Origin of the sequence: Sinomonas sp. ASV322, from assembly GCF_030908245.1 — a bacterium.
Lineage (GTDB): Bacteria > Actinomycetota > Actinomycetes > Actinomycetales > Micrococcaceae > Sinomonas.
Genome location: NZ_JAVFJJ010000002.1, coordinates 342,656 through 399,896, shown reverse-complemented (window position 1 = coordinate 399,896; position 57,241 = coordinate 342,656). Strand labels below are relative to the sequence as shown.

Annotated in this window: 49 protein-coding genes and 1 tRNA gene (1 of these 50 only partly in view); 27 read left to right on the top strand and 23 right to left on the bottom strand. The window is 70.1% G+C overall.

Going from position 1 to position 57,241, the window contains the following annotated elements; genetic code table 11:
- A protein-coding gene (locus RBS12_RS04475) for an SGNH/GDSL hydrolase family protein (protein WP_307964862.1) crosses the window boundary here: on the top strand, window positions 1-283 show its 3' portion. The gene continues 932 nt to the left of window position 1, outside the view; only the last 283 of its 1,215 coding nucleotides appear in the window; its start codon lies beyond the left edge, outside the window; its stop codon occupies window positions 281-283.
- A gap of 45 nt (window positions 284-328) precedes the next feature.
- Here the strand turns inward: RBS12_RS04475 and RBS12_RS04470 are convergent, their stop codons facing one another.
- From RBS12_RS04470 to RBS12_RS04460, 3 genes are all read right to left on the bottom strand, one after another.
- The gene (locus tag RBS12_RS04470; protein ID WP_307964861.1) at window positions 329-715 is read right to left on the bottom strand and encodes a hypothetical protein; all 387 of its coding nucleotides are present in this window, start codon (window positions 713-715) and stop codon (window positions 329-331) included.
- Complete coding sequence (locus RBS12_RS04465) at window positions 712-1,605, bottom strand: serine/threonine-protein kinase (protein WP_307964860.1); 894 nt, start codon at window positions 1,603-1,605, stop codon at window positions 712-714. Before RBS12_RS04465 ends, RBS12_RS04470 begins: the two co-directional genes overlap by 4 nt.
- Before the next feature lie 85 nt (window positions 1,606-1,690).
- On the bottom strand, window positions 1,691-2,347 hold the full coding sequence (locus RBS12_RS04460) for a TetR/AcrR family transcriptional regulator (RefSeq protein WP_307964859.1): 657 nt from the start codon (window positions 2,345-2,347) through the stop codon (window positions 1,691-1,693).
- Between the two features lie 76 nt (window positions 2,348-2,423).
- Between RBS12_RS04460 and RBS12_RS04455 the strand changes: the two genes are divergently transcribed.
- Window positions 2,424-3,500 carry an NAD(P)-dependent alcohol dehydrogenase gene (locus RBS12_RS04455; RefSeq protein WP_307964858.1) on the top strand — a complete coding sequence of 359 codons (1,077 nt, stop codon included), beginning with the start codon at window positions 2,424-2,426 and terminating at the stop codon, window positions 3,498-3,500.
- A gap of 220 nt (window positions 3,501-3,720) precedes the next feature.
- Here the strand turns inward: RBS12_RS04455 and RBS12_RS04450 are convergent, their stop codons facing one another.
- Together RBS12_RS04450 and RBS12_RS04445 are read right to left on the bottom strand one after the other, a co-directional pair.
- The gene (locus RBS12_RS04450; RefSeq protein WP_307964857.1) at window positions 3,721-4,560 is read right to left on the bottom strand and encodes an alpha/beta hydrolase; all 840 of its coding nucleotides are present in this window, start codon (window positions 4,558-4,560) and stop codon (window positions 3,721-3,723) included.
- A gap of 48 nt (window positions 4,561-4,608) precedes the next feature.
- Window positions 4,609-5,292, bottom strand: coding sequence for an alpha/beta hydrolase (locus RBS12_RS04445; protein WP_307964856.1), 684 nt, complete (start codon window positions 5,290-5,292; stop codon window positions 4,609-4,611).
- Window positions 5,293-5,404: 112 nt separating this feature from the next.
- Here RBS12_RS04445 and RBS12_RS04440 point away from each other — a divergent pair, with 112 nt between their 5' ends.
- Window positions 5,405-8,122 (top strand): AAA family ATPase, encoded by a 2,718-nt coding sequence (locus tag RBS12_RS04440; RefSeq protein ID WP_307964855.1) that lies wholly within the window; start codon window positions 5,405-5,407, stop codon window positions 8,120-8,122.
- 22 nt (window positions 8,123-8,144) lie between these two features.
- Here the strand turns inward: RBS12_RS04440 and RBS12_RS04435 are convergent, their stop codons facing one another.
- Entirely contained in the window at window positions 8,145-8,957 is an 813-nt protein-coding gene (locus tag RBS12_RS04435; protein ID WP_307964854.1) for an SDR family oxidoreductase, read from the bottom strand.
- 192 nt (window positions 8,958-9,149) lie between these two features.
- Here RBS12_RS04435 and RBS12_RS04430 point away from each other — a divergent pair, with 192 nt between their 5' ends.
- The 9 genes from RBS12_RS04430 (at window position 9,150) to RBS12_RS04390 (ending at window position 21,233) form a co-directional block, all read left to right on the top strand.
- Window positions 9,150-12,059: an FAD-binding and (Fe-S)-binding domain-containing protein gene (locus tag RBS12_RS04430; protein ID WP_307964924.1), complete on the top strand. Its 2,910-nt coding sequence runs from the start codon at window positions 9,150-9,152 to the stop codon at window positions 12,057-12,059.
- 194 nt (window positions 12,060-12,253) lie between these two features.
- The gene (locus tag RBS12_RS04425; protein ID WP_307964853.1) at window positions 12,254-12,697 is read left to right on the top strand and encodes a universal stress protein; all 444 of its coding nucleotides are present in this window, start codon (window positions 12,254-12,256) and stop codon (window positions 12,695-12,697) included.
- 230 nt (window positions 12,698-12,927) lie between these two features.
- Window positions 12,928-13,893 carry an Lrp/AsnC family transcriptional regulator gene (locus tag RBS12_RS04420; protein WP_307964852.1) on the top strand — a complete coding sequence of 322 codons (966 nt, stop codon included), beginning with the start codon at window positions 12,928-12,930 and terminating at the stop codon, window positions 13,891-13,893.
- Between the two features lie 180 nt (window positions 13,894-14,073).
- On the top strand, window positions 14,074-15,504 hold the full coding sequence (locus RBS12_RS04415) for an amidase family protein (RefSeq protein ID WP_307964851.1): 1,431 nt from the start codon (window positions 14,074-14,076) through the stop codon (window positions 15,502-15,504).
- On the top strand, window positions 15,501-15,842 hold the full coding sequence (locus RBS12_RS04410; RefSeq protein ID WP_307964850.1) for a hypothetical protein: 342 nt from the start codon (window positions 15,501-15,503) through the stop codon (window positions 15,840-15,842). Before RBS12_RS04415 ends, RBS12_RS04410 begins: the two co-directional genes overlap by 4 nt.
- Window positions 15,842-17,320: a sodium:solute symporter family protein gene (locus RBS12_RS04405; protein WP_307964849.1), complete on the top strand. Its 1,479-nt coding sequence runs from the start codon at window positions 15,842-15,844 to the stop codon at window positions 17,318-17,320. The genes RBS12_RS04410 and RBS12_RS04405 overlap by 1 nt, the downstream gene beginning before the upstream one ends.
- Window positions 17,317-18,549 (top strand): CoA transferase, encoded by a 1,233-nt coding sequence (locus tag RBS12_RS04400; protein ID WP_307964848.1) that lies wholly within the window; start codon window positions 17,317-17,319, stop codon window positions 18,547-18,549. Before RBS12_RS04405 ends, RBS12_RS04400 begins: the two co-directional genes overlap by 4 nt.
- Window positions 18,546-20,072 carry a carboxyl transferase domain-containing protein gene (locus tag RBS12_RS04395; RefSeq protein ID WP_307964847.1) on the top strand — a complete coding sequence of 509 codons (1,527 nt, stop codon included), beginning with the start codon at window positions 18,546-18,548 and terminating at the stop codon, window positions 20,070-20,072. The genes RBS12_RS04400 and RBS12_RS04395 overlap by 4 nt, the downstream gene beginning before the upstream one ends.
- A gap of 483 nt (window positions 20,073-20,555) precedes the next feature.
- Window positions 20,556-21,233, top strand: coding sequence for a hypothetical protein (locus RBS12_RS04390; protein ID WP_307964846.1), 678 nt, complete (start codon window positions 20,556-20,558; stop codon window positions 21,231-21,233).
- 183 nt (window positions 21,234-21,416) lie between these two features.
- On the opposite strand, the gene RBS12_RS04385 is transcribed toward RBS12_RS04390, so the two are convergent.
- The 4 genes from RBS12_RS04385 to RBS12_RS04370 form a co-directional block, all read right to left on the bottom strand.
- Complete coding sequence (locus RBS12_RS04385; protein WP_373886475.1) at window positions 21,417-22,838, bottom strand: aldehyde dehydrogenase family protein; 1,422 nt, start codon at window positions 22,836-22,838, stop codon at window positions 21,417-21,419.
- 112 nt (window positions 22,839-22,950) lie between these two features.
- A complete protein-coding gene (locus RBS12_RS04380) occupies window positions 22,951-24,162 on the bottom strand; it encodes an amidohydrolase family protein (protein WP_307964845.1) in 1,212 nt (403 codons plus the stop codon).
- A gap of 23 nt (window positions 24,163-24,185) precedes the next feature.
- A complete protein-coding gene (locus tag RBS12_RS04375; RefSeq protein WP_307964844.1) occupies window positions 24,186-24,824 on the bottom strand; it encodes a GntR family transcriptional regulator in 639 nt (212 codons plus the stop codon).
- A 128-nt stretch (window positions 24,825-24,952) separates the two neighbouring features.
- Window positions 24,953-26,044, bottom strand: a complete 1,092-nt coding sequence (locus tag RBS12_RS04370) for a C45 family peptidase (protein WP_307964843.1) — start codon at window positions 26,042-26,044, stop codon at window positions 24,953-24,955.
- A gap of 65 nt (window positions 26,045-26,109) precedes the next feature.
- Here RBS12_RS04370 and RBS12_RS04365 point away from each other — a divergent pair, with 65 nt between their 5' ends.
- Window positions 26,110-27,120: a LacI family DNA-binding transcriptional regulator gene (locus RBS12_RS04365; protein WP_307964842.1), complete on the top strand. Its 1,011-nt coding sequence runs from the start codon at window positions 26,110-26,112 to the stop codon at window positions 27,118-27,120.
- Window positions 27,121-27,576: 456 nt separating this feature from the next.
- Window positions 27,577-28,059 carry a hypothetical protein gene (locus RBS12_RS04360; RefSeq protein ID WP_307964841.1) on the top strand — a complete coding sequence of 161 codons (483 nt, stop codon included), beginning with the start codon at window positions 27,577-27,579 and terminating at the stop codon, window positions 28,057-28,059.
- Between the two features lie 189 nt (window positions 28,060-28,248).
- On the opposite strand, the gene RBS12_RS04355 is transcribed toward RBS12_RS04360, so the two are convergent.
- Complete coding sequence (locus RBS12_RS04355; RefSeq protein WP_307964840.1) at window positions 28,249-28,851, bottom strand: LysE/ArgO family amino acid transporter; 603 nt, start codon at window positions 28,849-28,851, stop codon at window positions 28,249-28,251.
- 69 nt (window positions 28,852-28,920) lie between these two features.
- Here RBS12_RS04355 and RBS12_RS04350 point away from each other — a divergent pair, with 69 nt between their 5' ends.
- Together RBS12_RS04350 and RBS12_RS04345 are read left to right on the top strand one after the other, a co-directional pair.
- On the top strand, window positions 28,921-29,823 hold the full coding sequence (locus tag RBS12_RS04350; RefSeq protein ID WP_307964839.1) for an ArgP/LysG family DNA-binding transcriptional regulator: 903 nt from the start codon (window positions 28,921-28,923) through the stop codon (window positions 29,821-29,823).
- A 44-nt stretch (window positions 29,824-29,867) separates the two neighbouring features.
- A complete protein-coding gene (locus RBS12_RS04345) occupies window positions 29,868-30,788 on the top strand; it encodes a ribonuclease Z (RefSeq protein WP_307964838.1) in 921 nt (306 codons plus the stop codon).
- Window positions 30,789-30,791: 3 nt separating this feature from the next.
- Here the strand turns inward: RBS12_RS04345 and RBS12_RS04340 are convergent, their stop codons facing one another.
- Complete coding sequence (locus RBS12_RS04340) at window positions 30,792-31,295, bottom strand: DUF1003 domain-containing protein (RefSeq protein ID WP_307964837.1); 504 nt, start codon at window positions 31,293-31,295, stop codon at window positions 30,792-30,794.
- Window positions 31,296-31,615: 320 nt separating this feature from the next.
- On the opposite strand from RBS12_RS04340, the gene katG reads away from it, so the two are divergent.
- Window positions 31,616-33,793, top strand: a complete 2,178-nt coding sequence (gene katG / locus RBS12_RS04335; protein WP_307964836.1) for a catalase/peroxidase HPI — start codon at window positions 31,616-31,618, stop codon at window positions 33,791-33,793.
- A gap of 165 nt (window positions 33,794-33,958) precedes the next feature.
- On the opposite strand, the gene RBS12_RS04330 is transcribed toward katG, so the two are convergent.
- On the bottom strand, window positions 33,959-35,317 hold the full coding sequence (locus tag RBS12_RS04330) for an MFS transporter (protein WP_307964835.1): 1,359 nt from the start codon (window positions 35,315-35,317) through the stop codon (window positions 33,959-33,961).
- 113 nt (window positions 35,318-35,430) lie between these two features.
- On the opposite strand from RBS12_RS04330, the gene sigK reads away from it, so the two are divergent.
- The 5 genes from sigK (at window position 35,431) to RBS12_RS04305 (ending at window position 38,506) form a co-directional block, all read left to right on the top strand.
- On the top strand, window positions 35,431-36,036 hold the full coding sequence (sigK, locus tag RBS12_RS04325) for an ECF RNA polymerase sigma factor SigK (RefSeq protein ID WP_307964834.1): 606 nt from the start codon (window positions 35,431-35,433) through the stop codon (window positions 36,034-36,036).
- The gene (locus tag RBS12_RS04320) at window positions 36,029-36,970 is read left to right on the top strand and encodes an anti-sigma factor domain-containing protein (protein ID WP_307964833.1); all 942 of its coding nucleotides are present in this window, start codon (window positions 36,029-36,031) and stop codon (window positions 36,968-36,970) included. Before sigK ends, RBS12_RS04320 begins: the two co-directional genes overlap by 8 nt.
- A gap of 131 nt (window positions 36,971-37,101) precedes the next feature.
- Window positions 37,102-37,545, top strand: a complete 444-nt coding sequence (locus RBS12_RS04315) for a DUF4383 domain-containing protein (protein ID WP_307964832.1) — start codon at window positions 37,102-37,104, stop codon at window positions 37,543-37,545.
- A gap of 140 nt (window positions 37,546-37,685) precedes the next feature.
- A complete protein-coding gene (locus tag RBS12_RS04310; RefSeq protein ID WP_307964831.1) occupies window positions 37,686-38,033 on the top strand; it encodes a metalloregulator ArsR/SmtB family transcription factor in 348 nt (115 codons plus the stop codon).
- Entirely contained in the window at window positions 38,030-38,506 is a 477-nt protein-coding gene (locus RBS12_RS04305) for an SRPBCC family protein (RefSeq protein ID WP_307964830.1), read from the top strand. The genes RBS12_RS04310 and RBS12_RS04305 overlap by 4 nt, the downstream gene beginning before the upstream one ends.
- 84 nt (window positions 38,507-38,590) lie before the next feature.
- On the opposite strand, the gene RBS12_RS04300 is transcribed toward RBS12_RS04305, so the two are convergent.
- The gene (locus RBS12_RS04300; RefSeq protein WP_307964829.1) at window positions 38,591-39,268 is read right to left on the bottom strand and encodes a hypothetical protein; all 678 of its coding nucleotides are present in this window, start codon (window positions 39,266-39,268) and stop codon (window positions 38,591-38,593) included.
- A gap of 1 nt (window position 39,269) precedes the next feature.
- A complete protein-coding gene (locus tag RBS12_RS04295; RefSeq protein ID WP_307964828.1) occupies window positions 39,270-39,569 on the bottom strand; it encodes a cell division protein CrgA in 300 nt (99 codons plus the stop codon).
- Between the two features lie 156 nt (window positions 39,570-39,725).
- Between RBS12_RS04295 and RBS12_RS04290 the strand changes: the two genes are divergently transcribed.
- Complete coding sequence (locus RBS12_RS04290; protein WP_307964827.1) at window positions 39,726-40,376, top strand: aminodeoxychorismate/anthranilate synthase component II; 651 nt, start codon at window positions 39,726-39,728, stop codon at window positions 40,374-40,376.
- Between the two features lie 168 nt (window positions 40,377-40,544).
- On the opposite strand, the gene pknB is transcribed toward RBS12_RS04290, so the two are convergent.
- From pknB to RBS12_RS04255, 7 genes are all read right to left on the bottom strand, one after another.
- Window positions 40,545-42,443 (bottom strand): Stk1 family PASTA domain-containing Ser/Thr kinase, encoded by a 1,899-nt coding sequence (gene pknB, locus RBS12_RS04285; protein ID WP_307964826.1) that lies wholly within the window; start codon window positions 42,441-42,443, stop codon window positions 40,545-40,547.
- Window positions 42,444-42,533: 90 nt separating this feature from the next.
- A complete protein-coding gene (locus tag RBS12_RS04280; protein ID WP_307964825.1) occupies window positions 42,534-44,132 on the bottom strand; it encodes a serine/threonine-protein kinase in 1,599 nt (532 codons plus the stop codon).
- Complete coding sequence (locus tag RBS12_RS04275) at window positions 44,129-45,589, bottom strand: penicillin-binding transpeptidase domain-containing protein (RefSeq protein WP_307964824.1); 1,461 nt, start codon at window positions 45,587-45,589, stop codon at window positions 44,129-44,131. The genes RBS12_RS04280 and RBS12_RS04275 overlap by 4 nt, the downstream gene beginning before the upstream one ends.
- The gene (locus RBS12_RS04270) at window positions 45,586-47,010 is read right to left on the bottom strand and encodes an FtsW/RodA/SpoVE family cell cycle protein (protein ID WP_307964823.1); all 1,425 of its coding nucleotides are present in this window, start codon (window positions 47,008-47,010) and stop codon (window positions 45,586-45,588) included. Before RBS12_RS04270 ends, RBS12_RS04275 begins: the two co-directional genes overlap by 4 nt.
- Window positions 47,007-48,818 (bottom strand): protein phosphatase 2C domain-containing protein, encoded by a 1,812-nt coding sequence (locus tag RBS12_RS04265; RefSeq protein ID WP_307964822.1) that lies wholly within the window; start codon window positions 48,816-48,818, stop codon window positions 47,007-47,009. Before RBS12_RS04265 ends, RBS12_RS04270 begins: the two co-directional genes overlap by 4 nt.
- A 2-nt stretch (window positions 48,819-48,820) precedes the next feature.
- Window positions 48,821-49,294: an FHA domain-containing protein gene (locus tag RBS12_RS04260; RefSeq protein WP_307964821.1), complete on the bottom strand. Its 474-nt coding sequence runs from the start codon at window positions 49,292-49,294 to the stop codon at window positions 48,821-48,823.
- The gene (locus tag RBS12_RS04255) at window positions 49,291-50,058 is read right to left on the bottom strand and encodes a DUF3662 and FHA domain-containing protein (RefSeq protein WP_307964820.1); all 768 of its coding nucleotides are present in this window, start codon (window positions 50,056-50,058) and stop codon (window positions 49,291-49,293) included. The genes RBS12_RS04260 and RBS12_RS04255 overlap by 4 nt, the downstream gene beginning before the upstream one ends.
- Before the next feature lie 265 nt (window positions 50,059-50,323).
- Between RBS12_RS04255 and RBS12_RS04250 the strand changes: the two genes are divergently transcribed.
- From RBS12_RS04250 to RBS12_RS04240, 3 genes are all read left to right on the top strand, one after another.
- Window positions 50,324-50,406 (top strand) — tRNA-Leu (locus RBS12_RS04250).
- A 391-nt stretch (window positions 50,407-50,797) separates the two neighbouring features.
- Window positions 50,798-52,600 (top strand): cellulase family glycosylhydrolase, encoded by a 1,803-nt coding sequence (locus tag RBS12_RS04245; RefSeq protein WP_307964819.1) that lies wholly within the window; start codon window positions 50,798-50,800, stop codon window positions 52,598-52,600.
- Window positions 52,601-52,691: 91 nt separating this feature from the next.
- Entirely contained in the window at window positions 52,692-54,824 is a 2,133-nt protein-coding gene (locus RBS12_RS04240) for a hypothetical protein (RefSeq protein WP_307964818.1), read from the top strand.
- A 24-nt stretch (window positions 54,825-54,848) separates the two neighbouring features.
- Here the strand turns inward: RBS12_RS04240 and RBS12_RS04235 are convergent, their stop codons facing one another.
- A complete protein-coding gene (locus RBS12_RS04235) occupies window positions 54,849-56,396 on the bottom strand; it encodes a lipase maturation factor family protein (RefSeq protein WP_307964817.1) in 1,548 nt (515 codons plus the stop codon).
- Between the two features lie 35 nt (window positions 56,397-56,431).
- Here RBS12_RS04235 and RBS12_RS04230 point away from each other — a divergent pair, with 35 nt between their 5' ends.
- Window positions 56,432-57,130, top strand: a complete 699-nt coding sequence (locus RBS12_RS04230) for a dienelactone hydrolase family protein (protein WP_307964816.1) — start codon at window positions 56,432-56,434, stop codon at window positions 57,128-57,130.
- Window positions 57,131-57,241 lie beyond the last annotated feature (111 nt).

Sequence of the window (57,241 nt, the reverse complement as noted above, 5' to 3'; positions counted from 1 at the left end):
CCTCGCCGACGTCGGCAGGGGAGCGCTCACGCTCGCCGCCTCCCGCGGACACGTCGAGCACGTCGTCGACGTGCGGCGCAGCGCGGGCGAGAACATCGCCTACCTCGACGGACTCGCCCTCTATGGTCCAGCCGACCTCGCGCGCCACCCGCTGCCGGATTCTCTCCACCCCGACGCCGATCTCTACGCCGAGATCGGCCGCCGATTCGCACACCTCGCGTTGGGCGAGGACGGCCTCGTACCCCGCTCGACGCTCGGGCGGTCCTCCCTGCGAACACCATGAGGCTCGCTGAGGAAGTGGCTCCCGTGGGGGCGGTGTTCCCGGCCGCTACGGCGTGGGTGGTTGGCCTGGGTTCCGCGTCGCGGAGGTCGGCGTCGGGGCCGCCGGGCTGACGGTGGGCGACGGCGGGACATGGGTCTCGAGGTCCGCGCGCACGAGGGCGACGGCGGCGAGGACGTCCTGCTTGCGGGCGGGACTGAGCTTCCCCTGGGTCGCGGCGTCGTTGGCCTGGGATTCGATCGTGGAAAGGTCGTGGAGCGCCTCGGCGTACTGCCCCGCCGCCGCCTCGCTGCGCACCCGATCGGTCGAGGCCTGAAGGCCCGCGGCGAACTGCGCATCGAGGTCCGACGGCGCCTGGCCGCACCCCGCGAGCACGGCCGCGGTGAGGCCGAGAGCCGCCGCCGTCGGTGCGAGGCGGCGGGCCTTCGCGATCACAGGGTCACCCTCCGTCCACGGCGTGAGAGTTCACCGAGCACGCTCGGCGGCATGCGCAGGACGGCGGCGACCTCGTCTCCGCGGGGGCGCGCGGAGGGATCCTTGGCTGTCATGCGGGGCAGGAGGCCGACCCAGGGATCGCCGAGCCGTTCCGGCACGCGCGGGTCGCGGAGGAGCCGGGCGACGGCGGATTCGACCGCGCTGCCCGGGAACTCGATGACCCCCGTGAGGCACTCGAGGAGGACGAGTCCGAGCGAATAGATGTCCGTCGCCGGGCCGATCTCCTCGCCGCGCGCCTGCTCGGGGCTCAGGTAGCTCGCGGTTCCGACGGTCGCGTTCGTGAGGGTCAGGCGCGCGCCGTCCGTGACCCGCGCGATGCCGAAGTCTGTGAGCTTTGCGGGGCGGCGTGAGCGCGCGCCCGGCACCGCATCGGGGACGAGGATGTTCGCGGGCTTGATGTCCCGGTGCACAATGCCGAGCTCGTGCATGTAGGAGAGCGCGCCGGCCACGTCGGCACCCAGGCCGCGGACGTCGTCGTCGTCCATCGGTCCCTGGACGAGCCGACGGCGCAGGTCGGCACCCGCGACGAACTCCATGACGAGGTAGGTGACGTGCTCGGCACCGTCTTCGGCGACCTCCCGGCCGGCGTCGTACAGCTGGACGAGGTTCGGGTGGCTCAGCCGGGCGAGGACTTCCATCTCGGCGCGGCGGCGCTGATCGTCCTCGTGGTCCGGGGCGAGGGCACGGAACGTCTTGACCGCGACCGTGCGGCCGAGGAATTCGTCGCGAGCGCGATGCACTGTAGCCATGGCTCCGCTGCCCGCAACCTCGAGCAGACGATACCGCCCGCCGACGAGGGAGGACTTGAGCCGGGTGTCGCTTTCGGCCACGATCTGCCCTTTCGACCCGGACTGCCCCTTTGATTTCACGGTAGACCCGATGCGAGTAAAAGCTGTGGCGGCGCACCGGGGGAAGTCAGGGCCGTTTCCGCAGGCTTTCGAGGGCATCGAGGACGAGGTCGAGGCCTACGTCGAACTCGTCGGCGAAGTCGTAGCCGCCCGGCAGGATGACAGCCCGCATGAACTCCGCGAGGTGCGGAAATCCGGCTCCCGCAGCCCCGCCGAGCATCGAGGACGCGAGCTCCGAGGCGGTCTCGGCGTCGAACGGGAGCGCCTGCTCTTGGACCGCGAAACCGTAGACGAAGGCGTCGAGGAGCGCGTACGCGTGGCCGGCCGCGCGGATGCTGAAGCCCGCTCCGCGGAGGAAGCCCAGCACGGCGTCGTGATGGCGCAGGTTCGCGGGCCCCGGGGCGGAGCGCGATTCGAGGAGGCGCAGGGCCCACGGATGGCGTCGAAGGGCTTCTCGCTGGGAGCGGGCGCGCGTGCGCATCCCGGCCTGCCAGTCGGTGCCTGCCGGGAGCGTGATCTCCTCGAACACGCAGTCGACCATCGCGTCGAGCAGGGCGATCTTGTTGGGCATGTGGTGGTAGAGCGACATGGCCTCGACCCCGAGCGCGTCTCCGAGCCGCCGCATGCTCAGGCGTTCGAATCCCTCGGCGTCTGCCACGGTGATCGCCTTCGCGACGATCTCGTCCCGGCTGAGGCCTGCCCCGCGCCGCGCCACTCCCGCCATGTTCTCCGTCCCTTGACGTGCTTACAGCGTAAGGCTATCGTTCCTTACATCGTAAGGTTTGCTTTGGAGGCCAGCCATGTCACGCGAAATCGTCAGCCAGTCCACGAGCCACCCGGTGCTCCCCGCGGTTCCGCCGCCCATCCCCGAGGTGATGCCGGCCGTCATGCAGGGCCGCTACTCGGACGAGCTCGCCACGGCGCTCTCCCTGAAGGAGGCTCTCGTGCCGCGCCCCGGCAAGGGCCAGGTGCTCGTGCGGGTCGAGGCCGCCGGCGTCGACCGCGGCGTCTGGCACCTTGCGACCGGCCGTCCCTTCGCCCTTCGGCTCGGGTTCGGATACTCGGGACCCCGGCAGCCGATCCAGGGTCTGGACCTCGCGGGGACCGTGGCCGCAGTGGGGGAGGGCGTGACCGGGTTCGAGATCGGCGAGGCCGTTTTCGGGACGGGAACCGGCGCGTACGCGGCGTTCGCCCTCGCGCCCGCCACCGCGTTGGCCCACCGGCCCGCGGGCCTCGAGGCCTCGGCAGCCGCGGCGCTGCCGGTCTCGGGATGCACCGCGCTGCAGGCAGTCCGCGACCACGCCCGGGTGCGCGCGGGGCAGCGCGTCCTCGTGATCGGTGCCTCAGGCGGCGTGGGCTCGTTTGCCGTGCAGCTCGCGGTGGCCGCGGGCGCGGGCGTGACCGGGGTCGCGAGCGCGGCGAAGCACGATTTCGTGCTCGGCCTCGGCGCGATGGACGCTATCGATCACGCCCGCGAGGAGATCAATGCGCGCGGCGGGGGGTACGACGTCGTCATCGACATCGCCGGCAACCGCCCGCTGGGGGTCCTTCGTCGCGTTCTCGCGCCGCACGGGCGGCTCCTGATCGTGGGCGGCGAGCACGGGGGACCGCTGCTGGGCGGCATCGACCGCCAGCTGCGGGCGCAACTCATCGCCCCGTTCACTGGGCAGCGGATGGGAGGGATGCTCGGCCGCACCACGCGAGCTGACCTCACCGCGCTCGGTGAGGCGTTCGACGGCGGAGGGCTGCGGTCCGTCGTGACAAGGACCTACCCGCTCGCCGAGGCCGGCGCGGCGCTCGCCGACCTCGGGGCAGGCCGCATCTCCGGCAAGGCCGTGGTGCTCGTCAGCGGTCCTCCATCGCCTCAGCAGCGATGATGACCGCGTCCTCCCGGTCTGACAGGGGGTACGCCACGTCGTCGTCGCCGTCTTTCGCGCTCATCCGTTCGCCAAGGACTTGTCGATGAGGAAGATGTTGAAGTCGGCGAACTCCTTCGGTGTGTGCCTGACGCTGAGGTCGCGGTAGGCCTCGCTGAGCGGACGCATGTCCGCTGCGGGGAACCATGGCTCGGGAAGACGCGCACCCCACGCGGGTGAGTCAGCTGGTAGCTCTGGCCGCGGTGGCGATGAGGTTCGCGACGATCTGCGGGTGGCTGAGCATCGCTACATGCGACGAGGTTGGCACCTCGATCACCTTGCGGGCGTTCGCGCGGCTGTACATCCAGCGTTGGCAGGCGGGCGGGATTGCCTTGTCCTGGCCGGCGACCAGACCCCACGTTGGGATCGTCCGCCACGCGGCGGCCGTCGTCGGGTAGATGAACGAGTCCGCATCGAAGGGTCGTTGGGTGGCCTGCAGCACCCGGAACGTCGATGCGGGGATATCGGCGGCGAAGGCGGCCTGGCCGTCCTTGCTCAAGTAAAGGTCTGTCCCGGTGGTCCCGTCGGGCTTGGTGTAGGGCACCGGTACGCTCACGGGCAGCACTTCGCTGCCGGGGAACTTGTTGATGAGATCCGCTTGGGTCTCGCCCATATCGGGCACGAACGCGGCAATGTAGACGAGCGCCTTGACGTTGGCCTTCCCGGCGGCGGCGTTTGTGATGACGGTCCCGCCCATGGAGTGCGCAACCAGCACGACGGGTCCCGAGATCGAGTCGAGCAGGCTCGCGATGTAGGGGGCGTCGGTGGGGATGCCGCGCAGCGGGTTCGAACCGCAGATCGTCGTGTAACCCCAGGATTGCAGCATTCCGATGGTCGCGTTCCAGCATGATGAGTCTGCGTATCCGCCGTGCACGAGGACAACGGTCGGCTTTGCGTTCCCATCGCCTGCGGCGGCTTCAGCGGTGGCTGCCGATGCGGTCGCCGTCTCGAAGGGGCTGACCGCCAGCGCGGCCGCCCCGGCTGCGACCGCGCCTGCCGTCAAGACGTGCCGGCGTGACATATTCGAGCTCATGATCTCCTCCAGTTCGTTCGGGTGTGACGTTCGATTTCAGGAGAGCGAGGCCGCCGCTTGGCCGATGAGGTCGGCCACGATGCGCGGCTGCGAGACGTAGATCGCGTGGCTGCCGGGCGTCTCTACGATGGTGGCCCCGATGCGCTCCGCCATAGAGGCCTGCGCAGCCGGCGGGATCATGCGGTCCTGAGCGACGTGCAGGTACCAACTGGGCTTTTCGCGCCAGGCGGCCTTGGTGACGACACCGCCGAGGGCGTCGAGGCCCCATGGCACCTGCGAATCGCCCATGAATGCCGCTTCCTGGGGCGTCACGTCGCCGGCGAAGGATGCAGCGAACTTCGAGCGGTCGAGGAACAGGCTGCCGTTGACTGGCGGCAGGATCGGCGGTTGCGGGCCGCTCGCGGGGAAGGTCGCGAGGAGAGAGTTGACCGACTCGCCCTGGTCTGGCGCGAACGCGGTGATGTACACGAGTGCGCTGACCTTGTCGTGGGTGCCGGCCTCGGTGATCACCGCCCCGCCGTACGAGTGGCCGACCAAGACGACAGGACCGTCGACGTCGTCAAGCACGTCGCGCGTGGTCGCGGCGTCGTCGGCGAGCGACTTGGTCGGGTTCTGCACGATCCGGACCGTGTGGCCGTCATCGGTCAGCGCGTCGTAGACGCCGCGCCATCCGGATCCGTCGACGAACCCGCCGTGCACGAGGACGATGGTGGCACTCATGAGAACTCCTTCTGTCGCTGGGAACACTCACGAATCTAGGGACCTGGCGTCCTCGCCGAATCGGTCAGATGACTTAGATCCCGGGCCTCGCACTCCTGCTAGTCTCAGATCCGTGCCCGGTCGGGGTTCCCCTCCGCTCGTCGGACGCGAGCGTGAACTGAGGCTGCTGCATGCGTTCGTCGACGAGGCCGCGGTCGACGGCGGCGCGCGCGTCATCGCGGGCGAAGCAGGGGTCGGAAAGACCGCTCTCGCGGATTCCGCGGCCGACTATGCCGCGGGGCGCGGGATGCGCGTGCTGCGTGCTGCAGGGGTGGAGTTCGAGGCGGAGGTTGGTTTCGCGGGTCTCCACCAGCTGCTGGCCCCGCTCCTCACTGAGCTCGCCGGCCTGAACCCGACCTATCGACGTGCGTTGGCAGTCACCCTCGGCATCGAGGATGGTCCTGCACCGGACCGCCTGACCCTCGTCAACTCGTTGGTCGCGCTGCTGACGGGAGCATCCGATGCTCCCGTTCTAGTCGTGGTCGATGACGCACATTGGTTGGACCAGGCGAGCGCGAGCGCGCTAGCCACGCTCGCGCGCAGGCTAAAAGGCAACCAAGTGGCCTTCATCGCGGCGGTGCGCTCCGAAGAGCCCAGCCTCTTCCACCAAGCCGGCATCGACGAAATCGCGGTTGCGCCGCTGGACGACCCGTCGGCGGAGATGCTGATGGCCACGATATTCCCGCGCCTTCCGCAGCGCGCCGTGCGCACCGTCCTCGGAGAGGCGCAGGGGAACCCGCTCGCGCTGATCGAGCTGCCCGTGCCGTTAGGGGACGACTCGCCCGAACCTCCCATCGCCCGTACTCCTGTGGGCCGGCGACTGCGCCAGCACTTCGAGCGGCTCATCGGCACACTGCCCGCAGCAACAAGGGCACAGCTGCTGCACGCGGCGCTCGACGGCTCGGGCGACGTTTTCCCCGCCGCGTCAGCGCCCGACCTCGGCCCTGCCGAACGCGCCGGACTCGTGCGTATCCACCCGCTCACCCGTGGCGTGCAGTTCCGACACCCCCTGACCCGCTCATCAGTTGTCGAGCTGGCAACCGACGAGGAACGACGCATCGCGCACCGCGAGCTCGCCGACCGATACCCGGCTGACTCGGAGCGACACGCATGGCATCTGGCGGCCGCAGCGATCGCACCCGACGAGCAGATCGCGCGTCTGCTCGAAGACGCGGCATTGCGCTCGAAGCGGCGCGGCGACCCTGTCGGAGCCATCGGACTGCTGATGCGTTCGGCGGAGCTAAGTCCAGGCCAGGACGACCACCACCGTCGGGCGATGTTCGCAACCTACCTCGGCGCCGATGTCACCGGCGACCTGGTGAATCCTCGCATCCCCGCCGTGTCAGAGGGGGGTCGCAGTCACACGGTGGCGACGGCTGTCGCGGCGGCGGCGTACATGGTCAATAGCGGAGGCGATGCCGACGCGATCCATCGCGTCTTGCTCAGCGCGTTGCGCAGCGTTCCGAAGCCGCTGGCGGAGTGGAACGAGCCGCTCGCCGAGATCGTCTACGTGCTGATGGCGAACGGCTCGTTTGGCTCTCGCGCGGACCTCGTCGCGGACTATTGGAATGCCCTGGACGAGTTGGGCCTTGAGCCGCCAGAGAATCTGCAGCTGCTCGGCCACACGTTCCTCGAGTCCGCGACCCGCGCACAGGAGTGGCTCCCGGTGCTTGACGCGGCGATCGCCGCCATCGATGACGAGTTCGACACCGCGCGCGCCGCCAGGCTCGGCATCGCCTCGATGTACGTCGACCGCACCGCTGCGTGTCGTCCGGCACTGTGGCGGCTCGTGGACCACGGACGCGCGGGCGGGGCGATCGCGTCCGCCATCAAGGCGTTCGCGCTCCTCGGCTTCGACGCGGTGCTGACCGGCGACTGGGATGCCGCGCTGCGAATCGCGGACGAAGGCCTCAACTACACCGACCGCCATCATTACCGGCTGCTCGGCGGATTCCTCCGCTACGCGCAAGCGATGGTCGCGGCCGCTCGCGGGGACGACGAACTCGCGCGGCGCATCGCGACAGAGCTTGTGTCGTGGGGCGCGCCGAACCGCATCGGATTCGTGCTGCAACTGTCCGCCCACGTCAGCGCAGTCGCCGCCCTCACACGCGGGGATTACAAGGTCGCGTATGGACACGTGCTGGAGGTGTGCTCGCCCGAGACGCTTCCGTCCTACAAGCCCGCGGCATTGTGGATGCTCTTTGACCTCGTGGAGTCAGCGGTGCGCGCGGGACGGATGGAGAACGCGCGGGCCCATGTTGCCGACATCTGCGCCGCCCACGTCGCCAAGATCTCGCCACGACTGGCGCTCGTGACGGCTGGCGCGGAAGCGCTGGTGGCGACCGGAGACGACGTGACAAGGGCGTTCGAGGCGGCCCTTGCCCTTCCCGGCGCGATCGGATGGCCGTTTCTCGTTGCCCGCATTCGGCTCGGATATGGAGAGCGGCTGCGCCGGATGAAGTCCACGAGCGAGGCCCGGCGCCAGCTGATGATGGCCGCCGAGGCATTCGACTCTCTCCGTGCCGTCCCGTGGGCGGCTCGAGCGCGCGGCGAACTGCGGGCCACGGGCTGGGTCGTGGAGTCCCCAGCTGCCCAGGCCCTCACGCCGCAGGAGCGGGAGATCGCAGCCCTCGCAGCGGCTGGCCTCACCAACAAGCAGATCGGCGAGCGGCTCTACCTGTCGCCACGGACCGTTAGCGCGCACCTCTATCACTTGTTCCCCAAGCTCGGCGTGACGTCACGCGCCGCGCTGCGCGATGCCCTCCGCGAGCAGCGCTCGGATCAGGTTTAGCAACACGCCTAATCGCTGAGCCTTACATCCCCGCGTGGTCGAACGCGATGGTGGGGAGGTCGACGATGTGGGCGCCGCCGTCGGCCACGAGGACCGAGCCCGTCATGTAGGAGGACTCGTCGGAACCCAGGAAGCGCACGATCGACGCGATCTCGCTCGGCGCGGCGGGCCTGCCGAGAGGGACGTCGGCGGTGACTGCCGCGTACCCGGCGGCTCGGCTGTCGAGGCCCGCGTGGCCCGCGAACTCGTCCATCTCGGCGTCGGCCATGGGAGTCGTGACCCAGCCCGGGCACACGGCGTTGACGCGCACGCCGTGCCGGCCGTAGTCGCGCGCGAGGGTACGCGTGAGGCCGATGAGGGCATGCTTGCCCACGGTGTAGCCCGCGACGGACGGTCCCGCGAACAGCCCCGCGAGCGAGGAGATCACCACGATCTGGCCCTTCGACTCGATGAGCGCGGGGAGGGATTCGCGGGCGGCGACGAACGCCGTCGTCAGGTTCGCTCGCAGCGAGGCCTCCCACGCGGCGTCGTCCGTATCTCCCACGGACGAGAAGCCGTGCCCGCCCGCGTTGGCCACGAGGACGTCGAGGCGGCCGTACTCGGCGAGGATGGCCGCGAGGCCGTTCCGCACCGATTCGGCGTCCGCGGCGTCCATTTCGACGGCGAGGCCACCGACCGACGTCGCGACCTCCTTGAGCGGGCCGATCCGACGACCGGCGACGACGACGCGCGCGCCTTCCGCGGCGTAGCGCTCGGCGATGGCCGCGCCGATTCCCGTTCCGCCGCCCGTGATGAGCACGACCTTGTCAGCGGTGCTTGAACCTGCGTAGCCCATGGGTCTCCTTCGTCCGGGCGCGGCTCGCTCCGGCCGCCTCGCTTCTGTGCCGCTTTCTATGGTGCCTGTGGGACCCCGGCACGCGGCGGGACTGTGCGCGCTCGGCCAAGGATCCTGCGCGAGACGACAACCGCCCACCAAAATCCCCCGGTGTTCCGCCAGACTGGGACGAGGGAGGAGAGGAAGGTGGCGATGCGCGCAATCCGCGAAGATCTCACCACTCGCGCCGCGTACGTCTCGGACGCCTCGATCTACCGGCGCGTGCCCGCGGCCGTCGCGGAGCCTTCCACGGTCGAGGAGATCCGCGAGCTGCTCGCGCTCGCTCGTGAGCGCGGGTGGCCCGTCACGTGCCGCGGCGGCGGCACCTCCGTCGCGGGGAACGCGATCGGCGACGGCCTCGTCGTCGACCTGTCGAGGCACTTCAACCGGATCCTCTCGATCGATCCGGATGCCATGACGGCGACGGTTGAACCTGGCGTCGTGTGCGACACCCTGCGCGCGGCGGCGGCCGAATTCGGACTCACGTACGGGCCCGACCCCTCGACCCACTCGCGCTGCACGATCGGCGGGATGGTCGCCAACAACGCGTGCGGCTCCCACTCGGTCGCGTGGGGGACCAGCGCGGACAACCTCGTGGCCGTGACGGTCATGCTCGCCGACGGCAGCGAGGTCTCGCTCGGACCCGGCGGGACGTCGGATGCGCGGATCACTCGCGAGCTGCGGGCGATCAGGGATCGGAACCTCGCCGTCCTGCGTACAGAGCTGGGCCAGTTCCCGCGGCAGGTCTCGGGCTACGGCCTGCACCATCTCCTGAGCGAGAACGGCTTCGACGCCGCGAAGGCCTTCGCCGGGAGCGAGGGGACCTGTGGGATCATCACGCGCCTCACCGTGCGGCTCGTGCGGAAGCCCGCGCATACGGCGCTCGCCGTTCTGGGCTTCGCCGATGCTTTCGAGGCCGCGGCCGCGGCGCCGTCGTTCCGCGTGCCCGGCGTGTACACGATCGAGGGAATGGGCGCCGACCTCATCGAGGCGCTTCAGGCTCGCCCTGGCCAGGCGGGAGCCGGGTCGCAGCTCCCGCGCGGGGGTGGCTGGCTCTATTGCGAGGTCGGGGCAGAAACGGCCGACGGCGCGCTCGAGCGGGCGGGGCAGCTTGCGGAGCTCGTCGCGGACCGCCTCGTCGACTCAGCGGTGGTGCCCGAGGGGCCCGGAGCCCGCGCGCTGTGGGCGATTCGCGAGGCCGGCGCCGGGATCGCGACACGGCTGCCCGACGGCGGCGAGGCCTGGCCCGGGTGGGAGGATTCCGCGGTGCCGCCCGCGCGGCTCGGCGAATACCTCCGTGACCTCTCCGCGCTCATGGACGAGCACGACTACGCCGGGATCCCGTTCGGCCACTTCGGCGAGGGCTGCGTGCACCTGCGGATCTCGTTCGACTTGGCGTCGGACGACGGCGTCGCGCGCTACCGTTCGTTCATCCGCGCCGCGGCCGAGCTCGTGCACCGCTACGGCGGCTCGGTCTCGGGCGAGCACGGCGACGGCCGCGCCCGATCCGAACTGCTGTCCACGATCTATTCGCCGGCCGCGCTCCGGGCCTTCTCCGACTTCAAGCGGGTGTTCGATCCGGACGGCGTGTTCAACCCGGGCGTGCTCGTGGATCCGGAGCCCATCGACCAGGGGATCCGGCCCGGACCCGGTGCGCGGACGTTCGACGTCGCGCCCGTGCAGGCCTTCTCGCGCGACGGCGGCTCCTTCGCTCGTGCCGTCAATCGCTGCGTGGGCGTCGGGGCGTGCCGATCCGACGCTGGAGCCATGTGCCCCTCTTTCCAGGTCACGCGCGACGAGGTCCATTCGACGCGCGGCCGGGCCCGCTCCCTCGCCGAAATGCTCCGCGGCGAGTCGATCACGGACGGCTGGAAGTCGAAGGAGACGCTCGAGGCCCTCGACCTGTGCCTCTCCTGCAAGGCCTGCGTCGCCGAATGTCCCGTCAACGTGGACATGGCGACGTACAAGGCCGAGTTCCTCAACCGTCACTACCGGAGCGGGCTCCTCGCGTTCGTCGGGCCGGGCCGCCGGCCCTTGGCGCACTTCACGATGGGGTGGATGCCGTACCTCGTGCGGTTCTTCGCCCGCGTCCCGGGGGCCGTCCGGGCGGTGAACTGGCTCGAATCGTTCGCGCCGATCGAGGCGCTCACGAAGCGGCTCGGCGGGATCGAGCCGCGCCGCCGGATGATCTCGTTCGTGCCCCAATCGCTCACGGCGTGGGTTCGCCGACGGGACGGGACCGCGCGAGGTGGGGACCCCGCCGTCGACCGCGGGCCCGACGACGCCCGCGAGACGGTTGTCCTCTGGCCGGACACGTTCACGAACTACTCGGCCGACGCCCCCGGCCGCGCCGCCGTCGAGGCCCTCGAGGCCATGGGCTACCGGGTCCTCATTCCCAGAGTCGACGCGTGCTGCGGCCTCACGTGGCATTCGACGGGCCAGCTGGACCAGGCCAAGAAGGTGCTCGGGCAGACCCTCGACGTCGTCGAGCCCCTGCTCGCGGCGGGGCACCCGATCCTCGGGCTTGAACCGTCCTGCACCGCGATGCTTCAGCACGAGATCGCCGAGCTTCTCCCGGACGACGCGCGGGCCGCTCGGGTCACGGAGCTCGCCGTGGGCTTTGGAACGTTTGTCGCCCGACATCTCGACGCTGGAAAGGCGTGGCCCTTCCGGTCGCTTGCGGGCGACGGCGGTTCGGGCGACGGGACCGGCGACGGCGGGGTCGCGGCGGCCGTGTGCCAAGTCCACTGCCACCAGAAGGCTCTCGGCGAGGGCGCCGACGGGTACGGGCCCGAGCTGCGCGTTCTCGGGCGTCTCGGCGTGGCCACCTCGGTGGTCGGCGGCGGATGCTGTGGGCTCGCGGGGAATTGGGGCTTCGAGCCCGGCCACTTCGAGCTCTCGCAGCGGCTCGGGGAGCGGGAGCTCTTCCCCGCGGTGCGGGCCGCGGCGCCCGAGACGATCATCGTGGCCGACGGGTTCTCGTGCCGGACGCAGATCGCCCAGGGCACAGATCGCGAGGGCGTGCACCTCGCGGAGGTCCTGCGTTCGGCGCTCGCGAGATGAGGTGGGGGGGCCGCCAGCGACGGCGGCCTCTCGTTATCTGGCTGGCCTGGCGTCCGCCGGGTGCCGCAGGGCTCGCTCGGGCCGCCGGTGGCGGTTACAGTCAGCAGTGGCGGAGGAATTGGTATTCCGGAGGCCGGGTCCGAGCGGACACCGAGGTCCGCCGACCCTGTGATGTGGCGAGAGAAGAGGAATCGATGCGGGAGAACATCGTCGTCGTCGGAGTGGACAACAGCGACACGGCATTCCGGGCCGCCGAGGCGGCCGCGGAGATCGCCGTGGCCTTTGGAGCCCGACTCCACGTGGTGAGCGCTTTCGAGGACGACCGCACCGAGGTGTACGGCGTCGGAAGCGATCAGTGGATCGAATCGGGAGCGACGTTCGCGGAGCGCGTCGCCAAGAAGGTCGCGTCCGACCTCACGTGGCCCGAGGGCCGGGAGGAGATCAGCTACATCGCCGCGCGCGGCAAGCCTGCTGACGCGATCCTCGAGGAGGCCGAGCGGCTCCAGGCGCGCCTCGTCGTCGTCGGAAATCGGCGCATGCAGGGCATCGGGCGGATCCTTGGGAGCATCGCGAACAGCGTCGCCCATGGCGCCGACTGCGATGTGTACATCGTGAACACAACGGGCGAAGGGGCCTGAGCAGGGGCGTCCGACGGCGGGGGGCCACGTTCCGCGGGTTGAGTCCGCGGGGCGCGGCCCCCTTTTTGTCGCGGCCAGCAGTCCCCGTCACGCGAGGAAGTCCTCTTGAGGGGGACTTCAGGGCGAGGAGGGGACTGCGGTCCGGCGACAAGGGGCGCATCGCGCTTCCGTGACTCCCCGACGCTTCCCTGCGTGCGCCCCGGGCATGACCGGCACGGCATAATCGGTACGTGGTCACGCCGGCGCCCGCGCGCGAATTGGACGAGCTGGACCGGCGGATCGTCGCCGCGCTCCAGGTCAACGGCCGCGCGTCGTGGCGGCGGATCGCGGAAGTGCTCGGCGAGCCGTTCCGGACGGTGACGCGGCGCGGCATCGCCTTGCTCGAGTCTGGGACCGTGCGGGTGGCCGGGCTGGTGTCGCTTGGCCCGACGCATCTCGTCGAGGTGCACTGTGAGCCCGCACGCTTCGCCGAGATCGCTGAGGCCCTCGCCGCGGACCCGGACGCGAACTTCATCTACGCCCTGACGGGACCGACTCGGCTGGTCATGGAAGTCCAGGCCCGTCCCGGTCGGCTCTCAACCCTTGTTCTCGAGGAGCTTCCCACGCTCGAGGGCGTCGTGCAGGTCGACGCCTCGCCCGTCATGGAGTACTTCCGCACGGTCGCCGAGTGGCACCCCGGGCCTATTTCGCAGGAGCAGGTCGAGGCGCTCCAAGAAGTGGCTCCGCCGCAGTCGCGGCCGAGCCCAAGCTTCGTCCTCGACGAGATCGACTCCACGCTGGTTGCGCTCCTTGTCGCCGACGGGCGGGTGCCGACGTCCGAACTGTGCGACGCCGTCAGGCTCTCCGCGCCGGCGGTGCGACGCCGGCTCAGCGGGCTTTTCGAAGACGGGCGCCTGACGGTTCGTGCCATCGTTGAGCCGTCCGATGTCGGCCTGCCGATCGAGGCCGTCGTGTGGATCCGCACGTCGCCGACGGAGGTCGCCGAGGTTGGCCGCCTTGTCGCGGCCGAGCCGAACGTCCGGTACGCCGTCATGGCGATGGGCGAGTTCCAGCTCATGGTCAATGTGACGCTCCCGAGCCTCAACGAGCTCCGTGACTTCGTCACGGCCTCGGCATGGGCCTCGCGAGCTCTTGCTCTGCGGAGCTCCCTCGTCGTGCGCGCGTACAAGCGCGGCGGCGTCCGCATGGCCCGCTAGGGCTCATTCCGTCCCTTCCAGTACGCGTACTGGAAGGGCGAGGTGGGACGTGTCGGCTCTCGTGTCGCGACGTGACCCCACCCCTAGCCAAATGTGACTCTTGCCACTATCGTGGTTCATTGTCTTCTTACGAGTCGATAGAACGGCTCAAAACGAAACTCAATGAAAGCTTGATGACTCATGACGAACGAGTTGGTGTACACCGGGGCGGTTGAGCTGGCCTCACTCCTCCGAGCCCGGGAGGTCTCTGCGGTCGAGGTGCTTGACGCGCACCTCGAGCAGATCGACCTCGTCAACCCGCTGGTCAACGCCGTGGTGACCCTCGACGAGGAGGGCGCCCGCGCCGCCGCGGCCGAGGCGGATCGGAAGCTCGTTGCGGGAGAGCCGGTCGGGCCGCTGCATGGCCTTCCGATCAGCTTCAAGGACACGGCCCTCACCGCCGGCATGCGCACGACCTTCGGCCACCCGCGCACGAGGGACTTCGTGCCGGAGGCCAACGACCTCCACGTCCAGCGGATCCTCGATGCCGGAGCGATCCGCCTCGGCAAGACCAACGTCCCCGAATACGCGGCCGGCTCGCACACGTTCAACCTCGTGTTCGGCGTGACGCGCAACCCCTACGACCTCACGAAGTCGGCCGGCGGAAGCAGTGGCGGCGCGGCCGCGGCCCTCGCATGCGGCTTCCAGCCGATCGCCGATGGCAGCGACATGGGCGGATCCCTGCGCAACCCCGCGTCCTTCTGCAACGTCGTGGGACTCCGTCCGACGCCCGGGATGGTGCCGAACACGGACGGCGGCAACGTCTTCTTCCCGCTCGGCGTCGCCGGGCCGATGGGCCGCACGGCAGCCGACGCCGCGCTCCTCTTCTCGGTGATGGCCGGCCCCGCCGCGGCCGACCCGTTCTCGGTCTTCCCGCCGTCGCCCGCTCTCCCCGCCGGCGAGCCGACGCCGGAGGACCTCAAGGGCCTGCGGATCGCGTTCGCCCCCACGCTCGGCGGCCGCGTCCCCGTGGAGCGCGAGGTGCTCGACGTCGTCGAGGCCCAGGCGCGCGCGCTCGCGGAGGCGGGCGCCGTCGTCGACCTCGAATGCCTCGATCTCGACGGATCCGACGAGGCTTTCCGCACGCTGCGCGCCGCGGCGTTCGACGCCGCATGGGGCGACGACCTTGCGGCCGACCCCGAGCTGTTCAATCACTTCCTCGCGTGGAACATCCGCGAGGGCGCCGCCCTGACCGGGCGGGACGTCTTCCGCGCCGAAGAGACGATGACCCGTCTCATCCGTCGGGCCGGCGACTTCTTCGACCGCTACGACCTCGTGATCGCCCCCGCGTCGCAGGTCGCGCCGTTCGACGCCGACCTCGAATACCCCACCGAGATCGAGGGCCACCAGCTCGAGACCTACCTCGACTGGATGCGCGCTCCCTACCTGTTCACCCCGCTGGGCCTCCCGGCCCTGTCGGTCCCGGCCGGGTTCACGCCCGCCGGCCTTCCCGTTGGCCTCCAGATGGTCGGAGCGCGTGGCAGCGACGCCCGCCTCCTCCGGCTGGCCTCGGCCTTCGAGAAGCTCTCCTCCTGCTCATCCGTTCGCCCCCAAGGAGTTTCAATCCCATGATCCCCGACGCTTCGGGCCCCGACTCTGCGAGGCTCGCCTCTGGGAGCACTGCCCCACTGAGCACAAGCCTTGCATCCCCCAAGAGGCTCGCGATTGCCCTGACCCCCGTGGTCGGCATCGTGGTCACTCCGTTCCTTCCGTTCGTGTCCACCCCGACGTTTGTGTTCGGGCTTCCTGCAGCCGTCGTCTGGATGGCCGCGATGGTCATCGGCACCGTCGTCGCGCTCCAGATCGTCGAGCGCAGCTATCAGCGCGACGGCGGGGCGGCGCTCGACGCCGCCGAAGCGGCGCTTGACGCCGAGCGCCTGGCCAAGCTGCCCGAAGGAGAGGCCCACTGATGCTTCCCGTCCTCATCATCCTCGGCATTGTCGCGATCGGTGCGATCGGCGTGTGGTCTCGCACGCGCCAGACGTCACTTTCCGGCTGGTCGGTCGGCAAGCGCGACCTTCCCCGCTGGACCACGTGGTTCCTCCAGGCTGGCGAGTCGCTCACGACGTTCAGCTTCCTGGGCCTCGCCGGCATCGCCTACGGCGGCGGCGTCGCGGCGCTGTTCGCGGTCGGCTACCTCACGATCTCGTGCGTCCTGCAGTACTTCATCACGCCGCGGCAGCGGCAGCTCGGTGCCAACCGCGGCTACCTCACGATGGCCGACTTCTTCCAGGACCGCTTCGGAAGCCGAACGCTCGGCAAGACGGTGGCCCTCGTGGGCGCCCTCTTCCTGATCCCGTACCTCCAGCTGCAGATCACGGGCCTCGGGCTCATCGTCCAGCTCGCGACGGGCAGCGCGGACGCGAGCGGGTTCAGCATGATCGTGGCGAGCGTTCTCGTCGTCGTGTTCGTCATCTGGGCCGGCATCCGCGGCCTGGCCCGTGTCGCGGTGTTCAAGGACTTCATGATGGTGGCCGCGCTCGTCATCGTGCTCGCGGGCGTCATCGCGAGTGTGGGCGGGATCCCGACTGTTGTCGAGAAGGTCAACGCGATCTCCTCGGGGTACTTCACGATGTCCCGCCCCGGTCTTGACGCGACGTTCTGGGTCAGCTCGGTGATCGTCACCGGCCTGGGCGCGGGCTTCAACACGTTCCCCCACCTGTGGCCGCCGACCCTCGCCGCGAAGAGCGGCGCCGTCCTGCGCCGCAACTCCAGCTGGATCGCGATCTACCAGCTGAGCCTCTTCATTCCGATCCTCGTCGGCCTCGCGGGCATCCTCGTCCTCAAGCAGAAGACCCCGGGCAACTTCGTTCTGCTCAGCGTCGCGCAGCACACCCTTCCGGAACCGCTCATCGCTGTCATCGCGATCGGCGGAGCGGCGGCGGCCATGGTGCCGGCCGGCGCGATCGCGATGGGCATCTCGATGCTCGTCTCGCACAACCTGCTCCCGGTCAAGAACCCGAAGCTGCGCTTCCGGCTCAACCACGTCATCGTGGCGGTCGCGGTGGGCCTCGCGCTCGCGTTCGGCCTCGCCAAGTCGGACATCGCGGCGCTTCTGCTCCTCACCTACGGCGGGCTGACCCAGTTCGCCCCCGCGGTCGCGATCGCGATCGGCCGCAAGGTCCGCGTGCACGGCATCCCCGTTGTCCTCGGCATCGCGGCCGGCACCATCTCGGTCGCCATCATCACGTTTGCGGGGATCAAGACCGGCGGCGTCGACTCGGGCCTCATCTCGCTCGCCCCGAACCTCATCGTCCTCGCGGTGTCCGAACTCATCCGCCGCACGGTGTTCAAGGGCCAGCCCGCAGTGCCCTCCGAGGCGGAGGAGGCGAACGACGACGCCCTCGCCGCAGCGCGTCCGGTCGCCGCCGAAGGAGCCAGCGCGTGACGGCGACCCCCACGCGGGGCACGGGCCCGCTCGAAGGAACGCTCGTCGTCGACCTCTCCCGCGCGCTCGCCGGCCCGCACGCCGGCATGATGCTCGGCGACCTCGGCGCCCGCGTCATCAAGGTCGAGAACCCGAACGGCGGCGACGATACGCGCGGCTGGGGCCCGCCGTTCGTCGACCCGGCCGACGGGACCCTCGAGGGGCACGAGGGGCGCGAATCGACGTATTTCCTCTCCTGCAACCGCAACAAGGAGTCCATCACCCTCGACCTCAAGGACGAGGCGGACAAGGACGTGCTGCGGGAGCTCGTACGACGCGCGGACGTGCTCGTCGAGAACTTCCGTCCCGGCACGCTCGACCGTCTCGGCTTCGATCCGCAGACGCTCGAAGAGCTCAACCCGCGGCTCGTGATCCTCTCGATCAGCGGCTTCGGCCACGACGGCCCCGAGGGCCAGCGTGCGGGCTATGACCAGATCGCACAGGGCGAGGCCGGGCTCATGTCCCTCACCGGGTCCGGGCCGGACGATCCCCAGCGCGTCGGCGTTCCGATCGGCGACCTCCTGGCCGGAATCCACGGCGCGTACGGCGTGCTCGCGGCGCTCCTCGAGCGCGAGCGGACGGGCCGGGGTCAAGTGGTGCGCACGTCGCTGCTCTCCTCGATCGTGAGCGTGCTCGCGTTCCAGGGCACGCGCTGGACCGTGGGCGGGGAGGTCCCGCAGGCGCAGGGCAACCACCACCCGTCGATCGCGCCGTACGGCCTGTTCCGCTGCGCGGGCGGAGCCGTGCAGATCGCGGTCGGCTCGGAGGGCCTGTGGGCCCGCTTCTCGGGCGCATTCGGCCTCGACGCCGAGGACCCGCGCTGGGCGGACAATGCGACGCGGGTCCAGCACCGGGCCGAGCTCATCGAGGCCGTCGAGGCGGCGTTCACGGCCTTCGGCCCGGACGAGCTGCTCGCGAAGCTCGACGAGGCCGGGGTACCGGCCGGCCGGGTGCGCTCGCTCGACGAGGTGTTCGCGTGGGAGCAGACCCGGAGCCAGCACCTCGCCCTCGAGCTCGAGCACTCGAGCCTCGGCCGCATCGAGGTGCCTGGGGGCCCGCTGCGCTTCTTCCGGCCGGATGGCACGGAGACGACGCGCCTCGACCACGCCGCGCCGCCGCGGCTCGGCGAGCATGACGAGAGCGTCCGCGCGTGGCTTGGCGGCGTCCTGGCGGGCGCGGAGCCCCGGTGAGCACGCTCGCCCCGCTCGACGCGGACCGCGCGGCCTCGCCCTCGCGGCCCCAGCGCCTCGGCTCGATCGAGTTCCTGCGGGAGCTCCTAGACGCGGGGAGCTTCGTGAGCTGGGACGCCGCCGTTCCTTCGGATGCAGCGGGCGCCTACGCCGCGGACCTTGCCCGCGCGCGAGACCGGAGCGGCGTCGATGAGGCCGTCCTCACGGGCGCGGGGCGGATCGCGGGCCAGCCGGTGGCCGTCGTCGCGAGCGAGTTCGCGTTCCTCGGCGGCTCGATCGGGAAGAACACGGCCGATCGCATTGTCGCGGCAATCGAGGCCGCGGGCCGGCGGGGCCTCCCGCTCATCGCGGCCCCGGCCTCCGGCGGCACCCGCATGCAGGAGGGCGCCCCCGCCTTCCTGCAGATGGTCCGCATCACGCGTGCGCTGGGGCAGTTCAAGGCGCGACGCCTCCCGTACCTCGCGTACCTGCGCCACCCCACGACGGGCGGCGTCTTCGCCTCGTGGGGCTCCCTCGGCCACATCACGGTCGCGGAGCCGGGCGCGCTCGTCGGGTTCCTCGGCCCCAAGGTCTACGCGGGCCTCACGGGCGAGGACTTCCCGAAGGGCGTCCAGACCGCCGAGCACCTGTTCGAGCACGGCTCGGTCGATGCCGTCCTCGACGTCGCGGGCTTCCGTCGCCTCGCGGGGGATGCGCTCGGGATCCTCGGTGGGCAGGGACGCAAGGCGGACGACGACGGCGCCGCCCGCGCGTCGTCGTCGGACTCCGCGGTGCCGGCCGCCGCGAGTTCGGATTCTGTCGGATTGGCCACGCCGGAGCGACCAGTGTGGGAGTCGGTGCTCGCAACTCGTGAGCAGGGCCGGCCCGGGCTGCGCGAACTCCTCGGTGCGGGCGTCGGGCGGGCCGTCCGGCTGCATGGGACTGGGCGCGGTGCCGCCTCGGCGAGCACCGCCGTGGTGCTCGCGGAGCTTGCCGACGTCGCCGGGCAGCCGCAGCCGGTCGTCGTCGTCGGGCACGACCGGGCAGCCCAGCGCGAGGGCCACGTGCTCGACGACGCCGGCCTCGCCCAGGCGCGGCGCGGCATGCGGCTCGCCGAGGAACTCGGTCTGCCCCTCGTGACGGTCATCGACACGCCGGGCGCGGAGCTCTCGGCGCGCGCCGAGGAGCAGGCGATCGCGGGTGGGATCGCCGACTGCATCGCCGGCATGCTCGCGCTCAGCGTGCCGACGGTCGCCGTGCTCCTCGGCGAGGGCACGGGCGGGGGAGCGCTCGCGCTCGCGGCTGCCGCGCGCACCGTCGCAGCGGAGAACGCGTGGCTCGCGCCGCTCCCGCCTGAGGGCGCGAGCGTGATCGTGCACGGCGTGCCGTCGCGGGCGCCAGAGCTCAGCGCGGCGCAGCGGATCAGCGCCCGCGAGCTCTTCGAGGACGGTTTCGTCCACGAGCTCGTGCGCGAGGACGCCGACTTCCCGGCCGCCGTGGCTGGCGCGGTCGCGCGGCAGCTCGCAGCCCAGGCGGGGGCCTAAGCGCGCGGCGGGGCCCAGGACCTCGGCACACCGTCCTCGCCGCCTCACCCACCCGCCTCTCGCGTCCCTTCCTGTACGCGTACGCGAAGGGACAACACGAAGCAACGGTGTGTGGCGGCGAAATCACCGGTGTGTCGCCCTTCGAGGGGCCGATGCGCCGTCGAAACGCGTACATGACGGCACGCCCGGTGGGCGCCTGGAACTCGGTTCCGGGCGCCCACAGGCGTTAAGGGCGGGTGCCGCTGGCTCGACTAGATAGTAGGAGTATCCAATAACCTTGCGCCGGGTGTCCCCGAAAGGCGTCGTGCGGTCGCATCCGCAGTTGCGGGACGGATGTGAACAGGCTCGCGTCATAAGCGCACATGATCTGCATCTCATCGGGCAAGGAACCGCCCACGTGACCTTTCCGGTTGTCGCGACGGTTCGAGGGGTCGAACGCCGCCAGCACTGCGCCGGGGCGAACAATGTGCAAGGAGTGGTGAGATGCAAGAAGCACTGACGAACGGTCTGAGCACGATCGCCGATTTCGTTCCGAAACTAGTCCTGTTCCTCGTGATCCTCCTCGTTGGGCTCCTGATCGCCCGGCTCATCGCCAAGGGCCTGTCGATGGTCCTGCGGCGGCTGGGCTTTGACCGGCTCGTCGAGCGCGGCGGGCTCAAGCAGATGCTCGCGAAGTCCTCGGTCGACCCGACGGAGATCATCGTCAAGGTTGTCTACTACGCGATCGTGCTGCTCGTACTCCAGTTTGCTTTCGGAGTCTTCGGCCCGAACCCGATCAGCGCTCTGCTGACCACGATCGTGGCGTTCCTGCCCAAGGTCGTCGTCGCGCTGGTGATCGTCGTGGTCACCGCAGCCATCGCCAACGCCGTGCGCGGCCTGGTCGGCGGGACCCTTTCGGGCGCCTCCTACGGGCGCGTCCTGGGCACGGTCACGTATGTGGCGATCCTGGCCCTGGGCGTCATCGCGGCCCTCAACCAGGTCGACATCGCGGTCACCGTTACGACCCCGGTGCTCATCTCCGTCCTGGCAACCGTGGCCGGGATCGCGATCGTCGGCATTGGCGGCGGCCTCATCGGCCCCATGTCCCGCCGCTGGGAAGGCTACCTCTCCCGCGCCGAAACTGAGGCGGACAAGCGCCAGGTCTCGGACTCGCAGTACTGATCGACAGGTTCCGCGCGCAGCGGGACGGGACGGAGGCAGAGAGGCGGGGCCGATGCTTGAGCATCGACCCCGCCTCTCCGCGCACCCAACGGCATAACCGTCCCGTACCTCCACAACCGTCCCGCAGGACCGCGCGCAAGGGACGGTCATGCCTTCCAGGGACGGTCGTCCCCTCAGGGACGGTCAGCCGTTGATGATCTGCGGGACGCCGAGGTGCTTGAGGCCTTCGACGCCGAACTCGAGGCCGTAGCCGGACTGCTTGGCGCCGCCGAACGGGACGCGCGGGTCGACGGCGCCGTGCGCGTTGATCCACACGGTGCCGGCCTCGAGGCGCGCGGCAACGTCGCGGGCCGCGGCCTTGTCGCTGGACCAGACGGAGGCGCCGAGGCCGACGTCGATTCCGTTGGCCTGCTCGACGGCCTCGTCGATGCTCGAGTACTTGATGATCGGCAGGGCGGGGCCGAACTGCTCCTCGGCGACGAGCGGGTTGGCGTTGTCGATGTCCGCGATCAGGGTCGTCGGGTAGAAGTACCCGGGCTGGTCCGCGTCCGGGTTGCCGCCGAGCAGGACCCGGGCGCCGGAGGCCTTGGCGGCTTCCACCAGGCGCGCGACGATCTCGTACTGGGCCTTGTTCTGCAGGGGGCCCAACACGTTGGCCTCCTCGAGCCCGACGCCCATCGGCACCTGGGAGGCGTAGGCGGTGAGGGCCTCGCACACGGCGTCGTAGATGTCCTCGTGGACGTAGAGGCGCTTGAGCGCGGCGCAGGTCTGGCCGGTGTTGATGAACGCGCCCCAGAACAGGCCCTCGGCGATCGCGGCCGGGTCGGCGTCGGGCAGGACGATGCCTGCGTCGTTGCCCCCGAGCTCGAGGGTCAGGCGCTTCACGGTGTCCGCGGAGGAGCGGATGATGGCCTTGCCCGTCGCGGTGGAGCCGGTGAACATGACCTTGCCGATCGCGGGGTGGGCCGAGAGGGCCTCGCCGACCTCGCGGCCGCCGGCGACGACGGTGAGCAGTCCCGCGGGGATGGCCTCGTTGATGACCTTGACAAGCGTGAGGACACTCAGGGGGGTGTATTCGCTCGGCTTGACGACGACGGCGTTGCCCATCCGCAGGGCGGGGGCGATCTGCCAGACGGTGATCATCATGGGCCAGTTCCAGGGCCCGATCGCGCCGACGACGCCGATCGGACGGTAGTGCAGCTCGGCGTGCGTTTCGCCGTCGTCCACCACGACCTCCGGCTCGAGCGGCGTCGCCGCCGTCGCGCGCAGCCAGGCCGCGCACGCGCCGACCTCGAAGCGGGCGTTGGGGCCGTTGAGCGGCTTGCCCTGCTCGCGGGAGAGGATCCGGGCGAGTTCCTCGGCGTGGGCCTCGACGGCGTCGGCCGCCGCCAGGAGCGCGGCCGAGCGCGCCTCGTGCCCCGCCGCGGCCCACGCGGGCTGCGCGGCTTCGGCCGCTGCGATCGCGGCCTCGAGCTCGGCCACCCCAGCGACGGGGGCGACGCCGACGACCTCGCCCGTCGCGGGGTCCAGGATCTCGCGGCCCGCCGCGCCCTCGGCCGGGGCGACAGCACTGAGCAGGGAATCGGTGTTCTGCAGGGTGTCCATGAGTCCTCCACGTTGAGTCTGCTGTTCACCCCAGTCTCAGCACGGGAGTTGTGGAGGGCTTGTCTGCCGGTGCCGGATGCTTGTCCGCGGGCGCAGGACTCCTAGGGGCCGATCAGACCCGCAGCTCCCCGCCGTCGACGACGACGCGACCGCCCGCGACGACGACCTCGCGTCGCGGGGTCCGCAGGAGCGCGTCCTGGGGGTTCTCTGCGTCGAGGAGGACGATGTCCGCGCGGGCCCCGGGGACGAGATCGTGCACGTCGCGGCTGACGAAGGGCGCTGCGCCCGACGTCGCGAGCCGCACGACGCCCTCGAGGTCCTCGTCGCGCCGCACGCCGTGGATTCGGGCGAACGCGAGCGCGACGCGCAGGATGTCGCCGTCGCCATAGGGGGACCACAGATCGCGGATGCCGTCGGTGCCGAGGCCGAGCAGGACGCCGCGTTCGCGCATCCCGGCCCACGGGAGCGCGCCGCGGGGCGGTGCCACGGTGGTCCACGAGATGCCCGCCTCGCGAATCCGGTCGAGGAGGTCGTTGCGGCGCCCGTCGGGGAGGTCGCCGAGCGCGAATCCGTGGGAGACGTTCACGCGGCCCGAGAGCGCGGCGTCGATCGTCCGGTCGGCGATGAGCTCGATCTGGAAGGCCCCGAGATCGTTGCCGTCGTGCAGGTGGATGTCGATGCCGACGCCGCGATTCACCGCGATCTCGAACAGGCCGTCGAGCTGCCGCACGGGATCGCGGTCGATTCCGGCCGGGTCGAGCCCGCCGACGTGGGTCGCGCCCGCCTCGGCGGCCGCATCGAGGAGGGCGAGCACGCCGGGGCGCCGCATGACGCCGTCCTGCGGGAAGGCCACGATCTCGACGTCGATCGCTCCGCCGAGCGCTTCCGCCGACTCGCGCACGACGTCGATGCCGCGCAGGCCGAGGCCAAGGTCCACGTCGATGTGGGAGCGCGTCGCCGTCGTCCCGTGGCGCAGGAACTCGCGCAGCACCGCCGTCGTCGAGGGCACGCCCGGGATGCCGAGCCGGTCCCGCTCGGAGCGTTCGTGCTCGATCCGCCCCTGCGTCGTGGCGACGCCGCCGTACGGCTCCCACGGCTGGCCCCACCAGCTCTTGTCGACGTGCGCGTGCGTGTTGATGAAGCCCGGCAGGGCGAGCCGGCCGCCGCCGTCGACCGTCGTCCCGCCGTTGGCTGGTGCGCCTGTCGCCGGGGCGGCCGTGCCGGCGGGGGAGACCGATGCGATCTTCCCGTCGACGACGACGATGTCAGCGGGGGCGGCGCCCCAAGGGCGCACGTTGGCAAGGGTCAGGGGCGTCGAGGTCATGCAGAAATGGTATACCGAATTGCTCAGTGTGCCGTCGCGGCGTTGAGGTTCTGATTGCTCGCGACGTGCGTGGCCGCGAGTTCCTCGACTCGCACGAGGTCCCGATCCACGATGGCCTGGTAGAGGGCCTCGTGTTCCTCCGCGACACGCACGAGATCCGAGTGGCGTGCGAGGAGCCAGCGCATGCGGCTCCGGAGGGGGCGTTCGAGTTCGGTCAGGAGGGAGTTGGCCGCGAGCGAGGTCACGATCTCGTGGAAGTCGGCGGCGGCGCGGCGCGCCGTGATGGCGTCGCCCGCTCGTGCCGCGGCGAGTTCGACGTCGAGCACCGCGCGCAGGCGGGTGAGGCCCTCGCGCGTCCGGCGCTGGGCCGCGAGCCGGAACGCGAGGCCCTCGAAGGCCTGGCGGACTTCGTTGAGGTCGGAGATGTCCTCGGCCGTGAACTCCCGCACGATCGCCCACGTCCGCGGGCGCGGCGTCACGAGTCCCTCGGCGACGAGGGCCTTGAGGGCGTCCCGCACCGGGACGCGGCTCACGCCGAGCTCGGCCGCGAGATCGCGCTCGACGAGTCGGCTTCCCGGCTCGCGCGCGCCGTCGAGGATCTGATCGCGCAGCTTGCCCGTCACGCGCTCTGATTCCGACTCGAAGACGTCTGCGTTGGTCATGCCACCAGTCTCGCGCACTCTGGGCCGAGTTGCGCATGACGGCGGCGACGCACCGCGCCGTGGCGCGCTCCGCCGTCGCCCGCCCTGTGCCGGGCGGCCCGTCACCCAGGTGGCCGCCCGGCCGGAGCTCAGAAGCGGTGGAAGCCCGCCCGCGCGGCCTCGTCCGGGGAGCCGGCGACGACGTCGAGGGCACACGCCTCCGTGTCGAGGCTGATGGTCAGGAGCGTCGACCACTGCTCGTGGAGCGGCGCGGCGAGGTCGGGGCGCATGCACACGGGCGCGTCGTGGCCTTCGGCGCCGCACAGGGCCCGCGCGCGCTCGGCGAGGGGGAGCCCCGCCATCGCCGCGTGGACCCGCTCGAGGTGCTCGAACCGCTCCTTCGTCGTCGATTCGACGGGGATCGTGTCGCCGTCGCTCAGCTGTGCGTCAAGGAAGTGGTTCGTGTGCAGGATCCAGCCGCTCCCGTCCGCGGGCACGACGGCCATTCCGGCCGGCGAGAGCTCGAGGCTCGCCGCGCGCAGCCCGTCCGGTCCGCGGCCGACGACGGTCAGCACCGTCGACGCGCTCACCCTCGCCGACGCGGCAATCGCCGCGGCCTCCTCGACCGTGTCCGCCTCGTCGAGCACCCGCCTCGCGACGGCGTGCACGGGAACTCCGCCCTCGTCGTCGTCCGTCGTGTGGGACAGGATGTTGAAGTGGAGGCCGAGGCCCGCGCTGTTGACGCCGATCTTGGCCGGGACGCCGAACTCCGTGAAGAGCTTGACCGTGCGGCCCGGGGCGGGCGTGAGCCGGTGGAGGAGGCCTTCGGGCGCGAGGTGCGAGTGCCAGTCCCACGTCTGGATCGTCTCGGCCCCCGACGATGCGGGCCGCGCGGACGACGGCGGCGCGTACACCGCCGTCGAGCACTCGCCTTCCCGGGCCGGCGGCGCGGCGGCGAGGATCTCGGTGCGCGCGCCGACCGCGGCGACGTGCCAGCGTTCGGCCCCTGCGGCGTCGGCCATCGCGTCGGACTCTTCCGCAAGGGCCGGATACCACGCGCGCAAGGCGGCGTGGCTGCGCTCGGCGATCCCGCGCACGCGCTCCCCGGGGATCCCGAGGGCCGCGAAGTGGTCGAGGTAGAGCCTGCTCGTGCGCACGATCTGCTCGGCCCAGCGCTCGCCGAGGGCGTGGCCCCGTTCGCGCGGATCGGTCGTCTCGGTCGTGAATTCGCGGAGCTCCACTGGCGTTCCTCTCGTGTGCGGTGCGAGCAACGCTAGGGGCATTAAACGTTTTATACAATGGCGGGATGGGAAGGCAGGGCGTAACGATCCGCGATGTCGCGCGCCGTGCGGGTGTCTCGACCGCGGCCGTCTCGTTTGCGCTCAACGGGACCGGGACGCTGAGCGCCGCGACGCGAGAACGCGTGCAGGCCGTCGCGGGCGAGCTCGGGTACCAGGCCGACGCCCTCGCGCGCGGGCTCCGGCGCTCGCCCATGGGCGCCGTCGGCCTCGTGCTCCGGTCGCTTGACGCGCTCGCCGATTACACGCCGTCGGGCGTCGACGTCTTCGAACGCTTCGTCGGGGCCGCGGCGTCCCGCGCCCTCGCCCGCGGGCTGAGCCTCATGCTCGTTCCCGACCTGACGCGGCCGCCCGTCCCGCCGCTCGCGTTTTCGATGGACGGGTACATCGTGACGAACCCGCACGTCGACGACCCCGTGGTGCGGCTGCTCGCCTCGCGCGGGATCCCCTATGTCACGCTCGGGCGGGACCTGTCCCGGCCCGACTTCATGCAGTGGGCGTCGGAGGACGACGCCGGGTCGGCGCGGCTCGTCCTCGACCACCTGGCCGGGCAGGGCGCGCGCACTGTTGCCTTGGTCCGTGGGACCGACCCGAACGCGTGGAATGCGGACAGCGAGGCGGCCTACCGTCAGTGGTGCGCGGGCGCGGGGGTCGAGCCGCGGGTCTACGAGGTCCCCGAGCGCGCCGGGGTCGACGGCGGGCGGTCCGTTGCCTCGCGGATCGCGGGCGACGGCGCCCCCGACGCGGTCTTCTGCCTCACCGGGCGGCACGCCGCAGGGGTGCTCGAGGGCCTTGTGGGGCTCGGCGTTCGTGTTCCCGAGCGCACGATGGTGGCCGCTGGGTCGGATTCCGAGCACGCACGCGTGAGCCGGCCGGCGATCTCGGCGCTCGAGATGAATCCGGCGGCGGCCACGGCCGCCCTGCTCGAACTCCTCGAAGGCCTCATCGCGGGGGAGCCGGCCGAGGGGCCGCGGCTCGTCCAGGCACGGTTTCACGCGAGGGCGTCGACGAGGGCGTAGGGCTGGCCGGCGCCCCGCGCGTCCCCGGGCGGTGCGCGCGACGCGTGTGTCCCCGCGCGTCCCCGGGCGGTGCGCGCGTCCCTTTCCTTGCCTCGCGCGTCCCTTCCTGTACGCGTACTGGAGCGGACGCCTGAAATCGCGTGCCGAACTGTACGCGTTCCGCCGGCCGACCCGGCCGTGCGCGTCCGCCGATCGCCGAAGAACCCCGGAATTCCCGGGCTCGCGGGGGCGTCATTCCCCGCGTCCCGTGCTGTACGCGTACTGGAACGGACGCCTGAAATCGCGTGCCGTCGTGTACGCGTACACGAAGGGCGGGGTGGGCGGAGGGATCCCAGCAGCAACCGTCAATTTGGCTCTTTACATGTCAAATAGACATGTCCAATGATAGAAGTGCACATGTCGGGGGTCGGCGGCACGAGCATGGTTGACGTGCCCTGAGGAGAGGACCCGAAAGCGATGAGCGGACTTGCCGTGGTGATCGACGCGCGGGGGATCGGCGCGTGCGAAGGCCCTGGCACTTCTTCCCTCTGGCGGATCAGCGCGGCCGCGGGGCACCACGCGGTGTTCGGATGCGTGAGCACGGCCGCCCAATTGAGGGTCCTCGGCCTGATGCCCCAGGTGTGCGTCCTGACGCGCGGCGCCGATGAGGCGGGGTGGTGGAAGATCGACGCCGTCCTCGACTTCGCGGCCGTGCGCGGCGTCAGCCGGGTCGCCTGGATCGATGCCGAGCTCGCGGTGTTCGACCGGAGGCTCGGAGTCACGCGCAGCGAAGCCGCCGAGGACGCCCTCGCCGATGCAGGGATCGCGTCCATCCTCATCGCGCCGGACGCCGCGCGGGGCCTCGCGCGGGCCGACGTGGACGCCGTCGAGAGGTTCATCACGCGGTATCACCCCCTCCCGGCGATGCGCCGGACGGAGCCGCTCGTCGCGCCCGTCTGAGCCCCGCCCATTCTGAGCCGCGCCAGCCCCAGGCGCAGCTGGGGCTGGCGCCCCCGGGGGTAGGTCCCCCCCGCGCGCCGCACCGCGAGTGCCCACCGGAGGGCCGCCGCGGGGGGGGCGGGCGGGGCCCCCCCCCCCCGGCCCCCCCCCCCCCCCCCCCCGGCGGGGGGGGCCCCCCCGCCGCCGGGTCTAGGTCCCCGACGCGAGCAGCACCGCGAGTGCCATCATGAGGGCCGCGACGCATCCGTCGAGCACGCGCCACGACGCCGGCCGCGCGAAGAACCCGCTCAGCCCTCGCGCCCCGAAGCCGATCGACGGGAACCACAGCGCGCTTCCCGTCGCGGCGCCGAGGCCGAAGAGCCACCTGCCATCGCCCTGCGCGTTCGCGAGCGAGCCGAGCAGTACGAGGGTGTCGAGGTACACGTGCGGGTTGAGCCACGTGAGCGCGAGGGCCGTGAGCGCGACCGACCACACCGTCCCCCCGGACTGGCCCGTCGCCGCGACGAGCGACGACGGCCGCAGCGCCCGCCGGGCCGCGAAGACTCCGTACGCCACGAGGAACGCGGCCCCGACCCACCGGATCACCGTGAGCAGCGCGGGCGCGCTCTGGACCGCCGCTCCGATCCCGCCGACGCCCGCGAAGATGAGCGTGATGTCGCTCGCGACGCACACCGCGACGACCGGCAGGATCCACTCGCGCCGGATGCCCTGCCGCAGGACGAACGCGTTCTGCGCGCCGATGGCGACGATGAGTCCGAGGCCTGCTCCGAGGCCCGCGAGGAAGGGGATCATCCTTCGACGGTACGGGGCAATAATCTGAAGATCAATTTACTATTTTTGCATCTGCATTAGAGTTTCTGCATGGAACTCGACCAGCTCAGGGCGCTTGCCGCCGTCGTCGATTTCGAGACGTTCGAGGCCGCGGCCGGCGAGCTGCACCTCACGCCGTCCGCCGTGAGCCAGCGCATCAAGGCGCTCGAGCGCTCGGTCGGCAGCGTCCTCGTGCGCCGGCTCAAGCCCGTGCGCCCCACCCCGGCAGGCGAGAGCCTCCTCCGCTCGGCGCGCCAACTCCTCCTCCTCGCCGACGAGGCCCTCCTCGCGCTGCGCTCGCCAGAGAATGCGAACGACGGCGCCGCCCAGCTGAGCGCGCAACGCCCCGAACGCCTTCGGGTTCCCGTGGTCGTCAACGCCGACTCGATCGCGACGTGGCTCCCGCCGGCCCTTCGCGAGATCGCGCTCGGCGGACGGATCGCCCTCGAGCTCCGCAGGGACGACGAGCATGCGACGGCGGACTTCCTCCGCTCGGGCGACGCGGTCGCGGCGGTCACGGCGGACCCGACCCCGGTCCAAGGCTGTAGCGTCCGTCCCCTCGGCACGATGGTCTACCGGGCGAAGGCCTCGCAGGGCTTCGTTGACCGCTGGTTCCCGAATGGCCCGACGCCTGAGGCCCTGGGGGTGGCCCCGGTCATGCAGTACGACCGCAAGGACAGCCACCAGCTGGCCCTCCTCGCGCGGGTCGCCCCGGATGCGACACCACCCCAGCACTTCATCCCCGATTCGGTGCAGTACCTCGAATCGGTGCGCGCGGGTCTCGGCTGGGGCATGGTCCCGGACCAGCAGGACCCCGACGGCGAACTCGTCCTCCTCAACCCCGAGTGGTCCGAGGACCTCCGCCTCTACTGGCAGGCTTGGACGCTCGACTCGCCGGGCCTCGCCGAGGTGACGGCCGCCGTCGTCCGGGCCGCTCGCGTGCTTGCTGTTTGATCCGAGGTTCCCCGCGCACGCGAAGTAGCAAGATACTGGGCTGCATGCGAGAACTCGTCGTCCTCGGCACCGCTTCGCAGGTCCCGACGCGGACCCGCAACCACAACGGCTACTTCCTCGCGTGGGACGGCGAGGGGCTGCTGTTCGATCCCGGCGAGGGAACGCAGCGGCAGATGCTGCTCGCTGGCGTCGCGGCGACGCAGATCACGCGCATCTGCCTCACGCACGTCCACGGCGACCACTGCTACGGCCTGCCAGGCGTGCTCTCGCGCATGGCCCTCGACCGCGTCGAGCATCCCGTCAATGTGCATTTCCCGGCGTCGGGGCACGACGTCGTGCGGGCGCTCGTCGCCGTCGCCTCCCCGGGCGTCGACGTCCGGCTCCATCCACACGGCGGGCCGGGCGAGGTGGCCCCAGGGCTCGAGGTGCGGCCGCTCCGGCACCGGATCGAGGCGTACGGGTATCGGCTCGCCGAGCCCGACGGGCGTACCTTCCTCCCCGATCGGCTCTCGGCCGAGGGGATCGAGGGGCCCGACATCGCGAGGCTCGAGCGGCTCGGCCAGCTCCGCGGCGTGCGGCTCGAGGAGGTGACCGCGCCCCGGGCCGGGCAGCGCTTCGCGTTCGTCATGGACACGGCTCCGTGCGAGGGCGCCGACGAGCTGGCCGACCGCGCCGACCTCCTCGTCGCCGAATGCACCTTTGCGGACGACGACGCCGAGCTCGCCGAGCAGTTTCGTCACCTCACAGCGGGGCAGGCCGGGCGACTCGCGCGGGTCGGCGGGGCGCGCACGCTCGTCCTCACGCACTTCTCGGGGCGCTACACCGACGTCGCCCAGCTTGAGGCGCAGGCGCAGCGCGAAGCGGGCGACGCCGTCGTCCGCGCCGCCGAGGACCTCGACCGCTTCGGCTTCCCCCACCGCAGGGGGATGCCGACGCCGCCGACGACGACGGCGGGCGGCGCCTGACGCTCAGCCGGCGGTCTCTCCGTGGGCCGACGGCCGCTCTGTCCGCACCTCGGCCAGGACGCGCGCGTGGATCTCCTCGGAGAGGGCGTGGATGAGCCGGGTGAGCTCGGTGTTCTCGGTCAGCAGCGAATCCTGCGCTTGGAAGTCACGATCGGCCTTGGCCTGCTGGAAGGCTGCCTGCCGGTTCTGTCCGATCATGACGAAGGTCGAGAGGAAGATCGCCTCGAGCGAGACGATGAGTGTCAGCGTCGGCCACGGCGACGGCTCGAACCACAGCATCCACACCGCGAACAGCACGATGTGGATGTAGACGAACCACATCGACCCGGCGAAGGCCGTGATCGCGTCGGCGATGCGCAACTGAATGCTCGCCGCGCGGTGCTCGGCTTCGGCCAGCACCGTCGGATGCAGCGCGGAGAGGTCGGCCTTTTTCAGCAGAGTGCGCGGGCGCACGTGGGGGATCGGATGCTTCGCGGTGAGGGTGGTGGCGCCGGCAGCGTTGGTCATGGTTTGTCTCCGGGATATGAGGCGGGCCGGTCCCGCCGGTCTACGACCGAGACTAGAGCGTGGCGGCGCCTGGGAGCCGCGGGACACTCGGCCACTGGTGTTCACCCGAAGTTGCCGAAATTTATTTTGACTAACTCAAAATAGCTGGTTCAATGGGGACATGTCCCAGCTCACGGCCTTCCAGGGCGAGAGGCCCCCATGGTCCGAGCAGCTCCGTGCCGCCGGGCGGCGCGTGACCAGGCAGCGACTCGCGGCAGAGGCCGCGGTCAGATCGACAGACCTCACCTCGCAAACCCAACACCAACCCCGGAAGGAAAACCGTGTCTGAGAGCACCATCTCCAAGTGCCCCGTAGCCCACGGCGCTCGCGTCCACCCGACCCAGGGCATCGCCAACAACGAATGGTGGCCCAACAAGCTCAACCTGAAGATCTTGGCGAAGAACCCGGCCGTGGCGAACCCGCTGGGCTCGGACTTCGACTACGCCGAGGCCTTCAAGGCATTGGACTTGGACGCCGTCAAGGCTGACCTCGCCGAGGTCATGACGGATTCCAAGGACTGGTGGCCTGCTGACTTCGGCCACTACGGGCCGTTCATGATCCGCATGGCCTGGCACTCCGCGGGCACGTACCGCTCCCACGACGGCCGCGGCGGTGGCGGCGCCGGCCAGCAGCGCTTCGCGCCGCTCAACTCCTGGCCGGACAACGGCAGCCTGGACAAGGCCCGCCGCCTTCTGTGGCCGGTCAAGAAGAAGTACGGCCAGTCCATCTCATGGGCCGACCTCATGATCCTCGCGGGCAACGTGGCCCTCGAGACCATGGGCTTCAAGACCTTCGGCTTCGCCGGCGGCCGCCCGGACGTGTGGGAAGCGGACGACGACGTGTACTGGGGCCCCGAGAAGGTCTGGCTCGACGACGAGCGCTACACCGGCGACCGTGACCTCGAGGCGCCCCTGGCCGCAGTCCAGATGGGCCTGATCTACGTCAACCCGGAGGGCCCCAACGGCAACCCGGACCCGTTGGCTTCCGCCCGCGACATCCGCGAGACCTTCCGCCGCATGGGCATGGACGACGAGGAGACCGTGGCCCTCATCGTCGGCGGCCACACCTTCGGGAAGACGCACGGCGCCCACCCCGACGACAAGCTCGGCCCGGACCCGGAGGCCGCTCCGTTGGAGGCCCAGGGCTTCGGCTGGAAGAACGGCTACGGCACCGGCAAGGGCGCCGACACCCTCACGTCCGGCCTCGAAGTCACGTGGACCTACCACCCGACCCGCTGGGACAACGAGTTCCTGCACATCCTCTTCGCGTACGAGTGGGAGCTCATGGAGTCCCCGGCCGGCGCGAAGCAGTGGCGCCCGAAGGACGACGGCGGAGCGGACATGGTTCCGGAAGCGCACGCGGGTTCCGGCAACCGCGAGCCGCGCGTTCTGACGAGCGACCTGGCCCTGCGTTTCGACCCGGCGTACGAGCCGATCGCCCGCCGTTTCAAGGACGACCTCGGCGCTCTCGAGGACGCCTTCGGCCGCGCGTGGTTCAAGCTGACCCACCGCGACATGGGCCCGAAGGCCCGCTACCTCGGCAAGGAGGTCCCGGCTGAGGACCTCATCTGGCAGGACCCGCTGCCCGCCGCACCCGAGCAGGCCATTGGCGTCGCCGAGATCGCCGTGCTCAAGGAGAAGATCATCGCCTCCGGCCTGTCCGTCGAGGATCTGGTCTCCACCGCGTGGAAGGCCGCGGCCTCCTTCCGTGGCTCTGACAAGCGAGGTGGCGCCAATGGCGGCCGCATCCGCCTCGAGCCGCAGGTCAGCTGGAAGGTGAACCAGCCGTCGAAGCTGAAGCCGGTGATCGCCAAGCTCGAGGAGATCGTCGCCGACTTCAACGCGTCCTCGGACGTCAAGGTGTCCTTCGCCGACGTCGTCGTCCTCGCCGGTGGCGTGGGTGTCGAGCAGGCGGCGCTCGCCGCCGGTCACGACATCACCGTCCCCTTCACCCCGGGCCGTGTGGACGCCACTCAGGAGCAGACCAGCGCGGAGCAGTTCGCGTGGCTTGAGCCGGTGGCCGACGGTTTCCGCAACCACGACAGCGGTTTCCTCAAGCTGCCGAGCGAGTACCTGCTCATCGACCGGGCGAACCTGCTCAACCTTTCCGGCCCTGAGCTGACCGTCCTCATCGGCGGCCTCCGCGTCCTGGGCAACAACTGGGACGGCTCGCAGGTTGGTGTCTTCACTGACCGCCCGGGCGCGCTCAGCAACGACTTCTTCGTCAACCTGCTCGAGCTCGGCCTCGAGTGGATCCCGGACGCCGAGGAGAAGACCTACACCACGTCTGACGGCCGCTGGACCGGCAGCCGCGTGGATCTCGTCTTCGGTTCGAACTCCGAACTCCGTGCGCTCGCCGAGGTCTACGCTTCGGACGACGCGCAGGAGAAGTTCGTGGCCGACTTCGCCACGGCATGGGCGAAGGTCATGGACAACGACCGCTTCGATCTGAAGAAGTAGGACGACGCCGGGGCAGCCCGGCGCGGGCACCGTCCAGGTCCGCAAACGCCAGTGGCCGTCATCCCCGCGGGGGATGGCGGCCACTGGCGTGTGAAGCCCGGCACAGGGTGGGCGCGCCCGAGTTCCTCAGGCGGCGGGGTTCCAGCTCGAGGCGGGGTTCCAGAGTCAGGCACCTTCCCGCGCGCCGTCCGCGAGCTCCGAAGCACGGCTTGGCGCACGACGGCGGTGGGGGACGTAGCGCGGCACATACCGGGCGAGGATCCCGGCGCCGAGCAAGGCGAGCACGCCGATCGTCCCGCTCGCGAAGGCGAGCGACGCGACGGCCGTGAGCCCCGACACGAGCAGCGGGGCCGCTGCCTGCCCGCCGTCGCTCGCGAAGCGCCACGCGCCCAGGAAGCTCGCGGGCTGGGTTCGCGGGGCGAGGTCCGCGCCGAGCGTCATGATGATCCCGCTCCCGAGGCCGTTGGCCACCGAGAGCAGGAGGACGACGGCGACGAACCACCCCGCGCGTCCCGGCACATCGTGCAGGAACGCGAGGGTGAGGAAGCCGGCACCGAGCCCGAGCATGCACGGCATGACGCTCCAGAGGCGACCCCAGCGGTCCATGATGTGGCCGCTTGTGTAGAAGAGGGCGAACTCGACCCCTCCCGCGATGCCGATCACGAGCGCCGTGTTCGCCTCGCCGAGGCCGATGCTCAGGGCCCATAGGGGCAGGAGCGTGATCCGCGCGGACCGCGCTGCGCCCACGAGTGCCGCGCCAGAGCCCATGCGCACGAGCACCGTCCGGTGAGTCCGGATCGCACGGAACAGGCCGTGCCCGGGCTCCCGGGCCGCCGTCGTCCGCTGTGCGCCGGGGCGCGCCGCCGCGCCGGGTTCCGCCGCGCCGTCGGCTGCCCCGGGTCCCGCCGCCCGGGATCCCGCCCAGGCCCCCGCCGCCCCGGTCGCCGCGCGTTCGGGGTCCGGCAACACGAGCAGCGACGTTGCCGCGAGGGCACACGCGGCCGCGAAGATCCAGAACGCCGATTGGGGTGTCCCCGTCGCGGCGATGACGGCCGACGCGATGAGCGGCCCGAGGAACCAGCCGCCTCGGAACACGCCGCCGAGCGTCGAAAGGGCGCGGGCGCGGTAGCGCAGCGGGACGTGAGTCGTCATGAACGCGTGGCGGGCGAGTGCGAACACGGCGGTCGCGAGGCCAACGAGGAACACCCCTGCGAGCAGGACCCACGGATTCGCCGCGAGCAGGCACACCGCGATGCCGCCCAGTGCGACGAACGCCGCGACGATCATCGACCGTCGCTCGCCGAGCCGCGAGACGACCGCGCCGCTCGGGAGGTCTCCCGTGAGCGTTCCGACGGTGACCATCGAGGAGACGAGGCCAGCGAGGGCGAGGGAGGCGCCGAGGTTGTGGGCCGTGATGGGGATGATCGGGAGGATCGCCCCTTCGCCGGTCGCGAAAAGGAGCGCGGGCAGGAAGACGGGCAGCGCGATCGAGCGGAAGGTGAAGGGCTTCGGGTCTCCTGTCATGGCCCTCCCACCCTACGCCCCGGGCCTGTGCGCCAATCCGCGGCGCGGTGGGCTCCGAACCGATACTGCCGCGACGGACTGCGCGGCACCTTGGTCGTGGCATGGGGAGGTCTATGGGCGGACATGAGACAGTTGTCTACATGCCGGACCGCGACGCCGAGGCACCCTCGGCCCCGGACCTCGACGAGCTCATGGCAAGGGTCGCGCGCGGAGACCAAGAGGCTTTCGCCGACCTCTACGATGGGCTCGCCCCGGTCATCCATGGTCTCGTGCTCCGCGTTGTCCGCGACCCGGCGCAGAGCGAAGAGGTCACGCAGGAGGTGTTCCTCGAGGTGTGGCAGCAGGCCAAGCGGTTCGACGCCGACCGCGGCCGGGCGCGAGCGTGGATCACGGTCGTGGCGCACCGGCGGGCAGTGGACCGCGTGCGGGCCGCCCAGGCCGCGACGGACCGCGATCTCCGGGAAGGCATTCGGGAGTATCGGGAGAGCTACGACGACGTCGAGCACCAGGTCGAGGTCGCGCTCGAGAGCGAACGGGTGCACAAGGCGCTCGAATCGCTCACCGAGGTACAGCGGCAGGCGATCCGCCTCGCCTACTACGGCGGCTACACCTACGCCGAAGTCGCCGACGCCCTGGGCCTGCCCCTCGGCACCGTGAAGACCAGAATCCGCGACGGCATGATCCGTCTGAGGGACGCGTTGGGAGGAAGCCATGAGTAATCAGCTGCATCTGCTGACCGGCGCCTATGCCCTCAACGCGCTCGACGGCGACGAGCGGCGCCGCGTCGAAAGCCTCCCGTTCGGGCACACGACTGCGCAGGAGGCCCGCGAGTTGAGCGAGACGGCAGCGCTGCTCGCCGCGGGGACGACACCGGTCGCGCCGTCGTCCGAGCTCAAGGCGCGCCTCATGGCGCAGATCGCCGTGACCCCGCAGGCCGACGTCGCGCCGTCGTCTTCTCCCGTTCAGGGGTCACGTCCGGTGGGTGAGCACCCGCAGGAGGTGACCCCCGGAGGGGAAGCCACCGTTCAGGGGTCACCTTCGGTGGGTGAGCACCCGCAGGAGGTGACCCCCGGAGGAGAAGCCACTGTTCGGGGGTCACGTCCGGTGGGTGAGCACCCGCAGAACGTGACCTTTGGACGCTTCGGGGAGGGACGCCGTCGTCCGTTCCCCGTGAGCAGCCGGTGGCTCGCCGCAGCGGCCGCCGCCCTTCTCGTCGCCGCGGGTGGGGCCGGGCTGTGGGGCCTCCGTGTGCAGCAGCAGCGGGACGAGGCTCTCCGTGACCTCGCTGCGGTTCAGGGCTCGAGGTCGGCCGTCATCAATCAGATCTTGTCTGCGTCGGACGTCAAGGTCCAGGAGACGAGCGTCCCCGGCGGCGGGACGGTGCTCGTCGCGCACTCCCGGGATGCGTCGCTCGCGGGCGTCATCACGATTGGCATGCCGCCCACGGCGGAAGGCAAGGCGTACGAGCTGTGGCTCATCGACGCCGGTGGGGGGGCCAAGCCCGTGGGGCTCGTGGCGTCGGGCGACGGCAGTACGTGGAACGAACTCGCCGGCGGCGTGGGGAGCGCGGCATACCTCGGCGTGACGGTCGAACCCGCTGGCGGCTCGCCGCAGCCGTCCACGAAACCGCTCCTGCTTGAGCCGATTCGCTGACGCTGCCTGTCAGACCGTCCAATCCGAGGTCGCGCGGGCTCCGAACTGTCGGTGCGGGCATACCGCACCGGCACTATCGGAAACATCCGGACACCAGCGGATCTCCGCCGGAAGACAACTTAGGAGTAGTCATGTCCACTTCGGCCGTCACGCACCGCAGCCCCCTCCAGCTAACTGCCTACATCGTGGGGGCCGTGTTCCTCCTCGTCGGGATCCTCGGCTTCATTCCGGCCCTCACGACCATGGGCCAGATTGGCTTTGCGGGGTACGGCTCCCACACGCTTCTTCTGGGCTTGTTCCAAGTGTCTGTGCTGCACAACATTGTCCACGGGCTGTTCGGCATCGCCGGGCTGGTCCTCGCGCGCACAGCGGGCGCAGCCAAGGGCTACCTCGTGTGGGGCGGTGCGATCTACCTCGTGCTCTTCGTCTATGGGCTCATCTTCACCGGAGATGTCGCAGCGAACTTCGTCCCGATCAACGCGGCCGACAACGTGCTGCACCTCGTCCTCGGGGTCGGGATGATCGCGCTGGGCCTCACGCTCGGCCGTCGCGCCGTCATGGTGCCCCGCCACTGATCGCATGAGGCCAACCGCGGGATTCCGCGGGCGTGGTTGATTGGGGAGACGGCGTTCCGTCCTGTACGCGTACAGGACGGAACGCCCTTTGTTGTGCCCGGATCTTGACGGCAACAACCGTAAGTCGTAACTTACTGTTCGTGGCCACTTACGAAAGGCCGGACGATGTGTGGGACGCCATGGGCGACCACACTCGGCGCGCCATCCTCGAGCTCCTCGCCGTGCGTCCCTGCCCGGTGGGCGAACTCGCCGAGCAGCTTCCGGTCAGCCGCCCAGCAGTCTCCCAGCACCTGAAGGTGCTCAAGGAGACCGGCCTCGTGAGCGACGAGACAGTGGGGACCCGGAGGGTCTACCGGCTCAATCCGGCTGGCGTGCAAGCGCTGCGAGACCAGCTCGACATGTTCTGGAACCGGGCCTTGGCCAATTACGAGACGGCAGTCCGCGACGACGCCGAGGCTCGCAATAACTCTGAGATGGAGGAGAAATGACCTTGGCAGCAGAGACAGCCGTCCGCAAGGTGATCACCGTGGACGCCCCGGTGGAACGAGCCTTCGCGGTATTCACCGAACGCTTTGACGAGATCAAGCCGCGCGATCACAATTTGCTGACCGTGCCGATCGCCGAGACCGTGTTCGAGCGTCGCGCTGGGGGGCACATCTACGACCGAGGCGAGGACGGCAGCGAGTGCCGCTGGGCGCGCGTCCTCGCCTTCGAGCCTCCCACGCGAGTGGTGTTCAGCTGGGACATCGGGCCCACCTGGCAGCTCGAGGCGGACACCGCGAACGCGAGCGAGGTCGAGGTGCGCTTCGTCGCCGAAGGTCCGGGCCGCACGAGGGTCGAGCTCGAGCATCGGCACATCGACCGGCACGGTCCCGGCTGGGAGAGCGTCTACGCGGGCGTCGAGAACGACGGCGGCTGGCCGCTCTACCTGGCCCGCTATGCAGCGCTCGTCAACGAGTAGGCGCGGCCGCACCGTAGACGGCGGATCGGCGTTCCGTCGCGTACGCGTTTGAGGGCGCGATGGGGCTGCTCGCCGTACGGCTGCTCAGGCGTGCTCGGCCTCGTAGCGCACCTTGATCGCGCCGCGCTTGACCTTGACCTCGAGGATGCGCACGTTCGCAAGGTCTGCGAGCGACCGGACGTGCGTCCCGCCGCACGGCTCGGAGTTGACGCCGTCGATCGTGACCGTGCGGTGCCCGGCGTCGTCCATGGACGCGGTCACGACGCCGCCGCGCGCGAGCGCCGCGTCCATCGCTGCCTGGAGTTCGGCGAGGACGCCCTCGCGGAGCTCAGGAGTCGCGAGCTCGTCCTCGTGTCCCTCGGGGTCGAAGTCGAGCCGAGCTTGGCCAGGGAAGTGGCTGTGGCCCGAATGCTGCCAGCCGCGCGCCTCGCCGAGTGCGCCGAGCACGTGCCCGGCCGTGTGCAGGGCGGCGTGGAGGCGGCGCTTCGCGGGGTCCACCGAACAGACGACGGCGGCCCCCACCTCGAGCGCGGCCGGCGCACCCGCGAGGACAACGAGCCCGTCGTCGTCGCGCGCCGGGGTGACGGGAACGCCGTCGACCGTTCCCTCGTCGGACGGCTGGCCACCGCCCTTGGGGTGGAAGATGTTCGGCGTGACGGCGACCCACGCGGTGCCCTCGGCCGAGCCTGCGGCGACGACAGTGGCCGCAGCCTCGGTCAGGTAGGTCTCCGCGTAGTAGGCCTGCTCCTGCGACGGCGTCACGTCAGCCGCGCCACCGCAGCGTCATGAGGAAGCCAAGAATCGCGACGCCGAAGCCCACGAGGATGTTCCAGTTGCCCAGGATTGGAAGGGGGAACTGTCCCTGCGTCACGTAGAAGACGATGATCCACAGCAGTCCGACGGCCATGCAGCCGAACATGAGGTACTTGTACCACTGCGGGGTGGGGCCCGAAGGCTTCGGAGACCGCTTCTTGCGGGGCTTGGGGCTCTTCTTCGTCAGCGCCTTGTCCGCACTCTTCTGTGCGCGCGCCTTAGTCTCGGGCTTGTCCGGGGAATCGGGCACTGGTCCTCCTTGGGCCGCCTTCGGCTGCTCGCGGTCCCGCTTGGTATCCTGCAAGCACCGCCGACGCGCCGGGGTGCCGCTATCTGACTTGTTCTGGTAGCCAAGTCTAGCTGCCCGGTTCGCCGGCCCAGCCCACTCCACGATTGGCCGAACGCAATGAGCACCCGCATCCTCGTCATCGACAACTACGACTCGTTCGTCTACACGCTCGTCGGCTATCTCCAGCAGCTCGGCGCCGAGACGACGGTTGTGCGGAACGACGACGTCTCCCTCGCCGAGGCGATCGAGCTCGCCGAGGCGCGCGACGGCGTCCTCATCTCGCCCGGGCCCGGCAACCCTGCCGAGGCCGGCGTGTGCATCGAGCTCATCAAGTGGTGCGGCGAGAGCGCCAAGCCCATGCTCGGGGTCTGCCTCGGCCACCAGGCGCTCGCGGAGGCCTACGGGGGCAGGGTGACGCACGCTCCCGAACTCATGCATGGCAAGACCTCGCTTGTCGAGCACGAGGGCCAGGGCGTCTTCGCGGGGCTCAAGAGCCCCTTCACGGCCACCCGGTACCACTCGCTCGCGGCAGTCGCGGAGACGATCCCGGACGTCCTCGAGGTCACCGCCCACACGCATTCGGGTGTCATCATGGGGCTCCAGCACCGGTCGGCGCCGCTCAGCGGGGTTCAGTTCCACCCCGAGAGCGTCCTGACCGAGGGCGGCTACCAGATGCTCGGCAACTGGCTCGAATCGCTCGGGCTCGCGGGCGCCGCCGTGAAGGCGTCGACGCTGAGCCCGCTCATCCACGCGGCGGACGCGAGCTAGGCCTCAGCCCGCGCTCCAGACCGTTTCTTCGCGCTTCAGAGCCGCGTCGTCGCGTGACGCGCCGAGCAAGGGAGTGATTGGGAAGTTACAACCGGGTGGGAGCGCGAGTGCGCCTCCCACGAGGGTCATGAGCGGGAGGGTCACGCGGGGGTGGGCAGCGGCCCGCGGCTACGGGAAGGCCGGGAGCGTCGGGACGCCGTTGCCGCCCCCGGTCTCATTGCCCTTTTTGCCGCCCGATGTCGGCGACGGGCTCGGCGAGGGCGACGGCGGGGCGGTCGCGACCGAGAGCACGACTGTTCCGCCCTGATCGATCGCCCCGTCTGGAGCGACGCTCTGATCCACGACGGTCCCGGCAGGGGCAGAGCTCGTTGGGGTGTCCTTGGTCTGCACCTTGAGGCCAAGGTTCGTGAGAGCGGCCTTCGCGTCGTCAATGAGCCGCCCGCGCAGATCCGGAACGCTGACCTTGCCGGTCGAGATGGTGAGAGTGACCTGGGTTCCGATGGCGACCGTCTGGCCCGCGCCCGGGTCGACGCTGATGACGTGGCCGAGCGGAACGGTCGGGCTGTTGGCGGACTTCGACTGGTCCGCGGGCACGAGCCCGAGCGACCGCAGAGTGTCCCGTGCGCCCGACTCGGTGTTCCCGATGATGCTCTGCGGGATCACAGCCGTTGACGGCCCGCTCGAGATCTCGATTGTGATCCTCGAGTTCTTCGCGAGCTGCGTCCCGGCCGCCGGGAGCGTGTCGATCGCGTAGTCCTTCGCGACGTCGGTGCTCGGCTTCCGCGTGAACTCGGGCTGGAGACCCGCTTGGCTGAGCTTCGCGAACGCGTCGGTGTCCTTGAGGTTGGTCACCCCCGGCACGGTGACCATGACGACGGCAGGCGGTGCGGTGAGGTAGCTGTACAGCCAGTACCCGCCGCCACCCAGGACGAGGGCCGTGATGATGAGGAGCACCGCAATCCAGCCGCCGTGGCGGCGGCGTCGGGTTTCTCGCTCGTCCCGTTCCCCGAACGGGAGCAGGATTTCGGCGTCGGTGGGCGGCGCGGGCGGGATTTCGCCGGTGTCGCCGAGATGGGGGTCGACGGCGTCCGGCGGCGCCGCGGCGGCGTGCCGGCCGGTGCCCAGGGCCTCCGCTGTGCCAGCCTCCGCACCGGCGAGGGCCATCGCGGTGGCTGCGGCGTCGTCGTTCGCCTGCGCCGCCGCGGGGAGGACGCGGCCCGCGCCCGCCGCCCGCAGCGCGCGCCGGAAGGCGCCGGCGTCGGGGAAGCGCTTCGCGGGGTCCTTCTGCAGCGCCCTGTCGAGGACGCTCTGCACGGCCTCCGTGACCTCGGGATTGAAGTCGCGCGCCTTGGGGGCCTCGACCTGGACGTGCTGGTACGCGACCGAGACCGCCGAATCGCCGACGAACGGCGGGCGGCCCGTGAGGAGCTCGTAGAGGAGGCATCCGGTCGAATAGAGGTCGCTCCGCGCGTCGACGGTCTGGCCCTGCGCCTGCTCGGGCGAGAGGTACTGCGCGGTGCCGACGACGGCCTGGGTCTGGGTCATGGTCGCGCCCGAGTCCGCGATCGCGCGCGCGATCCCGAAGTCCATGACCTTCACGGTGCCGGTTTCGTCCGTGACCATGACGTTCGCGGGCTTGATGTCCCGGTGCACGATCCCAGCGCGGTGGCTGTACTCGAGTGCCGCGAGGACGCCCTGGACGTATTCGAGGGCCTTGTCCTGGGTGATCGCCCCGTCGTGCGAGAGCTCGCGGAGCGTCCGCCCGATCACGCGCTCCATGACCATGAACGGGGATTCGACCGACGCCGGGTTGAGTGGATCGGCGCGGCGCTCGCCCGTGTCGTACACCGCGACGATGTTCGGGTGGTTGAGCGCCGCGACGGCCTGGGCCTCGCGTTCGAAGCGCACCCGGAGCTGGCGGTCCCGCGACATGTCCGGTCGCAGCATCTTGACGGCGACCGTCCGGCCGAGGCGCGAATCGTGCGCCTCGAAGACGTCGGCCATCCCGCCGCGCCCGAGCAGGCTCCCCAGCACATACCGGCCCGAGAGGACGACGGGCTGCGGCATCGGCTCGTCCTCTCGTTCCAGTGACGTGTGCGTCGGGTGTGTCACATAACCTCTATTTCCCGGATGAAGGGCTGCTAGTCCAGTGTGGACCTATTTGCCTGTCGCGGACGGGGAACCCGAGGGTGTCGCGTGGCTCTGGGTGGGCGTCGGCGTTGGCGTGGGCGCCGAGACGACCGAGTAGGTTACCGTGACCGTCGTTCCCGGCTGCAGGCGGCCCGTCGGGCTCAGGGACGTGACCGCGCCCATGATCCCCTGGCTCTGCTCCACCGGGTTGAGGTCAACGCGAAGGCCGAGCGCTTCGAGCTCGCTCTGGACCTCCGTGTAGTTGCGGCCCACGTAGCTCGCCGCCACGACCGTCACCGTCGCTGGTGTCGTTTTCGTCGGGGTCGGCGTTGGCGTAGGGGAGGCGCTCGTCACCGCCGTCGTGGGGCTCTGGGCCGGCGTCGTCGAAGGTGCCGGCTGCGGCGAGGAGAACAGGCCCGAATTCGTGAGCCAGATGCCCAGCAGCACGAACAGCAGGAGCGCGACGAGGGCCACGAGCGGCCACGTGAGCGGGCTCCGCTTCTTCCGCGGAGGACGCGCGGGCGGCTGCTCCTCTTCCTCGTCGATCGGCGCGTACCACTGAGACGACTCGTGGCTGCCTTCGACGGCCGAGGCGCCCTCGTCGTGCCCGCCCAGGACGGGGAGCGCCGCCGTTGCGGGGGCGCCGGCATGTGCGGCCTGCGCCGCGGCGGCCGAGGCGCCGATTCCCGCGCCGATTCCGCCGACGACGGCGGTCGGCGCCGTGCGCGCATCCTGCGGCTGGGTGATGGCCTCCGTCGAGTCGTCGTGGAGCAGCATGCCCGGAACTGCCGCCTGGGCGGCCCTGACGTCCCCGCGTCGGATCGCCTCTGCCGCCTCGGCGAGCTTGATGGCGTTCGCCGGGCGGTTCCGCGGGTCCTTCGAGAGCATCGACATGAGAAGGGCCCGCACCGGTGCCGGGACCTGCTCAGGCAGGGGCGGGGGCGCGTCGTTGACCTGAGCGAGGGCGATCGCGATCTGGCTCTCGCCCGAGAACGGACGATGCCCCGTGAGGCACTCGTAGCCGATGACGCCGAGCGAGTAGATGTCGCTCGAGCCCGTGGCCTGCTGCCCCGTGGCCTGCTCGGGCGCGAGATATTGCGCCGTGCCCATGACCTGGCCCGTCTGGGTGAGCGGAACCTGATCGGCGAGGCGCGCGATGCCGAAGTCCGTCACCTTGACCCGGTTGTCCGGGGTGATGAGCAGGTTGCCCGGCTTGATGTCGCGGTGCACGAGCCCGCGCGCGTGCGCGACGGCGAGGGCGCGCGCCGTCTGGGCCATGATGTTGAGCGTGCGGTCCGGGGAGAGCACCTTCTCGCGCTCGAGGATCGAGCTGAGCGGCTCCCCGGGCACGAGCTCCATCACGAGGTACGCCGAGCCGCTGTCCTCGCCGTAGTCGAAGACGTTCGCGATTCCGCTGTGGTTGAGCAGCGCTGTGTGCTGGGCCTCGTTGCGGAAGCGCTGGAGGAACCCCGGATCGCCCGCGTACTCCTCCTTGAGGATCTTGATCGCGACGTTCCGTCCCAGGACCTCGTCGCGAGCGTTCCACACCTCGCCCATGCCGCCAATGGCGATCCGGCTCTCCAGGTGGTACCTGCTGCCCAAGGTGATGCCCGACGTCGGTCTCACTTCTTCAACACCGCCTCAAAGATCTTGCTCGCGCTTGGACTGGTCAATTTGGCGCCCGTCAGAACATCGACGCCCTCGATCACGATGGTCACCTGCACTTGCGGATTGTCCGCCGGTGCAAAGCCCGTGAACCACGAGTTGTTGAGGCCGCTCGTTCCGAGTTCGGCCGTTCCGGTCTTGCCGGCCACCTTCACCCCCGGCACGGCCGCGCCCTTGGCGATGCCGTCCGAGACCACGTCGGTCATCCATTCCGTGATCTGCCGGGCGATGTCCGGGGTCGTGGACGTCCGCAGCACCTCGGGCTTGGGCTGATCGACGACGCGGAGGTCCGGAGCCGTGATCGACTTGATGAGCGAGGGCTTCATCTGGACGCCGCCGTTCGCGATCGCGTCGGTCATGAGGGCGATCTGGAGCGGCGAAGCCTTCGTGTTGTACTGGCCCACCGCCGACTGGGCGAGCTGGGCCTGGTCGAGGCCCTTGGGCCACTGGCCGCCCTGGTAGTCGAGGTGCAGGAGATTTCCCGCGTCCTGGCCGAAGCCGAACGCCTCGGCCTGCTTGCCGATCGCGTCCTGGCCGAGGTCGAGCGCGATGGACGCGAACGGTGTGTTGCACGACTGTTCGAGAGCGAAGGCGAAGCTCGCCTGGTCTTGCGTGTAGCAGTTGCCGCCCGCGTAGTTCGGGAGTGTCGCGGTGCTCCCGGGCAGCGGCATCTTCGCGGGGTTCGGTAGGACGCTGTCCTTGGTGTACTTCCCCGAGGCGAGGGCCGCGGCCGTGTCGACGAGCTTGAACACCGAGCCGGGCGCCAGGAGGGCGCCGGTCGGGCCGCTCACGCTCTGGTTGAGGTTGATCCCCGGGGTGCCCTGGATCTTCGTGATGGCTGCCTGGGCGGCGGCCAGATCGTGGGTCGCGATTGTATTCGGGTCGTAGCTCGGCTTGGACACCATCGCAATGATCGCGCCGGTCTTCGGATTCGTGACCACGATCGAGCCGCGCTTGTCATCCGGGATGAGGCTGTAGGCGAGCTGCTGGATGGCGGGATCGATCGTGAGCTCGACCGATGCACCCTGCAGCTGCTGGCCGAGGAGGAGCTGCTTCATGCGGTCGAACAGGAGCTGATCCGACTGGCCCGTGAGGGCGCCGTTCATGCTCTTCTCGAGGCCCGTCGAGCCGTAGTCCTTCGAGTAGTACCCCGTGAGGCCAGCGTAGAGCTCGGGCTGGAGGTATTTGCGCTGGAACTTGCAGCTTTCGGTGCCCGTCGGCGCGGACTGGACGACCGGCTGGCCGCCTACGATGATCGCCCCGCGGTCCTGGCAGAACGTCGCCAGGATGGCGCGGTTGTTCCACTGGTTCGACGCGAGGTCGTCGGCTCCCACGACTTGGACGTAGCTGATCGAGCCGAGGATGAGCCCGAACATGACGGCGAGGGCGACCCAGGCGTTTCTGATGGCCTGGTTCATTGCTTCTCCACCGCCTGAGTCGCAGTGGTCGCCGGGTTGGCGGCGCGGTGGGCGCCCGGTGCATGGGCGACGGGCGCCTGGAGCGGGGTCATGTCGATCGGGCGACGTGCGGCGTTCGAGATGACGAGCACGAGAGCGGCGATGATCCAGTTGGCGAGGAGCGACGAGCCGCCCGCGGCGAGGAACGGCGTCGTGAGGCCCGTAAGCGGGATGAGGCGCGTGACGCCGCCGATCACGACGAAGCACTGGAGGCCGATACCGGCCGAGAGCCCGCATGCGAGGAGCTTCCCGAATGCGTCGCGCGCGCCGATCGCCGCGCGCAGCCCGCGCGAGACGAGGAGCGCGTAGAGCATGACGATCGCGAAGAGCCCCACGAGGCCGAGTTCCTCGCCGAACGAGGCGATGATCATGTCGGAGTGGGCGAAGGGAACGAGGTCTGGACGGCCCTGGCCGAGGCCCGTGCCGATGAGGCCGCCGTTGGCCATGCCGAACAGCCCCTGGACGATCTGGTAGCTGCCGCCGAACTGGCGGCCGAAGACCTCGGGGTCGAACGCGTTGATCCAGCCGTCGATGCGGAGGCGGATATGCGGGAAGATGAGGCCCGCCGCGAGCGAGCCGCCGAACATGAGCAGCACGCCGATGATCGCCCAGCTGGCCCGGCTCGTGGCCACGTAGATCATCGAGATGAAGATCCCGAAGAAGAGGATCGACATGCCGAGGTCGTGCTGGAAGATGAGGATCCCGATGCTCGCGAGCCACGCGACGATCATGGGGCCCAGGTCGCGGAAGCGCGGGAGCTGGAGCTTTCCGATGCGGCGGCCCGCGAGCAGGATGAGGTCGCGGTTGGTCGAGAGATAGCCCGCGAAGAAGATGCCGATGGTGATCTTCGCGATCTCGCCCGGCTGGAATGTCGCCGATCCGAAGCGGATCCAGACTTGGGCGCCGTTGATGTCGCCCGCCGTGACGCCGGGTACGAGCGGCAGCACGAGCAGCACCGCGCTCAGGATGAGGGAAATGTACGTGAACCGGCGGAGCGTGCGGTGGTCTTTGAGGAAGAGGATGACGACGACGGCCAGCGCCATCCCGACGACCGTCCAGCGCGCCTGGGCGTTGCCGTAGTCGGTGATCGGGGCGTGGGTCGGATCGAGCCGGTGGATCATCGCGAGGCCGAGCCCGTTGAGCGTGACGACGATCGGAAGTATCACCGGATCGGCATATTTCGCGCGGACGCGCAACACTATATGCACCGCGAGGGATGCAACGGACAGGATAGCCGTCTGCATCCAGAAGTCGCTCCCGAGCGGAGTGCCCTCGTTGATCGAGGTCATCGCGTTCGCCCCGTTGCCCACGATGAGCGCAAGGATCAGCAGGACGAGCTCGATATTGCGCCGCGGGCGCGACGCGACGTCGACGGCGCTCACTGGTGGCCTCCCAAGCACGGATTGGCGGTGGACGACGGCGACGCCGACGGCGTCGACGACGGTGCAGACGGCGAGGCTGCCCCAGGCGAGGCAGACGACGACGGCGGGGCGGACGATGGCGCTGCCGCGGCACCGGGCTGCGAGCTGGCGCCTGGCGTAGCGTTCGGTGTTCCACTCGGTGTTGCGCTTGGCGGGGTGTTCCCGGGCGACGTGAGACAGCTCTGCGGATTGGTCCGGAGCTGCGCGACGAGATCCTCGGCCTCCGTGAGGCTGTTCGCGGACACACCCGCGCGCAGCTTCTGCTGCTGGAAGTCGGGCAGGGAGCTCATCGGGATGTCCGTCTTGCGGTACACCGTCGAGAGCGAGATCGGGCCAAGGCTCTGCGATACCCCGTTGAAGATCGCAACGCGGTCGTCGTACGCGCCGACGTAGTAGCGGGTCTGGGTCCACGCGTAGCCGAGCCACAGGCCCAGCACGATGCCCACCGCGACGACTGCGGTCAGGATGATCCCGAACCAGCGCCTCCCGATCCGCGGCTGCTCTGGTTCGGTCTCCGACTCCTCGACCTCGGCGTCGGCATCCGCCGCGCGGTGCGTCAGGAGCGCCGCGGCACGCCGCGCGGCCGTGCGGCTCGCGACCGACGGGAGTGACCCCGTCTCGGCCGCGGCGGCCGCGGCGCCGACGAGCTCGTGCGGGCGGCTGTCGAGTTCGCGGCGCAGTACTTCGGCCGAGAGATGGGCACCCAGGTTCGGATCAGTCGGAGGCTCGTGCCTGAGGGCAGGCTCAGTTCCAGCGCGTCCCGCTTCCGCGCCCGTGTCGCTCTCCCCGGGAGCCCCCGAGGGGACGACGGCGTTCGGCGACGCTGCCGCGAACCGGCCGGCGCCGTCGTCGGACGTCGATCCGTGCGCTCCGGCCCTCGTGCCTTCGCCCTCGACGTGCGCGGCCGTGCGCGGCTGGGGGCTCTCGGCGCGCGCTGCCGAGGTCACGGGCGTCCGTGCCGCGGCGGACGCCGTGACGGGGGCCGCGGCGGCGGGGGACGCGACGGGCAGCGCGTCGCGGCCCGCCTCGGCGGCGACCGTGTCTGCGACGATGTCCGCGACGATCACGGTGACGTTGTCCGGCGCGCCCGCGGCCAGCGTGAGGCTGATGAGCCGGTCCGCGCATTCAGCCAGATCATCGACGTCTCGCACGGTCCGCTCGACGATCTCGTGCGGAACGTAGTTGAGCCCGTCGGAGCACAGGAGCCAGCGCTCGCCCTCCTCGACGTCGAAGGACGTGAGGTCGAGCTCGGGGCTTGCATCGACGTCGCCCAGGACGCGCATGAGCACGTTCTTGTGCGGGTGCGTCTCCGCTTCCTCGGGGCGCAGGCGGCCCTCGTTGATGAGCCGCTGCACGAACGTGTGGTCGACGCTCATCTGCTCGAATGACGTGCCGCGAAGGCGGTAGGCCCGCGAATCACCGATGTGCGCGAATGCGAGCTTCGAACCGTTGAGGAGGATCGCCGTGACGGTCGTGCCCATGCCCGCGAGCTTCGGGTTCGAGGCCACGAGCTCGGAGAGGAGCGAGTTCGCCGTCTGGATCTCGTCCGCGAGGACCGTCCCGGCGTCGCCTGCGTAGCCGCCGCGGTCAAGATGGACGAGGTCGAGGACCGTCGACGCGCTCGCGACGTCGCCGCCCGCGTGGCCGCCCATGCCGTCCGCGACCACGGCGAGATGACGGCCCGCGTAGGCGGAGTCGTCATTCTTCGAGCGCAGCCGGCCCACGTCGGAGCGGGCTGCGTACCGCAGGATCAGCTGGGTGTCCGGCAAGATCAGGGCCTCAGCTCGATCACGGTCTTGCCGATGCGGATGGGGACGTTGAGCTCAACCGGCTGTGCCCGCGTGAGCTGCCGGTCGGCGAGATAGGTGCCGTTGGTCGACCCGAGATCCTCGATGAACCAGCGGCTTCCCTGGGGGAACAGGCGCGCGTGGCGGCCTGAGGCGTAGTCGTCCTCGAGGACGAGGGTCGCCTCCTGAGCGCGGCCCAGGAGGATGGGGCTTTCGCCGAGCGGCATGTCGGTTCCGGCGAGGGGGCCTTCGACGACGACGAGGTGCTGCGCCTGCTGACGGGCCGGCGCCTCGGCAAGCTCGGGGTTCTTGCGCACCTGCCGGGCCGTGGGGGCGCCCGTCTTGTTGCGGCGGCCCACGGCGAGATCGCGCCGCATCGCCCCCACGATGCTGAAGACGAGCACCCACATGAGCACGAGGAAGCCGAGGCGCAGGACGGTGACCGTCAGTTCGTTCACGCGTTTCCTCCCAGCGGCGCCGGCAGCATGCGGAACACGATCCGCGTGCGGCCCATGGTGATCGCCGAGCCGTCGAGGAGCTCCACTGAGCCGTTCACGCGTTCGCCGTTGACGTAGCTGCCGTTGGTCGATCCGAGGTCCACAGCATACGTGCGCCCTTGGGCCTGGCGGATCTCGAGGTGCTTGCGGGAGACGCCCGTGTCGTCCACAACAATGTCCGCCTCCGAGGATCGGCCGAGCACGATCGAATCGGCGTTGAGCGAATAGCGCTGGCCGTCGATCTCGAGGACCGGGTGGAGCCGGAGGGCCTGCCGCGCTGCGGCCGGGACGCGAGGCGCCGCACTCGGCATGCGCGGCGGCGCGGGCGGGTTCGCCGCGCGGGACGGCGCCTGGCCGTGCTCGGATCGCGCGATGACTTCGAACGAGCCCGGCTTGAGGTCGCCGTCGTGCTTGAAGGAGAAGCGCACGGGTCCTTGGAGTGTGTAGCCCTGCGAGCGGGCGTGCTTGACGGCGACGTCGCACAGCTCTTCGGCGAGCGCTTGGCCCCACAGCTGCGCGCGGTCGAAGTCCTCGTCGCCGAGGCGAGCCTCGAAGACGTTCGGCGCGAGTGTGCGGCCTTGGGCGATCGCCATCGCCTTGCTGTCCATGACGCGGCGCAGGCGGCTTGCGATCTCCACAGGCTGGACCTGGTGGTTCGAGCCCCGCGAGAAGACGCCCTGCACGGCTTTTTCAATGCCGAGCTCGAGGCGATCGAGCAGTCCCATGGCCGCCCTCCTCTCCCGGGTCGCCGTGCGGTCACATGTGCGCACCGCGCCCACGGCACAAGGCAGCGTGGGTGCCGCTGTTCCGTGACGTGGCGTGCCGCGCACGCTGTCGATGCTTCTCCGATAGTACTGGGCGGGCCTGAAAACTCCCGACTCGGGCCGCCAGAATGGTGCTTGCGATTTCGTATCCGTTGGGCCCTCGGCTATGCTTGTTCTCGCTGCCTTCACGGGTTGGGCCTTCGGCCTGCGGCCTGACGAAGGGTGAGCGCGAGTGGCGGAACGGCAGACGCGCTGGCTTCAGGTGCCAGTGTCCGAAAGGGCGTGCGGGTTCAAATCCCGCCTCGCGCACTGTGTATCGAGACACCCCCGGTCTTGGGATCGGGGGTGTTCTGTTTCCGGCGAGGGTCGCGCTCCGGCGAAGAGGACCTCGGGCTCGAAAGCCCCATCTACGTCCGATGAGAGCCGACTTCGACATGTGTCGAGAGTTGTGTCAACGGCATGTTGGAAAATGACATACCGATTTTCAGACGTTGTGGAACGCTCCGAATCCGCGTAATTCCGCCGGTTTCCTCGTGGAGCGCGACCACGGCGGGCCGAAGTTTCGGGTGTCCGCATTGGTAAGCTCGCCGCCTGTGAGAGTCATCACACAAACCCATCAGAAGCGAACACGTTCCACCTTGCAGAGGAGTCCGCGACCATGAGTTTCCACTTGACCCACACGTTGGACGGGCAGTAAACGGTGAAGGCCCGTCACGCTCTCGCCGCCGTCCTTTCGACGGCGGTGCTCGCTTTGGCCGCGCTGATCGCACCAGCAACACTCCACGCTGCTGTCGGCCAGTTCACCACGTCGGGATCGCAGATCATCGATCCGGACGGCCACGTGTTCATCCCGCGTGGCTCGAACTTCAACGGCCCTCATTTCGTGTGGGACTGGGACAACATCGTCGGCAAGTCCGGCTCCGTGCAGAACTGGGACATGAACTTTGTCCGGCTGGACGTCGCGCTTTCTCGCGGAACGGATGCGTACCCGCAGTACAACTATGGCTCGGACACCGAATACGACCAGATCATCTCTGAATACACGGCGAAGAAGATCGTCGTCATGATCTCCCAGTTCACGGTCGAGCCAGGTTCGTACCCGACGGCGTCCGAGATCACGGAATACTCGCAATTCTGGACGTCGATGGCGCAGAAGTACGCCGGGAACCCGTACGTCTGGTTCAACCTCCAGAACGAGCCCGGCGAGGACGGCTGGATGACCACGCCGTCCTCGACCTGGTACAACAACCACGTCACGTGGTCCAAGGCGATCCGTGCCACGGGTGCGCAGAACATGATCGTCTACGACGGCGCCCACTACGGGCAGGAGCGGGCTGGCGGCGGATACGACCAGTCGGCGTTCCTGACGTGGGGCCAGCAGCTCCAGCAGCAGTTCGGGAACGTCGCGTTCGACCTCCACGTGTACGACCGCTGGCAGACCGCAGCCCAGATCGAGGGATTCATCCAGGCCGTGCAGGCGAAGGGCCTGCCGATCTTCATCGGCGAAGTCGGCTGGCCGTACAACGACACGAATAGCGGCATCCGGGCGGGTGGCCTCGCAGCGTTCCAAGCGGCGAGCGACCTGCATATTGGCCTGTCGACGTGGCACGCGCAGTCCGGCAGCAGTTACGTGCTGGTTCAGGTCGGTGACTTCGACACCCTCAACTCGTTGACGAACCCGACGAACCTGTCCGAGGAGGGCCAGCGCGACTGGTCCTACCTGCACATGATGGCCGGGTTCGCTCCGCCGGCGCCTGCCCCGACCGCCACCCCGACGCCGACGCGGACTCCCACGCCCACGCCGACCCCCACCCCGACGCCCACCCCGACCCCCACCCCGACGCGGACGCCCACTCCCACGCCGACCCCCACCCCGACGCCTACGCAGAGCGCATCGCCGGTGCTGGCGGGCTCGTGGGAAGTCAACTCGCCGGGACAGGACACGTCCACGCTCGTGACGCCGTCGTTCACCGTGAACGCGGGTGACGTGCTCGTGCTCAAGGCGATCTCCGAGGACGCGCCGCGCACCTTCGACTCCCCGAGCGGGGGTGGCACGACGTGGTCGAAGCTCGCCGAGCAGACCGCGAACGGCTATACCTACGCCGCGCTGTGGGCGGGGACCGTCTCAACGGCCGGCACGTCCACCGTGAGCATCCCGTTCACGGCGACCGCAGGCTGGCACTCGATGGTCGTTGAGCGGTGGACGTCGGCCAAACTCGCCGCGGCGCCAAACGTGGTCAACGCGCAAGGCGTTGGAACGCCGTCGGCATCCCTCACGGCGGCCAGCGGCTCCGCAGTGTCGTGGCTCAACGGCGACTGGAATGGCGTCGGCGGAGCGCGCACCTACGGCGGCGGCGCCACGGAGGACGGCTACACGAGCTTGCCCGGCATCTACTCCGGCTACTACGCCACTCAGAAGGTGACCGCGACGGGAGCTCAAACTCTCTCGCAGTCCGCCCCGACCGGCCAGGCGTGGACGGTTCTGGGAGTCGAGATCCAGTAGCCAGGGGTGGTCCCCGCACCGGCTGAACCCGGCCATGCGGGGACCACGCCCAGGCCACGCCCACTTGACCCATACCTTGAAGGAGCAAACTGTGCTTGGACGTCACTGGCGCATCCTGTCCGCCTGCGCGGCTGGGCTCGCGGTGCCCGCTCTCATGGCCGCCGGCCTCACGTCAGGCCTGGCCTCGACGATGACCGCGGCGTCGTCGGCACCCCCTGTCCCCGTTGCCTCGTACCACCTGACCGGCAACGCGACGCCGTCTGAGACGACATCCGCGTTCAGCGCTGCCACGGGTGACATCCTCATCGTCAAGGCCGTCACCGAGGACGCCGCGAACCTGACTCTCTCGACGCCGACCGCCAACGGTGCGGCCGTGACGTGGACGCTGGCAGCATCCGACACGACGAACGGCTACTGCGGGACGTACCTGTGGACCGGCCTCGTCACCGCCGGCAGTGCCACGACAACTGTGACTGCCCACGAGGGCTCCGTGACGAACTACGCCAACTGGGATGCCCTCGTGGAGCACTGGGATGGAACGACGGCGAAGCTCGCTGCAGCGCCTGCGATCGCTCAGGCTGACGGCTCGGGTGTCCCGTCTGCGCAGATCACGACGGCTGCCGGTTCGGCGGTCTCGTGGCTCGTCTCGGACTGGAATGCGGTACAGAACAGCAGCGTCGCGTTCAACGGGACTCCAGTGATGGAGGCGAGCCAGTACATCCCCAACATTCATTCTGCCGAGTACGCATTCCAGGCTGCCTCTTCTGGCGCTCAGACCCTAGGCGAGGCCGCTCCCACCAGCAGGCAGTGGGCTGTCCTCGGAGTCGAGGTCCAGGCGAAGACGGGAGCTCCGTCCCCCACTGGGACGGCAACACCGACAGCAACTCCAACGGCAACTCGGACCGCGACGCCGACGCCCACGCCGACGGCGACTCCCACGCCAACCCCCACCCTGACGTCCACGCCGACGGCGACTCCCACGCCGACTCCGACTACCACGTCACCTTCTGGCGGGCTGCCCGCGGGCGTGTCCCTCAAGGCGATCGACGGGGGACAGGCGTACTACAGCAAATGGCCCGCGTCGAACTATCCCGGTGCCACGACCATGTTCCCCGTCACCCGCTGGGCCGCAGGGGGCAGTGGCGCGGCGGACGACAGCACGCTCATCAACACGTACCTCGAAGACGGATACATGCAGGCCGGTTGGCAGACTGGCTCCCCGTTCTACGGCATCGGCGGCAACACGACCGGCGCGGGCGGGAATCTCGTCACCGACGAGGTTGACCAGTGGGCTGGCGACGGATGGGGCGGGTGGACCGGCGTCATCGGCTTCGGGCACGACGGGCAGGTCTGCACATCGAAGCTCACCGACTGCGGCTACACGGCCATGAAGGCGATGTCCGGCGCTCTCCCGTCCACGAGGTTCAAGTACACGAACTTCGGCAAGTTTGCCGGGACTCAGGGCGACGCCGCCAACTGGAAGGCGTTCTCTCAGTTTACGGATGTCGCCTCCACGGACGTGTACTTCGTGCAGGAGACCGGCAACCTCTGCAACGGGTGGTGGGGCGTGACGGCAGTCATCACGGGCGACCCGTCCACGGGCGACCTCTCGTGCACTGACCCCCGGCTGCACCTCTCGCGCAACTATGGGCGGCTGATCTTCCACGAGCGGTCCATGGAGGGCGGCGGCAAGCCGATCTATTCATTCCACGAGCTCGTCGGCGCGGACGGGAACCAGGTCAACCCGGCGACGTTCACTGCCGGGATCTGGTCGGCCGTGATCGAGGGGGCGCGCGGGGTGGACTACTTCACGCACAACTTCATCCGGTCGGGCGGCTACGCGGACTCCTTCGAGGACCCGACGTTCGCCGGCGTGAAGTCGGCAGCCCAGTCGTTCTATTCGACCGCAGAATCTCTGGCCCCCGTGCTCAACGGACCGGACGCTGTCGGCTTCGTGACGTCGAGCCGCGACGAGAAGACGCCAGGAGGGATGCCCGCCGGAGTCGAGTACCTCGCCAAGTGGAACAATGGGCAGCCGTACGTCTTCGCCCACATGGCGGCCGACACAGTCAGCAACGCCCCCGTCACGTTCACTCTTGCGGGCGGGTCGGGAACAAGCGTGACCGTCGTCGGCGAGGGCAGAACGATTCCGGTGGTGAACGGCAAGTTCACCGACGTGTTCGCGAACACTGACACGGTGCACATCTACCGGGTCAACATGTGATCGCTGTTCTCCTGCTGCCCCGGCCTACGCGACATCCTTGAGCTGCACGGGCCGGATCAGCATTCGCATGGGCGTCACGACCCAGCGCTGCCGCGTTGCCCGGAACTCCTCGTGCGTCGAGAACTCGTACAGCGCGTTCCGCACGCGCACCCAGCGGGGGCGGGCGCCGTCGAACGGATCGGCCCGAAGCAGCCGCAGCGTCGCCGGGTCGGCCTCGAGGAGCTTGAAGAGGAACCCATAGAACCACTCCTCGTGCACGGTGCGCAGGGGCAGGAACCACATGAGCCAGTCGAGGCGGAGATGGTAGGGGGCCCATTGCCGCGGGACGCGGCCTGGCTCGCCGGGCTTGCCCTTGAAGCGGTACTCGAGCCACTCGGCGTCGTCCGTCGGCACGTCGTCGAGTGTGCCCTCGACGACGATCTCGACCCGACGCTTGGTCACGCTCCCGAACGCGCCGTACGTGTTGCCGAGCTGCCAGCGGTTGAAGCTCGCGTTCATGAGCTGGCGCGTCGAGAGCAGGTTTCTTGCCGGCCAATAGCCGAGCACGGCGAGAAAGATGCTCGCGGCGAGGGCGACGGCGGCCCAGGCCCATGCGAAGACGTCGCCGGGAGAGCCGGTCGCCTCGCCCAGTCCGCCCGTGAGGAGCCCGCCGGACCACACACCGTCGCGGGCTCCTTCTGATGCTGCCGCCGCGTCAGCCCATTGGGCCGACGAATAGCGGATCGGCATGAAGGGCAGGGCCGCGTGCACCACTCGATCGCTCACACCCGTGAACGCGAGCACGATCGCGGACCAGTTGAGCCACGCGAAGTTCCCCGACAGCACGAGCCACAGCTGCGTGAGGATGATGAGCCCCGCAGCGACGGTCGCGAGCGGCTGTGGCGCGAAGAGGAAGAACGGCACGACGAGCTGCGCGAAGTGGTTCCCCATGACCTCGGCACGGTGCAGGCGCTTCGGCAGGAGGTGGAACTGGCGGCTGAGCGGGCCGGGCATGGGCTGGGTCTCGTGGTGGTAGTAGAGCGCCGTGAAGTTGCGCCATTCGGAGCCGCCGCGGATCTTGATCATCCCTGCCCCGAACTCGAGGCGGAACACCAGCCAGGCCGTCACGATGAGCACGGCCGTGGGCGGTGGGCTCTGGTCCGAGCCGAGGAACGCGACCGTGAATCCCGCCTCGAGGAGGAGCATCTCCCAGCCGAAGCTGTAGAACGTCTGGCCCACGTTCACGATCGACATGTAGAGGCCCCACAGCGCGAGGAACGCGAGCAGCGGGACCCATGGCGGGCCGAGCTGAGGGACGCCGAGGACGAGCAGCCCTGAGATCGCGAGGCCAGCCCCGCACATCCAGCGAAAGCGGCGGTCCGTATAGCCCCAGCGGAACAGCGTGGGCCGGCGGAGGCGGTGGAACGCCTCGAGGAATTCGGGCACGGGCAGGAGGCCGCGCTCGCCGAGCAGGGCGGGGAACTGGTTGAGGCTCGAGAGGAACGCGATGAAGAAGAGGACGGCGACGCCCCGCTGGAGCACGATGCGAGCCAGTTGGTAGTCCGGCGCACTGAACCACAGCAGCCAGTCCATGGGTCCACGCTACGCCGGAGGTCTAGCGTGGTTCCATGAGCGAGAACAGGCCTTTCCAGAACGTCACGTTTGAGTCGGCCGGCCGCGAGGCTCACGGCTACCTTGCGCTTCCGCCCGCCGGATCTGGCCCCGGCGTCATTGTCATCGAGGAGTGGTGGGGGCTCGTCGACCACATCCGCGACGTCGCCGACCGCCTCGCCGCCGAGGGCTTCGTGGCCCTCGCGCCGGACCTGTTCGGCGGGCGCGTCGCGCACGACGGCGCCGAGGCCGCCAAAATGATGCGCCAGCTTCCCGAGGCCGAGGGCGCGCGTCTCCTGGCCGGCGCCGTCGACTACCTCTTGGGCCTCCCCGAGGTGACGAGCTCGACCGTCGGGACCATCGGCTTCTGCATGGGCGGCGGCTTCGTGCTGCAGCTCGCCGCGCAGCAGGGCGAGCGGGTCAGCGCGGCCGTGCCGTTCTACGGCGTCGGCCAGGGCGTGCCGAATCACTTCTCCGGCGTCCGCGCCGCGATCCAGGGCCATTACGGCAAGCTGGACCGCGGCTATCCGGTCGCGGAGGCCCGCAAGCAGGCGGAGCAGATCCGCCGCGAGTCGGGGGCCGAGGTCGAGTACTTCTACTACGACGCGCCGCACGCCTTCGCCAACGACTCCAACCCCCAGGGCAACTACCGCCCCGAGGCGGCGAAGCTCGCGTGGTCCCGCTCAGTCGAGTTCCTCAGGGACAAGGTGCACTGACCGCTCCCGTTTGGGGGTCACCTCCCGTGGGTGCGGGGCCGTTTGGGGGTCACCTCCCGTGGGTGCGGGGCCGTTTGGGGGTCACCTCCCGTGGGTGAGCACCCGCAGGAG

What these genes read in the sequence shown, in the direction of transcription:
- RBS12_RS04380 (WP_307964845.1), bottom strand. Translation starts at nt 24,162, where the DNA reads ATGACCTCGACGCCCCTGACCCTTGCCAACGTGCGCCCTTGGGGCGCC.
- RBS12_RS04255 (WP_307964820.1), bottom strand. Translation starts at nt 50,058, where the DNA reads ATGGGACTGCTCGATCGCCTCGAGCTCGGCATTGAAAAAGCCGTGCAG.
- RBS12_RS04390 (WP_307964846.1), top strand. Translation starts at nt 20,556, where the DNA reads ATGCAAGAAGCACTGACGAACGGTCTGAGCACGATCGCCGATTTCGTT.
- RBS12_RS04425 (WP_307964853.1), top strand. Translation starts at nt 12,254, where the DNA reads ATGCGGGAGAACATCGTCGTCGTCGGAGTGGACAACAGCGACACGGCA.
- RBS12_RS04445 (WP_307964856.1), bottom strand. Translation starts at nt 5,292, where the DNA reads ATGAGTGCCACCATCGTCCTCGTGCACGGCGGGTTCGTCGACGGATCC.
- RBS12_RS04235 (WP_307964817.1), bottom strand. Translation starts at nt 56,396, where the DNA reads ATGGACTGGCTGCTGTGGTTCAGTGCGCCGGACTACCAACTGGCTCGC.
- RBS12_RS04385 (WP_373886475.1), bottom strand. Translation starts at nt 22,838, where the DNA reads ATGGACACCCTGCAGAACACCGATTCCCTGCTCAGTGCTGTCGCCCCG.
- RBS12_RS04415 (WP_307964851.1), top strand. Translation starts at nt 14,074, where the DNA reads ATGACGAACGAGTTGGTGTACACCGGGGCGGTTGAGCTGGCCTCACTC.
- RBS12_RS04340 (WP_307964837.1), bottom strand. Translation starts at nt 31,295, where the DNA reads ATGACCAACGCTGCCGGCGCCACCACCCTCACCGCGAAGCATCCGATC.
- RBS12_RS04315 (WP_307964832.1), top strand. Translation starts at nt 37,102, where the DNA reads ATGTCCACTTCGGCCGTCACGCACCGCAGCCCCCTCCAGCTAACTGCC.
- RBS12_RS04450 (WP_307964857.1), bottom strand. Translation starts at nt 4,560, where the DNA reads ATGTCACGCCGGCACGTCTTGACGGCAGGCGCGGTCGCAGCCGGGGCG.
- RBS12_RS04430 (WP_307964924.1), top strand. Translation starts at nt 9,150, where the DNA reads ATGCGCGCAATCCGCGAAGATCTCACCACTCGCGCCGCGTACGTCTCG.
- RBS12_RS04460 (WP_307964859.1), bottom strand. Translation starts at nt 2,347, where the DNA reads ATGGCGGGAGTGGCGCGGCGCGGGGCAGGCCTCAGCCGGGACGAGATC.
- RBS12_RS04455 (WP_307964858.1), top strand. Translation starts at nt 2,424, where the DNA reads ATGTCACGCGAAATCGTCAGCCAGTCCACGAGCCACCCGGTGCTCCCC.
- sigK (WP_307964834.1), top strand. Translation starts at nt 35,431, where the DNA reads ATGGGCGGACATGAGACAGTTGTCTACATGCCGGACCGCGACGCCGAG.
- RBS12_RS04305 (WP_307964830.1), top strand. Translation starts at nt 38,030, where the DNA reads ATGACCTTGGCAGCAGAGACAGCCGTCCGCAAGGTGATCACCGTGGAC.
- RBS12_RS04290 (WP_307964827.1), top strand. Translation starts at nt 39,726, where the DNA reads ATGAGCACCCGCATCCTCGTCATCGACAACTACGACTCGTTCGTCTAC.
- RBS12_RS04345 (WP_307964838.1), top strand. Translation starts at nt 29,868, where the DNA reads ATGCGAGAACTCGTCGTCCTCGGCACCGCTTCGCAGGTCCCGACGCGG.
- RBS12_RS04350 (WP_307964839.1), top strand. Translation starts at nt 28,921, where the DNA reads ATGGAACTCGACCAGCTCAGGGCGCTTGCCGCCGTCGTCGATTTCGAG.
- RBS12_RS04435 (WP_307964854.1), bottom strand. Translation starts at nt 8,957, where the DNA reads ATGGGCTACGCAGGTTCAAGCACCGCTGACAAGGTCGTGCTCATCACG.
- RBS12_RS04365 (WP_307964842.1), top strand. Translation starts at nt 26,110, where the DNA reads ATGGGAAGGCAGGGCGTAACGATCCGCGATGTCGCGCGCCGTGCGGGT.
- RBS12_RS04230 (WP_307964816.1), top strand. Translation starts at nt 56,432, where the DNA reads ATGAGCGAGAACAGGCCTTTCCAGAACGTCACGTTTGAGTCGGCCGGC.
- RBS12_RS04330 (WP_307964835.1), bottom strand. Translation starts at nt 35,317, where the DNA reads ATGACAGGAGACCCGAAGCCCTTCACCTTCCGCTCGATCGCGCTGCCC.
- pknB (WP_307964826.1), bottom strand. Translation starts at nt 42,443, where the DNA reads ATGCCGCAGCCCGTCGTCCTCTCGGGCCGGTATGTGCTGGGGAGCCTG.
- RBS12_RS04410 (WP_307964850.1), top strand. Translation starts at nt 15,501, where the DNA reads ATGATCCCCGACGCTTCGGGCCCCGACTCTGCGAGGCTCGCCTCTGGG.
- RBS12_RS04275 (WP_307964824.1), bottom strand. Translation starts at nt 45,589, where the DNA reads ATGAACCAGGCCATCAGAAACGCCTGGGTCGCCCTCGCCGTCATGTTC.
- RBS12_RS04320 (WP_307964833.1), top strand. Translation starts at nt 36,029, where the DNA reads ATGAGTAATCAGCTGCATCTGCTGACCGGCGCCTATGCCCTCAACGCG.
- RBS12_RS04375 (WP_307964844.1), bottom strand. Translation starts at nt 24,824, where the DNA reads ATGACCAACGCAGACGTCTTCGAGTCGGAATCAGAGCGCGTGACGGGC.
- RBS12_RS04360 (WP_307964841.1), top strand. Translation starts at nt 27,577, where the DNA reads ATGAGCGGACTTGCCGTGGTGATCGACGCGCGGGGGATCGGCGCGTGC.
- RBS12_RS04355 (WP_307964840.1), bottom strand. Translation starts at nt 28,851, where the DNA reads ATGATCCCCTTCCTCGCGGGCCTCGGAGCAGGCCTCGGACTCATCGTC.
- RBS12_RS04405 (WP_307964849.1), top strand. Translation starts at nt 15,842, where the DNA reads ATGCTTCCCGTCCTCATCATCCTCGGCATTGTCGCGATCGGTGCGATC.